The sequence below is a fragment of the Antarcticirhabdus aurantiaca genome, assembly GCF_009765365.1.
GTDB classification, from domain to species: domain Bacteria; phylum Pseudomonadota; class Alphaproteobacteria; order Rhizobiales; family Rhizobiaceae; genus Antarcticirhabdus; species Antarcticirhabdus aurantiaca.
In genome coordinates, this window is sequence record NZ_VTOM01000022.1 from 56,372 (window position 1) to 108,144 (window position 51,773).

The window sequence follows — 51,773 nt, forward strand, 5'->3', positions numbered from 1 at the left end:
CGCGGCGAACCGGAGCGGCGTTTCCATGACCTTGATGCAGTGGCTGGCTGAGATCTTCACTTGGTGGCAGGGCAACACCATCGGCACCCGCTTCTACACCCGCCGCTTCGGCAAGCGGGTCGGCGAGGACGAGGGCGGCAACGTTTATTACCAGACCGCCGACGGCAAGCGCCGCTGGGTGATCTACAACGGTGCGGCCGACGCCTCGCGCATTCCTCCGGGCTGGCACGGCTGGATGCACCACCGCGTCGACGTTCCGCCGACCGAGGAGCGCTACGTCACCCGCGAATGGCAGAAGCCGCACCAGCCCAACTACACCGGCACGTCCAAGGCCTATCGCCCGAAGGGATCGCTCCTCAACACGGCCGAGCGGCCCCGTGTTTCGGGCGATTACGACGCCTGGACACCGTAAGGCGCGACGCGTCGCAGCCCCGCCGCATTGAGAGATCATGATCGCCGGCGGCGCCCTCCACGAGGACGCCGCGCGCTCGCTATCCATCCGGGAAGGCCTGATCTGGTGAAAGCCGTCTTGCTCGCGACCATCGCCGCGCTTTGCTGCGTCCCGGCGCTCGCGCAGGAAACCTTCGACGGCTTCGGCACGGTCGAGCCCTACGACGACGGGACGGGCAGCCTGCCGCAGGGCGATCCGGCGCCGTTCCCCTCGCAAGGCGAGTTGGTGCAGCCGGAGCCGGTCCGTCCGCCGGAGCGCGTGAAGAACCCCGTCGCGGTCTTTTCCGGGATCGACAAGATCACCGGCCGGATCCGCACCTTCGACGTCTATATCGACGAGACGGTGCAGTTCGGCGCGCTGCAGGTGACGCCGCGGGTCTGCTACACCAGCGGCGAGACCGACGCACCGCGTACCGACGCCTTCGTCGAGGTGGACGAGATTACGCTCGACCGCGCCATTCGTCGCATCTTCAACGGCTGGATGTTCGCGGACTCGCCCGGCCTCAACGCCGTCGAGCACCCCGTCTACGACATCTGGCTCAAGGACTGCAAAAGCAGTTCGGACGTGCCGCCCCCGGCCTCGGCGTCGAACGCCGGCGGATAAAAGGTCGCGTCCTCCACGGCGATCGCCTCGCGCAGCCGCTCGTGGTACTCGGCGCGCGAAATCTCGATCGCGCCGAAGCGCTCGAGATGCGACGTGATGAACTGCGTGTCGAGAAGCTTGTAGCCGCCGGCGACGAGGCGCGCCCAGAGGTGGACCAGCGCCACCTTGGAGGCGTCCGTCCGGCGCGAGAACATGCTTTCCCCGAAGAATGCCCCGCCCAGGCTGACCCCGTAGAGCCCGCCGACGAGTTCACCGTCGGCCCAGGTTTCCACGGAATGCGCGTAGCCAAGAGCGTGGAGGGCCAGGGTGAGGCGGCGGATATCGGCGTTGATCCAGGTCTGGCGGCGACCCGGCGCCGGCTCGGCGCAGCCGTCGATCACCGCCGCGAAGGCGCTGTCGACGCGGAACTCGAAGGTCCCGCGTCGCAGCGTCTTCTTGAGGCTAGCCGGCACGTGGAAGCCGTCGAGCGGGATGATGCCCCGCTCGTTCGGGTCGATCCAGAAGACGCCCTCGTCCTCGGCCCGCTCGGCCATAGGGAAGATCCCGCAGGCATAGGCCTTGAGCAGGATCTCCGGCGTGATCTCGAAGCGCTGCCCGCCGCGCCGCGCCATGGATCTCAGGCCGCGGCGGCGGGAGCGGTTGCCGCGAGGTGCTTCTCCAGCCAGTGGATGTCGTAGTCGCCGCGCTGGATGTCCTCGTTGGCGACGAGCTCGCGGAAGAGCGGCAGCGTGGTGTTGATGCCGTCGACGACGATCTCGTCCAGCGCCCGGCGCAGACGCATCAGGCACTCCGAGCGCGTGCGGCCCGCGACGATCAGCTTGCCGATGAGCGAATCGTAGTAGGGCGGGATCGAGTAGCCCTGGTAGGCCGCCGAATCGACGCGCACGCCCAGGCCCCCCGGAGCGTGATAATAGGTGATCTTGCCGGGCGAGGGGACGAAGGTGCGCGGGTCCTCGGCGTTGATGCGGCACTCGATGGCGTGGCCCTGGAACTGGACCTCGCTCTGGCTGAGCGACAAGCCCTCACCGGCGGCGACGCGGATCTGCTCGTGGACGAGATCGAGTCCGGTGATGGCCTCGGTGATCGGATGCTCCACCTGGAGGCGGGTGTTCATCTCGATGAAGTAGAACTCGCCGTTCTCGTACAGGAACTCGATCGTGCCGGCGCCGCGGTAGCCGAGCTGGGCGACGGCATCGGCGCAGATGCCGCCGATGCGCTCGCGCTGCTCCTGGCTGATCGCCGGGGAGTTCGCTTCCTCCCAGACCTTCTGGTGGCGGCGCTGCAGCGAGCAGTCGCGCTCGCCCAGATGGATGCCGCCGCCCTTGCCGTCGCCGAAGACCTGAATCTCGATGTGGCGCGGCTGGCCGAGGTACTTCTCGATGTAGACCGCGTCGTCGCCGAAGGCGGCCGCCGCCTCCGAGCGGGCGGTGGCGAGCGCCACCGGCAGATCGGCTTCCGTGCGCGCGACCTTCATGCCGCGGCCGCCGCCGCCGGAGGACGCCTTGATGAGGACGGGGAAGCCGATGTCGCGCGCGATCTTCAGCGCCTCGCCGTCGTCGGTGACCGCGCCGGGCGAGCCGGGCACCACGGGAATGCCGAGACGCTTGGCGGTGCGCTTGGCCTCGATCTTGTCGCCCATGATGCGGATGTGATCGGCGGTCGGGCCGATGAAGGTGATCTTATGGGCGTCGAGGATGTCGGCGAAGCGGGCGTTCTCCGACAAGAAGCCGTAGCCGGGATGCACCGCATCCGCGCCGGTGATCTCGCAGGCGGCGAGGATTGCGGGGATGTTGAGGTAGGACTCGCGCGAGGGCGGCGGGCCGATGCAGACGCTCTCGTCGGCGAGGCGCACGTGCATGGCGGCGTTGTCGGCCGTGGAATGCACGGCAACGGTCGGAATGCCGAGTTCCTTGCAGGCGCGCAGGACGCGCAGCGCGATCTCGCCGCGATTAGCGATCAGGACTTTCTTCACCATGGCCGCCTCCTCACGAGATGACGACGAGGGGTTCGCCGTACTCGACCGGTTGTCCGTTCTCGACCAGGATCTTGGTGATCTTGCCCGCGCGCGGCGCAGGAATCTGGTTCATGGTCTTCATGGCCTCGATGATCAGCAGGGTTTCGCCCTCGGCGATGCTCTGACCGACCTCGATGAAGGACTTGGCCCCCGGCGACGGCGCCATATAGACCGTGCCGACCATGGGCGAGGGGACGGATCCGGCCTCGGGCCCCGCCGTCGCGGCGGTCGGCGCGAGGGGCGCGTCGCCGGCGGGCGAATAGGACGCCGGCCCGGTCGCATAGGGCGGGGCGTGCATGGCGGGCGCGTAGGCCTGGATGGCGGGAGCTTCGCGTTTGCGGGACACGCGAATTCGCAGCGTGCCGTTCTCGACCTCGATCTCGGTCAGGTCGGTGTCGTTGAGGATGTCGGCGAGTTCGCGGACCAGTGCCGGGTCCATCTCGCTGTTCGATTCTGCCATGGTGTCCTTCCGGGCCCGTCGCCGCTTATGTGTTCTTCGGCTGGGTTTTCGGCAAGCGCCGTTTGGGCGCGTTCATAGCCCCAGACCGGCCCAGCGGCAATCATGCCGCTCAGCCGGCCCGACGAGTCCGGAGCCTCGCGGAAGTAAAACTCGTCAGCCGCAGGTCGCCGCGCCGCACGCGCGCACGTTTGCGATCGCCTCCGACAGCTTCTCGGCGCCGAGCGCGCCGGAGAACACCTGGTTGCCGATGACGTAGGTCGGCGTTCCCGTGATCTGCAGCGACTCGGCCATGGCGTTGTCGGCTGCCAACACCCGCATCACCTCGCCCGATTCCATCCTCGCCTTCACGGCCGCGACGTCGACGCCGAGGTCCTCGGCGATCGACAGCGCGACCTCGGCATTGGCGCCGCCGCGCTCGGCGAGAAGCGTGCGGTGGAACTCGCCGTACTTCGCCGGGGCGATCTCGCGCACGGCCAGGGAGACGTGGCTCGCCTCGACGGAGGTCGGTCCGAGCACCGGGATCTCCTTGAGCACGAAGCGCAGGTTCGGGTCGCCCTGGACCAGCGCGTCCATGTCGTCGAGCGCCTGCTTGCAGTAGCCGCAATTGTAGTCGAAGAACTCGACCACCGTGACGTCGCCCTGCGGATTGCCGATGACGGTGCCGTCCGGCGTCTCGTAGAGCGAGGGGCCGATCGACTCGATCGCCTTGGCCTGCGCCACCACCGTCTGCTCCGCGCGCTTGGACTCCAGCGCTTCCAGAACCTCGAGCAGGAATTCCGGGTTCTTCAGGAGATAATCGCGCATCACGCCTTCGATCTCCACCTTCTCGGCGGCATCGAAGCTTTGCGCGGCGGCCGGCGCCACGGCGGCGAGGAGGCCGATCGCGGCGGCGGCGAGGAGACGGCGTGTCGTCACGGAATGTCAGCCCTTCGGGTTCGGGTCGTAGGCGAGGATGTCGGCGGCCTGATTGTAGCCCGGCGAGCCGGGCTTCAGCTTGCCCTGGGCGCGCAGCGCGAAGATCTTGGCCTGGCGGAAGTTGCCGGCGTGCCAATAGCCTTCCGCCATCGCCAGCTCGGCCGAGCCGATGTCGTTGGTCTTGCCGTAGGCCATGGACAGGAAGCGATAGGCCGAGGCGTTGTCGGGATCGGCGCGCAACCCCTCGCGGATCTTGGCAATGGCTTCGCCCATCCGGGCGGGACTTCCGCTGGTGACGAGAGCCTGTCCTTCCGCGGCCTTGAGAAGCCCCGAGCCGGAACGGTCGAGCGAGGCGGCGCGAGCATAGGCGGCGGCGGCCTCGTCGCCGCGCCCCGCCTGCTGGAGGATCTCGCCGCGCATCTCCTGGAACCACGGGCTCTTGGGATCCGACGCGATCAGGGCGTCGATCTTCGATAGGGCCGCTGCGGGCGAGCCTGCGAGATGGGTCGCGATGGCGTCGCCGTACTGGGCGGCCCGGCCGCGCGGGTCGAAGCTGAAGGTGCGGCGCACCGCCGTCGCGCCGCCGGTATAGGCGGCGATCTTCGCGCGGGCGAGGTCGTGGCGCTGAAGAAGGGCGAGCGAGTCCGCCTCGTCCCAGTAGGGGCTCTCCTTGGCGGCCGCCTCCAGGTTGGCGACGCGCTCGCGCGGCAGCGGGTGGCTGGACAGGTAGCGGTTCAGCGGGCCGCCGAAGAGGTTGTTCCGCTCCAGGATCTCGAAGGTTTCCAGGAGGCCGCGCGGCGACTGCCGAGTGGCGCGCAGGTATTCGAGCGCGGCGCGGTCGGCCGTCGACTCCTCCGAGCGCTGGTAGCTGAGGAGGCTGCGCTGCGCGAGGGAGCCGCCGCCGGCCATCATGCCGGTGCCGGCCTGGGCCATGCCGCCGGAACTGGACGCCGCGCCCGCGACGGCGATGCCCGCGCCGAGGAGGCTGGCCACGACCGCGATCGTCTTCGCCCGATCGATCTGCTCGCGCAGGCGCTCCTGGTGGCCGCCCTTCAGGTGGCCGACCTCGTGCGCGATGATGCCGATCACCTGGTTCGGGGTCTGCGCCTGGAGGATCGTGCCGATGTTGATGAAGATGCGGCGGCCCGACACGAAGGCGTTGAAGCCCTCGTCGTTGACGAGGACGATATCGACGCCGCGCGACAGGCCAGCGGTCTTCAGGATCGGCGCGGCGTAGTCCTTCACCAGCGCTTCGATCTCGGCGTCCCGGACGATGGGCAGGCCGCCCTTGCCGGACGCCTGCGCGAAGGCGGGAGCCGGGATCATCAGGGCGGGAACGAGGATGGCAGCGACGAGCCGGCGCAGGCGGCTGGCGAGACCCATGACCATGACACCCCTTTCCCAAGCGGCCCGGCAGGTCGTAAGAGCGGCGACCGGGCTCGGACTGCCCATTTCAATCCGGCGTTTATGAGGCGCGACGACCGATGGCGGACGCGAACACTCCCCCGTTTCAACCCATGGCATCCAAACGATCCGCCGTCGATCCCTTCCGGGCGATGGACGTTCTCTCGGAGGCCAACCGCATGGCGGCGCGGGGGCTCGACGTGATCTCGCTCGCCGTCGGACAGCCGGCCGCGCCCGCCCCGAAACTGTCGATCGCTGCCGCGCAAGCCATGCTCGCCCACGGCCGCATCGCCTACACGGACGCGCTCGGCCGCTCGTCGCTGCGCGAGCGCATCGCGCGGCACTATGCCGAGCGCTACGGCTGCGCGGTCGATCCCGCGCGCGTCATGGTGACGACGGGCTCCTCAGCCGGCTTCGCCCTGGCCTTCCTCGCCGCCTTCGACGCGGGCGAGCGCGTCGCCATCGCGGCGCCGGGCTACCCCGCTTATCGCAACATCCTGCGTGCCCTCGGTCTCGTGCCGGCGGAAATCGAGGTCGACGCGGCTGACGGCTACATCCTCACCGCCGAACGGCTGGCGGCCGAGCACGCGCGCGAGCCGGTGGCGGGCGTGCTGATCGCGAGCCCGGCCAACCCGACCGGCACGATGACGCCCCGCGACGAGCTGGAACGTCTCGTGCGCTTCTGCGACGAGGCCGGCATCCGCTTCATCTCCGACGAGATCTATCACGGCCTCACCTATGGCGAGGCGGAGGAAACGGCGCTCGCCTTCTCGCAGGCACCGATCGTCGTGAACTCGTTCTCCAAATACTACTGCATGACCGGCTGGCGCTGCGGCTGGATGGTGCTGCCGTCGAGCCTCGTGCGCGCCGCCGAGCGGATCGGCCAGAGCCTCTACATTTCGGCGCCCGAGATGAGCCAGGTCGCGGCGCAGGCCGCCTTCGACGCGACGAGCGAGCTGGAAGCGGTCCGCGAGACTTATGTCCGCAACCGGCGGGTCATGACCGAGCGACTGCCGATGCTCGGCTTCTCCGACATCGCACCGATCGACGGCGCCTTCTACGCCTATGCGCGCGTGCCGGCCGGCGAGGGGAGCGCGACGGATTTCGCCCGGCGCATCCTGGACACCTGCCACGTCGCGATCACGCCGGGGCTCGATTTCGATCTGCGGCGCGGCGAACAGTTCGTGCGCCTGTCCTACGCCTGCGACGAGGCCTCGCTGATCCGCGCGCTCGACCGTATGGCGGCCGGACGCGCCTGAGGTCGACGACGCCCGGACAAACGAAAAGGGCCGCTCCGAGGAGCGGCCCTTTCGCTATCCGGATCTATGCCGTTCTCAGGAGGAGAAGCGGCGCGACCACCAGCCGGTGCGCTTCGGGCGCGCATCCTCGGCTTCGTTCTCGCCGTCGCTCGACACGAGGCGCGGCTCACGGGGCAGGGGTGCCGGTGCAGGTGCCTCGTCGGCCTCGAGGTCGGCCTCCGGCGCCTCGTTCGAGGAGCCGGCGCCGTCCTCCATCGGGAACACGGCGTCGAGCGGCGGATTGCCGTCGAAGGCAGCGCCGGCCTCGGCGCTCGCCGCGATCACCTCGTTCTCGTCGGGCACGTCGGCGCCGGCTCCGGCGATCGACCCTTCCTCGGCGACATCGGCGATGTCGGACGCTTCGATGGCCTCGACCGCGTCGACCATTTCCGGCTCGAACGAGCGGCTCGGCTCGGTGATCGACACCTCGGCGATCTCGCCTTCGCCCTGGTCCGCGCCTTCGTCGCCGCTCGCCGCATCCTCGGCTTCGGACCGGATCGCCTCGACGACGACGAGCGAGTCGGCCGTCGCGCGGGTGGTGGCGTAGGGATCGCTCAGCGGATCGCCGTTCTCCTCGGCGAGGTCGCGGCCGCGACGTCCGCCGCGACGACCGCGGCGGCGGCGGCGGCGGCCACGGCCGTCCCCGTTCTCGTCGCCGTCCTCGTCGGAACCGGCCGCGGCTTCCTCGCCTTCGGCCTCGACCTCGGCTTCCTCGTCCTCGACGATCGTGACGTCGGCCTCGTCTTCACCCACGGCGTCCGTCTCGGAGCCACCGTTGCGGCGGCGGCCGCGTCCGCGGCGCGAGCGCCGACGCGAGCGGTCCTTGTCGACGAGCTCGCCTGCCGCCTCGGCCTCGGCTTCCGCCTCCAGCTCGGCGTCGTGGGCGACGACCGCCTCGTCCTCTTCCTCCTCGACCTCGTCGGCGATCACGCTGACCGGGCTGACATGCTCGATCACCGGCGGACGCCGAACCGCTTCGGCGCCCTGCTCGATGCGCAGGCCCGAATGGCCGATCGTCTCGTCGGCGCGGATGAGGATGTGGAGGCCGCTCTGACGCTCCAGCTCGGAGATCGTGCCGCGCTTCTCGTTGAGGATGTAGAGCGCCGATTCCGTCGAGCAGTTGACGATGACGTCGTGGCTCGGGTGCTTCTGGATGTGCTCCTCGATCGAGCGCAGAACGTGCAGCGCCAGCGAGGATGCCGAGCGGACGTGGCCTGCGCCGCCGCAGACCGGGCAGGTCTGCATGGTGGATTCGAGGACGCTGGCGCGGATGCGCTGGCGGCTCATCTCCAGGAGGCCGAAATGCGAGATCCGGCCGAGCTGGATGCGGGCCCGGTCGTCCTTCAAGCAGTCCTTCAGGCGCTTCTCGACCGCGCGGTTGTTGCGCTTCTCCTCCATGTCGATGAAGTCGATGACCACGAGGCCGGCGAGATCGCGCAGGCGCAGCTGGCGGGCGACCTCCTCGGCCGCCTCCAGGTTGGTCTGCAGCGCCGTGTCCTCGACCGAGTGCTCGCGCGTCGAGCGGCCGGAGTTGACGTCGATGGCGACCAGCGCCTCGGTCTGGTTGATGATGATGTAGCCGCCGCTCTTCAGCGTGACGTGCGGCTGCAGCATCTTGTCGAGCTGCGTCTCGATGCCCTGGCGGGCGAAGATCGGCGTCGGCTCGCGATAGGGCTGCACGACCTTGGACTGGCTCGGCATGAGCATCCGCATGAAGTCCTTGGCTTCGCGGTAGCCCTCCTCGCCGGCGACGAGAATCTGGTCGATGTCCTTGTTGTAGAGGTCGCGGATCGAGCGCTTGATGAGGCTGCCTTCCTCGTAGACGAGGGCGGGCGCGGTGGAGGCGAGCGTCAGGCTGCGCACCGTCTCCCAGAGCCGCATCAGATATTCGTAGTCGCGCTTGACCTCGGCCTTGGTGCGGTTGGCGCCGGCGGTGCGCAGAATGATGCCCATGCCGCGCGGCACTTCCAGCTCGCGCGCCACTTCCTTCAGCCGCTTGCGGTCCGCCGCGTTGGTGATCTTGCGCGAAATGCCACCGCCCCGCGCCGTGTTCGGCATCAGGACCGAGTAGCGGCCGGCGAGCGACAGGTAGGTGGTGAGGGCCGCGCCCTTGTTGCCGCGCTCTTCCTTGACGACCTGCACGAGCAGGATCTGGCGGCGCTTGATGACTTCCTGGATCTTGTACTGGCGGCGCGAGCGGACCTGGCGGACCGGCACCTCTTCGAGGGCGTCCTCCTGGCCGACCTGGTCGACCTCCTCGGCTTCCTCGGAGGCTTCGTCCTCGCGGCGGTCCCCGCCGCGTCCGCGGTCACGATCCCGGCCGCGCCGACGGCGCCCGCGGCCCTCGGAAGCGCCGCGCCCGGCATCCTCGATCTCGGGCCCGTCGTCCTCGCCGTCGTCCTCGTTCTCGTCGTCTCCCTCGTCCTCGTCGGCGGACGGCTCGGCGCGCTTCGCCTCGACGCTCTCGAAGGACTGCTCCTCGACGATCGCGGCGTCCACGACGTCGATCGCGGCAGGCTCGCCGCCTTCGGGCGGGGGCGCCAGCGCTTCGGCCTCGGCGGCGTCGATGTGCTCGGCCGTGGGCTCGTCGCCCTCGCTGCCGACGTCCTCGGACGGGGCTTCCTCGCTGATCGCCTCGTTATCGGAGGAGGCCGCACGGGCGGGGGAAGCGCGACGGTTGCGGCCGCGCTGGCGCTGCGGACGCTCCTCCTCGTGGTCGTCGTCCTCCGCCTGGGCGCGACGGAGTTCTTCCTCGATCAGCGCCTGACGGTCAGCCTTGGGGATCTGGTAGTAGTCGGGATGGATCTCGCTGAAGGCGAGGAAGCCGTGGCGGTTGCCGCCATACTCGACGAAGGCCGCCTGGAGCGAGGGTTCGACCCGCGTCACCTTGGCCAGGTAGATGTTGCCCTTGAGCTGCTTCTTGTGCTCCGACTCGAAGTCGAATTCCTCGATCCGGTTACCCCGGACGACGACGACGCGTGTCTCCTCCTGGTGGGAGGCGTCGATCAGCATCTTGTTTGCCATGAGTCTTGAACCCCCGGACGGGGTCCCGCGGCCAGGCGCCCAACTGTCCGGGCGGTGCGGGGCGGGAGGCGTCCGCATGGGTCGCGCGGCGACGCTCCGAAGCCGATGCGCGAGCGTCCGCAGCGAAGCGGATCGGTTCCGCTCGGGTGGGGAGAGCTTCGGCGAAGGCTGGCGGCACGCAGGCGACCCTAAGATGATGGATGGCCGGAGCGAACCGGCCGATGAAAGTGAAGCGCAGCCTGAACCCGGAACGTCGTCCGGGGCGCGCTGGAGGCCCTTCGAACGTCACTTCGAAGGGATGGAAACGTTGAGGCTTGAAACCCGAAGGGCGTACCTGCCGGGCCGGCCGCGGCGCCTGCGACCTTCGCGAGGTCGATCGCTTGCCTCGTGAGACCGGCCATCTCGACACCCGAGCCGACTCGGACGTTCTGCAGCCTCAAACCGCTTGTAGGATTTGTGATCTGAATAAACAAGTGGCGCGGTCCTGCCGATGCCCGGCCGACAGGCACGGGCCAGCTTCACCGGTTTTGGATCGGCGCGGGCGCGCGGGAACGGACGAGCGGGGTTCGACGAGATGGGGGCGAGCGTGATGCTGCGATGGCTGCTGGCGGTTCTGGCGCTCACGGCGACCGCGTTGTCGCCCGCGAGCGCGACGAGCGTCGTCGAGGCCATCGAGCAGACATCGTCGGCCGAGGCGCTGCGCTGGGTGCTCGACCTCGACGCGGCGGCCGACGCCCGGCTGATCGCCCTGACCGGTCCCAATCGCATCGTCCTCGATCTCACCGACACGGTCACCGCGGTCGCGCTGCCGGCGCCGGAAGGCGGCCTCGTCACGGCCATCAAGCACGGCCTCGCCGGCGAGGATCGCTACCGCATCATCTTCACGCTCGCGCGTCCCGTCGCCGCCTCCGTGCAGGCGGTGGCGCTGCCCGCCGGGCCGGGGCTCGAACTGGAGCTGCGGGCGAGCGGCGCAAAGACCTCGAGCATCGTCGGCGGGCCGGCGACGGTCGCCTCGGCCTCGGCCGCCCGGGAGGCGGAAACGCCGAGGACGGCGCGGCACGTCATCGTCGTGGATGCGGGCCACGGCGGGGAGGACGAAGGCGCCGAGGGGGCGGCCGGCACGATGGAGAAGGACGTGAACCTCGCCTTCGCCAAGGCCCTGTCCGCTGAGCTGGAGTCCCACGACGACATCGACGTCGTGCTGACGCGCGAGGACGACACCTTCATCCCGCTGTCCGAGCGCGCCGCGGTCGCGCGCAAGGCGGAGGCCGACCTCTTCATCTCGATCCATGCCGATTCCATCCGCTACCCCGAACTGCGCGGGGCGACGGTCTACACCCTGTCCGCCCGCGCTTCCGACGAGTTGTCGCGGCAGGTGGCGGATTCGGAAAACGCCGCCGACCGCTTCGCCGACCCGCGCTTCGCGGAGGCGCCGGAGATCGTCGACATCCTGGTCGACCTGACGCGCCGCGAAACGATCGGCTTTTCCGAGCACTTCGCAACCGACCTCGTGCGGCGGCTCGGCGAAGCCAACGTTCGCTTGATCAAGAACCCGAAGCGCTCGGCGGGCTTCCGGGTGCTCACCGCCCCGGACGTGCCGTCCGTTCTGGTCGAGCTCGGCTACCTGTCGAACAAGGAGGACGAGAAGCTCCTCAAGAGCGATGCGTGGCGCCGCGAGACCGCGCGCATCATGGGCGCGGCGGTCGCGGACTACATCAAGGGGCGGACGCGGCCCACCAACCGAAGCTGACCGGGCCATGTGGCGGATGAGCCACAAACTTTTCGCGCCGCAGGCCGGCGGCCACGCTAAACCATGCGCTCGCCGCATTTCTTCGCCATCCGCAGTGTTGTAAGCGAAGTCGCAGGTTGAGCCATCGCGCGGACGCGGGTCGTCCGGCGGCGATCGCGACCGCGCAGCGCCGATGTCAGGAAAGCGGGATCGATGATCAGACTCATTGGCTATTTCTTCGGCATCGGAGCGGTGTTCTTCCTGCTCGTCGCCGGCGGGGTCGCCTGGTATCTCGACAAAGTCGCGTCCGACCTGCCCGACTATCAGGTGCTGGCGAACTACGAGCCGCCGGTCACGACGCGCGTCCACGCCTCGGACGGTTCGCTGATGGCCGAGTACGCGCGTCAGCGCCGGCTCTACCTGCCGATCCAGGCCATTCCCGAGCGGGTCAAGGAAGCCTTCCTCTCGGCCGAGGACAAGAACTTCTACTCGCATCCCGGCATCGACGTGGAAGGCGTCGGACGCGCCGTGCTGGTGCTCGCCAAGGGCGGCCGGATGCAGGGCGCCTCGACCATCACGCAGCAGGTGGCGAAGAACTTCCTCCTGACCAACGAGCGCACCTTCGACCGCAAGATCAAGGAAGCGATCCTGGCGGTGCGCATCGAGCAGTCCTATTCCAAGGACCGCATCCTGGAGCTCTACCTCAACGAGATCTATCTCGGCATGGGCTCCTACGGCGTCGCGGCCGCCGCGCTCGCCTACTTCGACAAGTCGGTGAACGAGCTGACGCTCGAGGAGGCGGCCTATCTCGCCGCGCTGCCCAAGGCGCCGGAGAACTACAATCCCTTCCGCAGTGCCGACCGCGCCATCGAGCGGCGCAACTGGGTCATCGACCAGATGGAGGCGAACGGCTTCGCCACCGCCGCCGAGGCGAGCGAAGCCCGCGCCAAGCCGCTGACCGTCAATCCGAACCGCAGCGGCACCTATCTCGCCTCGTCCGAATATTTCACCGAGGAGGTTCGCCGCGAGATCGGCGCCCGCTACGGCATCGACAAGCTCTACGACGGCGGCTTGTCGGTGCGCACCACGCTCGACCCGAAGCTCCAGACCTATGCGCGCGCGGCGCTGCAGAAGGCGCTTTTGAACTTCGACGAAGCGCGCGGCTATCGCGGCCCGGTGACCCGCATCGATATCGCGAGCGACTGGGGCGTGCCGCTCGGCGAGGTGAAAGCCTTCTCGGACGTGCCGGAATGGCGCCTCGCCGTGGTGCTGTCGGCCGAGAACGACTCCGTCTCGATCGGCCTTCAGCCGCGCCGCGAGGTGTCCGGCGCGCTGTCCGCCGAGCGTGAGGTCGGCACGATCGCGCTCGGCAACATGCGCTGGGCGCTGAACCTCCAGACGCCCGAGCGCTCCGGCCGCGTGCGCGGCGCCGACGACGTGGTGGCGCGGGGCGACGTTGTCTACGTCCAGGATACCGACGACGGATGGCGCCTGCGCCAGCCGCCGAAGGTCCAGGGCGCGCTGGTCGCCATGGATCCCACCACCGGCCGCGTGCTGGCGATGATGGGCGGCTTCTCCTACGCCGAGTCCGAGTTCAACCGCGCGACGCAGGCGATGCGCCAGCCGGGCTCGTCCTTCAAGCCCGTCGTCTACGCCGCGGCCCTCGACAACGGCTACACGCCGGCCTCGGTGATCCTCGACGCCCCGATCTCGCTGCCGGACGGCAATGGCGGCTACTGGGAGCCGAAGAACTACGGCGGTGAAGCCGCCGGTCCCTCGACGCTGCGCCTCGGCATCGAGAAGAGCCGCAACCTGATGACCGTGCGTCTCGCCAAGGACATGGGCATGAAGCTCGTGGCCGAATACGCCCACCGCTTCGGCATCTACGACAACCTTGCGCCCTACCTGCCGATGTCGCTGGGCGCGGGCGAGACCACCGTCATGCGCATGGTCTCGGCCTATTCAGTTATGGCGAATGGTGGCCGCTCGATCGAGCCCTCGCTGATCGACCGCGTCCAGGACCGGTACGGGCGCACCATCTATCGCCACGACCAGCGCCGCTGCGACGAGTGCAACGCCGCCGAATGGCACGAGCAGCTGGAGCCGCAGCTCGTCGACGACCGCCAGCAGGTGCTCGACCCGATGACGGCCTACCAGATCACCTCGATGATGGAGGGCGTGGTCGAGCGCGGCACGGCGACGCTCGTCAAGGAGCTCGGCCGTCCGGTCGCCGGCAAGACGGGCACCACCAACGACGAGAAGGACGCCTGGTTCGTCGGCTACACGCCGAGCCTCGTGACCGGCGTTTATCTCGGCTACGACAATCCGCAGCCGATGGGCCACGGCTCCACCGGCGGTGGGCTCGCCGCGCCGGTCTTCGTGGACTTCATGGCGAAGGCGCTGGACGGCACGCCGCCGGTGCCGTTCAAGGTGCCGGCGGGCATGACCCTCGTCTCGGTCGACCGACGCTCGGGCATGGCCTCGAAGGGGGCCGGCTCGATCATCGAGGCCTTCAAGCCGGGCACGGGCCCCTCCGACGTCTACAACGTCATCGGCATGGACTCGATGGCGGCCTCCGACTTCCCGCCGGCGCAGATCTCCCCGGAAGCCGAGCAGGCCATCGTGCAGGGCGGGGCTGGCGGCCTGTTCTGACCGCGCCTACCTCAGGAGCAGCGGCCTTGTCGGCGCGGGTCGCTTCCCGTAACACGCGCCGACCGCCCCTTCAGCGGGGCAGGGCCGACACCCGCAGCATCGCATGAAAAGGAGTGCGCCTTGCGCGCCGAAATCGAGAACATCGTCGACGAAATCAAGCAGGCCATAAGCCTGCTGAGGAGGCATCTTTGACTGGGATCAGTCCCTCCGCCGGCTCGAACTTCTGAACAGCAAGGCCGAGGATCCGTCCATCTGGAACGATCCGGCCGAGGCCCAGGAGCTGATGCGCGAGCGCCAGCAGCTGGACGATACCGTCGCGGCCATCCGCGGCATGGAGCAGCGCCTCGCCGACAACGTCGAGCTCATCGAGATGGGCGAGGCCGAGGGCGACGCGGACATCGTCCGGGAAGCCGAAGCCGGCATCCGCGAGATCCAGGGCGAAGTCGCCAAGCGCCAGATCGACACGCTCCTGTCGGGCGAGGCCGACGGCAACGACACCTATGTCGAGGTGCATTCGGGCGCCGGCGGCACGGAGAGCCAGGACTGGGCCTCGATGCTCCTGCGCATGTACACGCGCTGGGCCGAGCGTTCGAAGTACAAGGTGGAGCTCCTGGAGGAGCATGCCGGCGAAGAAGCGGGCATCAAGTCCGCGACGCTCCTGTTCAAGGGCCACAACGCCTATGGGCGGATGAAGACCGAGTCGGGCGTCCATCGCCTGGTGCGGATCTCGCCCTATGACAGCCAGGCGCGGCGGCACACCTCTTTCGCCAGCGTTTGGGTCTACCCGGTGGTGGACGACTCGATCGACATCCAGGTCAACGAGTCGGACTGCCGCATCGACACCTACCGTTCGTCGGGCGCCGGCGGCCAGCACGTCAATACGACGGACTCGGCGGTGCGCATCACGCACTTGCCGACCGGCATCGTGGTGGCCTGTCAGCAGGAGCGTTCGCAGCACAAGAACCGGGCGACCGCCTGGAACATGCTGCGCGCGCGCCTCTACGAGGCCGAGTTGGAGAAGCGCGAGGCGGCGGCCAATGCCGAAGCCGCGTCGAAGACCGACATCGGCTGGGGCCACCAGATCCGCTCCTACGTCCTGCAGCCGTACCAGATGGTGAAGGACCTTCGCACGGGCGTCGAATCGACGGCGCCGCAGGAGGTTCTGGACGGCGACATCGACGCCTTCATGGAAGCCGCGCTTGCGCAGCGCGTCCATGGCGACGAGGGCGACGAGGTCGCGGACATCGGCTGAACGACACGGTCGGCCGGCTCGGGTGCTCAGCCCAGCCGGCCGATCGCCCGGCCTGCCGACAGAAAGCGGTCGGGATTGAGCGCCGAGCCGTCGCGGCGAATCTCGTAGTGAAGGTGCGGGCCCGTGCTGCGGCCCGTCGAGCCGACGGCTCCGACCGTGTCTCCGGCCTCGATCCAATCGCCGACCGAGACGGCGATCGACGACATGTGCGCGTAGCGCGTCGTCAGCCCGTTGCCGTGATCGACCTCGACCATCTTGCCGTAGCCGCCCGACACGCCGGCCTCGACGACCTTTCCTGGGGCCGTCGCGCGGATCGGGCTGCCGACCGGCGCGGCGAAGTCGACGCCGGCGTGAAGCGCGCTTTTGCCGAGGAACGGATCGCGCCGGACGCCGAAGCCGCTGGAGCGAACGCCCTCCCGCGTCGGCGCGGCGAGCGGCAGCTCGGCCGCCTTGTTCGACACGCGCTCCAGAGTGGTCAGCGCGTCGTCGAGCCGCGCCACGGTCGTTTCGAAATCATCCGGCACGGGCACGAAGGGGCCACCCGTGGCGGCTTCGGTCTCCTTGTCGAGGACGTCGAACCCGGCGGTGCGCAGCGTATCGGCGATGGCGTCGGAGCGCCGCCGCGCGTTCTCGGCGAGCTTCTCGGCTCGCGTCTGCTGCTCGCTGCGCGCGGAACGCACCGCGTCCTCGATCTCGGCGACGAGATTCGTGACCGACGCCGTGTCGCGCAGGCCCGAGATCCGCTCCGGCGCGGCGATCGCCGGAGCCTTCTCCGGCTGCGCCGATCCCCGGTCGACGAGGTCGAAGCGCGAGGCGACGCTGCTGCGTTCGGGAAGGAAGGCGAGGGCGGAGGAGGCGGGGCCGAGAGCATCCGACGCGTCGCCGGTGCGCTGCGGCGCGTTCGCCGTCCCGCGGCTGTCCTCGTCGATCAGTCCGGTCGAGCGCGCCTTCTCGAACATCGGCGCCAGGCGCTCGTAGCGCTCGGCCAGTTCCTCCTGCTGGTCGAGGAGGGTGTCGACCTTGCTCTCCACCATCTTGCGGGTGATCATCTGCCGGCTCGTGGCGTGATCGAGCTGGGATCTCAGCGCCGCGATGCGCGCCTCGTAGACCTGGGCGAGCGACTCCTGCCGCGACACGGCGACGGCCATGAGATCGTCGTTCAGGAAGAGGTAGCCGGCCGATCCGATCAGCGCGGTCGACAGCAGGGTGCCGATGCCCAGGACGGCGCCGAGCGCCCATGGCCTGACGGTGAAATGCCGAACCTTGGCGCCGCGCGCGATGATGATCGTATGCGGTTCCGTTTGTCGGCCGAAGGTGCGGGTCGCGTGATGGGGATGCATGGGATGTCCGGGCCGGCGGGATGAGTCACCGTCCCGGACATAAATCCAGATTAACGTTAATGAGTCCTTCTCGCCGGCAGTCGAAGCTGGATCAGCGCGAAAGCGGCGACAATGACCGGTAAAACGTCGGCGTGAGCCCAGCTTCGGCGCGCGCCCGGTCGTTGAAGGGCGCCTTGACCTCGCCGCGGAAGCATTGCCGGACGAGTTGCTGGAAGCGCTCCGCCGGATTGACGCGCTCGCGGGCGCACAGGAAGCGGAACCACTTGGCGCCGATCGCGACATGCTTCTTCTCGTCGCGATAGATGATGTCGAGGATGGCCGCCGTTTCCGTGTCGCCGACGCTTTCCAGCTTTTCCAGAAGGGACGGCGTCACGTCGAGCCCGCGCGCTTCCAGGATCAGCGGCACGATCGCGAGGCGGGCGGATAGGTCGTGCGCCGTCGCCTCGACGGCCTGCCAAAGCCCGTCATGCGCGTCGAGCGCGCCATAGCGGGAATCCATCCCGACGAGCCGGCGGGACAAGAGGCCGAAGTGCTTCGCCTCCTCCATCGCCACCGTCATCCAGCCGTCGAAGACGGAGCGCGGCACCGGCTGGTCGGCGAAGCGCGCCACGATGTCGAGCGCCAGATCGATGGCATTCAATTCGATATGGGCGAGGGCGTGGATCAGCGCGATCCGGCCTTCCGGCGTGTGGACGGAGCGGCGCTTGACCTTCGTGGGCGAGACCAGCCGCGGCTCGGTTGGACGGCCCGGTCGGCTCGGCAGCGAGGGGTCGGACGGCGCGTGAAGCCCGAGCCGCCGCCCGAACCAGAGGCCGCAGGCCTCGCGCGTGCGCTCGACCTTCTCGTCGAGATCGGCGGCGGCGATCGCGCCGATCGCCGCCTCGCGCAGGGTCGATGGAGCCGCCCACGTCATGCCGGCGCGACCTCGCGGGCGGCCTTCAGCACCTCCTGTGCGTGGCCCGGCACCTTCACCTTCGGCCAGACCCGGCGGATCCGCCCATCCGCCCCGACGAGAACCGTGGTTCGTTCGACGCCCATGTACTTGCGGCCGTACATCGACTTCTCGACCCAGACCCCGAACGCCTCGAGCGAGGTCTTCTCCTCGTCCGACAGAAGCGCCACCGTAAGCGCGTGCTTCTGGCGGAACTTGGCGTGGCTCTTCGGCGAATCCGGCGACACGCCGGCGATCACGACACCCGCCGCCTCGAAATCGCCCGCAAGCGCGCTGAAGGCAACGGCTTCCTGGGTACAGCCGGAGGTGTCATCCTTCGGATAGAAGAAAAGGACGAACGGCTTGCCCACGAAATCCGCGCGCGTCACCGCAGCGCCGTCCGCGCCGACGAAGCTGAAATCCGGGCAGTCCATTCCTTCGGTGAGGGTGCTCATGCGCGTCGTCTCCTTCTCGGGGTTGGATCAGCTACAGACAGGATCGGCCCGATACAATCAAACGGAGGAGGTTATCCTCTCCTGCGACGCGTGCGACCGAGGCCGGGACATGAGGTGTCGTTCATCCCGAAGCCCGTCCCGCCGCTTCGGATCGCGTCGCGCATGAAGGGCGCGACCCTGCGCCTCGTTGCCGGCGTCGGCAGCGCAGTCTGTCTTCTCGCGCTCACGGCAACGATCGGCGCGGTCGCGCTGATCGAGACGAAGGCGGGCCAGGCCTGGCTGCGCGACCAGACGCGCGCTTCGATCGATGCGCTCCTGCCGCGGAACTTCGAGCCGCGCATCGGACATCAGCGCATCTGGTTCGACGAGGACGGCATCGCCGTGATCATGGAGGACGTGTCCTTCGTGCGACACGGCGGACGGCCTGCTTTTTTGTCCGCCGAACGGATCGACGCCGACATCGACATAGGCAACATCCTGTTCGGCCGCGGCGTCGTCGAATCCCTCACGGTCAGCGGTCTCGTCGTGGACGAGGTTGAACTGCAGCAGGCTCTGGGCAGCCTCGGCACGGCGCAAGGCGACCTGTCGGCGACGCTCGACGGCGTCGATGACGCGCTCCTCGGCTTCGCGCAGCGCCTGGAATCGCTCGGCGTCGAGCTTCTGGGAGCGGACGGGCGCGTGGACGGCCCGACCTTCCGATCGGGCACTTTCGCCCTGGCGCTGACCGAGGATGACGGATTCTATCGTCTCGCGGGGAACGGTCGGGCCTTCGAGCGCGACTGGTCGGTGGAGGCTACGCTCAGGGGCGAGGACCGCGAGGCGGGCGAGCCCATCCTCGCCGCCGCGGCGCGCTTCGGCGACCCGCATGCGCCCCTGGCGACCGTCGAGATGTCGGCGGCGCGAGAAGCGGCAAGCGATGCCGGCCGCCTGCAGCTCGGCGGGGCCGTCCATGCCGGACAGGCCGAGATCCGGCTCGCCCTCGCACGCGGCGACGGCGACCGGGAGATCGCGATCGAAGCGCTCGATCTTCGTGGAGCGGAGGGTCCAGGCCTCGAGGCGGGCGGCACGATCGACATGCAGGATCCGGCCCGACCCGTTTTCGCGCTGCGGGGTCGCCCGCTACTCGCGGGCGAGCCGGGCGGGCTCCTGGCGCTTCGCGGCAGGGGCGATCTCGCTGCGCGAGAACTCACTCTCGAAACGCTCGACTACGCGGCGGGCGAAGAAAGACTGGCGGGCAGGGGATCCGTAGGCTTCGCCAAGGGGCCGAATATCGCGCTTTCGTTGGCCGGCTCGGGTCTTTCCAGCGCGACGATCAAAGGCCTGTGGCCGCCATTCGCCGGTCCCGAGGCGCGCGACTGGGTGATGAAGAACGTCGCCGAGGCCGGACGGGTGGAGACCGGAACGATCGAAGTCCATTCGACCGAGGAGAGCGACGTCGCGCCGGACGGACCGATCGGCCCCTTACGCTTCGCGATCGACGGCCGCTTCGCTGGCGCGACCACGAAGACGCTCGGCGACCTGCCGCTCGCGACGCAGGTCGCGGGGAGTCTGCGCGCGGTCAACGGCCGCACCGACGTTCAGATCGACGCCGCGACGATCGATGGCTTTCCCGAGGTCTCGGTGCTGCCGACGACGCTCGCCTTCGACGTGCGGCGCAAGCCCGAGGGCGGCTACCAGACCGACGGCAACCTGTCGCTCGAACTGTCCGGCCCGCTCGCCGACATCGTCCGCATCGCGGACATGAAGCCGGTGTCGATCGTCGAGCGGGCCGGACGCCCGCTCTCGGTGACCGGCGGCCACGGCGAGGTGAGCCTCGGCGCCAGCTTTCATCTCGAGAAGAATCAGCCGCCGGAACGCGTTCTGCGCGGCTACACCGCCATGTTCGTGGTCGACGATCTCGCGGTCGCCGATGCCGTCGGCAAGCACGACCTGACGGAGCTGGACGGTCTCGTCACGCTGTCGCCGGGACTGATCGGCGGCGATCTGCAGGGGCGCGTCGACGGCGTTCCGTCCCGACTCACCTTCTCTCAGCCGTTTGGACGAGAGCCGGTCGGCAAGGAGGAGCTGAACGTCACGCTGACGCCCGAGGCGGCGGACATCCGACGCTTCGTGCCCATGCCGCCCGATCAGTTCGCCGGCCCGGTCACGGCCGAGATCACCAAGCGCGACGGCGCGATGCGGGCGGAGATCGACCTCAGCCGCGCGCGGATCGGCCTGCCCTGGATCGGCTGGAGCAAGGGCGAGGGCGTCGCGGCCAAGGTCGCCTTCGACATCCGCGAGGAAGGCGAAAAAGGCACGCTTCTCGACGAGCTGAAGCTGGAAGGACAAGGCTTCGGCGGCCGCGGCTCGGCGCGCATCGACGCCGACGGGCTTCGTGCCCTGCGGCTCGAGCGCTTGTTCCTCAACGAAGGAGACGATGCGAGTCTCGTCGTCCAGCGCGCCCGGAACGGCTATGCCGTGCAGGTCGGCGGTTCGCGCCTCGACCTGCGCCCGGCGCTCGCGCGTATCCTGCGCCCGGGCGCCGGTGGCGGCGAGGGTGGTGCGAGCACGAAGACCGCGCTCGATCTGTCCCTCACCATCGACGAGGCCCGCGGCTTCGGCGGATCGCGTCTGCGAGACGTGGTCTTGAACTTGTCGCGCGCCGGCGAGCGGATCGTCGCGGCGCGCCTCGACGCGATCGCCGAGAACGGCCAGCCGGTCGCCGCGCAGCTGACGCCGCAGGGGAGCGCGAGCGGCGTCAACATCCAGGCTGGCGACGCCGGCGCCGTGCTGCGCTTCCTCGGCCTCTACGACCGGATGGAAGGCGGAAGCCTCGCCGCGCAGCTCAGCGGCTCGATCGAGAACGGCTTCTCCGGCGGCTGGCGCCTGCGCAACTTCGCGCTCGTCGACGAGCCGCGGCTCGCCAGCCTCGTCGGAACGCCCGTCGCGCAGGACGGACGCTCGCTGCGGGACGTCGTCGGGCCCGTGTCGCGCGCGCTGTTCGATCTGGCGGAAGGAAACGTCGCCTACCAGGGCGGCCGGGTGCGGCTCAGCGACGGCGTCATTCGCGGCGAAGTCTTCGGTTCGAGCTTCGAGGGCGTGGTCGACACCAAGGCGAGCGTCGTCGATATCGCGGGCTCGTTCATGCCGGCCTACAGCGTCAACCGCGTCTTCGGCGCGCTGCCGCTCGTCGGCGGCATCCTGGGCAACGGCAACGAAGGCGGCCTCATCGGCATCACCTACCGCCTTGCCGGCTCGCTGGACGAGCCGACGCTGACGGTGAACCCGGTCTCGCTGATCGCGCCGGGCATCTTCCGGCGCATCTTCGCCTATTGAAGGCTGCCCCGCCTCAGGCGGGGCGCACCAGGACGTGCTTCTTGCGGCCGACCGAGAGCTTGACGACGCCCTCGCGCAAGAGCGCCGGACCGATCGAGAGCCGCTCGTCCGAAACCGGCTCGTCGTTGACGCGCACCGCGCCCCCCTGGACGTGGCGGCGCGCCTCGCCGTTGGAGGAGGCCAGGCCCGCAGCGACGAGGAGACCGAGAAGTCCCATGCCGTTTCCGAAGTCGGAGGCGGGCACCTCGACCGTCGGCAGCGACTGCGCGAGCGCGCCTTCCTCGAAGGTCTGGCGCGCCGTCTCGGCCGCCGCGTCGGCCGCCGCGCGGCCGTGGACGACCGCCGTCGCTTCGGTCGCCAGCACCTTCTTCGCCTCGTTGATCTCCGAGCCGCCGAGAGCCGCGAGACGGGCGATCTTGTCGAGCGGCAATCGGGTGAAGATCTTCAGGAAGCGGCCGACGTCGGCGTCCTCGGTGTTCCGGAAGTACTGCCAGAAATCGTAAGGGCTGAAGAGGTCGCCGTTCAGCCAGACGGCGCCGGAGGCGGACTTGCCCATCTTCTCGCCGCTCGACTTCGTCAGGAGCGGCGTCGTCAGCGCGTAGAGCTGCGAGCCGCCCATGCGGTGGCTGAGGTCGACGCCGTTGATGATGTTGCCCCACTGGTCGGAGCCGCCCATCTGCAGGACCGTACCGTAGCGCCGGTTGAGCTCGGTGAAGTCGTAGCCCTGCATGATCATGTAGTTGAATTCGAGAAAGCTCAGCGACTGCTCGCGGTCGAGCCTGAGCTTCACCGAGTCGAAGCTCAGCATGCGATTGACCGAGAAGTGCCGGCCGACGTCGCGCAGGAACTCGACGTATTTCAGCTCCAGCAGCCAGTCGGCATTGTTGACCATGAGGGCCGGGTTGGAGCCCCCGTAGTTCAGGATGTTGCCGAAGACGCGCTTGATGCCGGCGATGTTGGTGTCGATCTGCTCGGGCGTCAGCAGCTTGCGCTGGTCGTCGCGGAAGGACGGGTCGCCCACCATCGAGGTGCCGCCGCCCATGAGGCTGATCGCCTTGTGGCCCGTTTCCTGGAGCCAGTAGAGCATGGTGACGGAGATGAGGTTGCCGATGTGGATCGACGTCGCCGTGGCGTCGTAGCCGACATAGCCGCTGATCGGCCCCTTCAGGGCGAGGGCGTCGAGCCCGTCCGGGTCGGAGATCTGGTGGATGAATCCGCGCTCGTCGAGGACGCGCAGGAAATCGGACTTGTAGCGGCTCATGTCGGGTGGGCTCGATCGGGAGGGGCAGCTCGGCCCCCGCCTGTCGCGAGGGCCGCCGGAATCACTTCAGGCGCTTGGGGCGCGGGTCGGACAGTTCGCCCGCGAGGCGACGGTCGAGATAGTCGGCGCACTCGCCGATCAGCTCGTCGGTGTGGTCGTTGAAGAAGTGGTTGGCGCCCTCGAGCGTCTTCTGGGTGATCAGGATGCCCTTCTGCGTCTTCAGCTTGTCGACCAGCGTCTGGACGTCCTTCGGCGGCGCCACCCGGTCCTTGTCGCCGTGGATGATGAGGCCGGAGGAGGGGCAGGGAGCGAGGAAGGAGAAGTCGTAGGAGTTCGGCTGCGGGGCGATCGAGAAGAAGCCCTCGATCTCGGGACGGCGCATCAGGAGCTGCATGCCGATCCAGGAGCCGAAGGAGTAGCCGGCCACCCAGCACTGCTTCGAATCGGGGTGGATGCTCTGCACCCAGTCGAGCGCGGACGCCGCGTCGGACAGTTCGCCCGAGCCGTGGTCGAACTCGCCCTGGCTGCGGCCGATGCCGCGGAAATTGAAGCGCAGCGTCGTGAAGCCGCGTTCCACGAACATGTAGAACAGCTTATAGACGATCTGGTTGTTCATCGTGCCGCCGAAGCGCGGGTGCGGGTGCAGAACGATCGCGATGGGCGCGTTCTTCTCCTTCCCGGCCTGGTAGCGGCCTTCGAGGCGGCCCGCGGGGCCGTTGAAGATGACTTCGGGCATGGACGTGTCCTATAAGGCGTCGGCGATCCGCCGCGCTTGACGGGCGGCAGGGCCGCTTCTAGTTTCTTGTTTAGAATGATTCAAAACTGAAAGGCTCGGCGCGACCGCTATGTAGTCGCCCCGGGCCTGCCGATTCAAGAAAATACGGGATCGGACACGTTTTCGAAGGGATGCCTTCCGCGCCATGACAGGGTCGCACGGCCGCATCTATCTCGACCACAACGCCACCGCGCCGCTTCTGCCCGAAGCGCGCGAGGCGCTGCTGCGCGCGCTCGACCTGTCGGCCAACCCGTCCTCCGTCCATCGCGAGGGTCGCTCGGCGCGGCGCCTGGTCGAGGATGCACGGGACGCCGTCGGAGCGCTGGCGGGGGTTGCTGCCGAGTGCGTCGTCTTCGCGAGCGGCGCGACGGAAGCGGCCGCGACCTGCCTCGGGGCCGAGTGGCTCGTCGGCGGCGAAACCGCGAGCGTATCGCGGCTCGCGGTTTTGGCGGGCGACCATCCGGCGACGCGGCTCGGCGGGCGGTTCGATCCGGCGCGGGTGAGCGTGCTGCCGGTCGGGGCAGACGGTGTGGTCGATCTCGCGGCGCTCGACGTCTGGCTCGATTCGCTCGGCGCAGACGAATATGGCCTCGTTGCGGTCGGCCTCGCCAACGGGGAGACCGGCGTGGTGCAGCCGGCGGCGGAGATCACATCGCGCCTCGCCGGGCGGCGCGCGCTGTTCGTGCTCGATGCCGCCCAGGCGGTCGGGCGAATCGATTGCCGCCTCAATTCGTTCGGCGCGGACGCGCTGATCCTGTCCGGGCACAAGCTCGGCGCGGCGCAGGGCGTCGGCGCGATCGTGCTGCGCGACGAATCGACCCGCCCGGTGCCGCTCGTTCGCGGCGGCGGCCAGCAGAAGGGCCGGCGCGGCGGGACGGAACCGGTGGCGCTGATCGCGAGCCTCGGCGCCGCCGCGCGCGTGGCGGCCGGCGCCGCCGCGGAGATCGCGCGGCAGCGGTCCCTGCGGGACGACTTCGAGTCGTCTTTGGCGGCAAGTGTTCCCGGCACCCGGGTGATCGGCGTCGACGCGCGCGAGCGGCTGCCGAACACCAGCTTCCTTCACCATCCCGCCATCAAGTCGGACACCGCGCAGATCGCGCTTGACCTCGCGGGCTTCGCGGTGTCCAGCGGTTCGGCCTGCTCGTCCGGCAAGGTATCGCGCAGCGAGGCGCTGGCGGCGATGGCCGAGGCCGGGCTTGACGTCGATCCAGCGATCGGCGCGCTGCGGATCAGCATCGGCCGCGCGACGCGCCAGGACGACCTCGACGCCTTCCTTTCGCGCTACGCCGCTCTCGCCGGAAGCGGAGCGCGCGCGGCCGCCTGAACGAATGCCCGAAGGGGCCGTTCGCAGGCCTAAAAACTTGAGTTGGCGGCGCCTAAATAGGGGTGGCGCCGCACGAAACGCATCGAAGACTGCCGCCGGGCTCAAGGCTCGGCCCCGAGGAGACGCCCATGCCCGCTGTCCAGGAAACCATCGATACGGTCGCCCGCATCGACGTCGATCAGTACAAGTACGGCTTCGAGACGCTGATCGAGATGGACGTGGCCCCCAAGGGCCTGAACGAGGACACGATCCGCCTCATCTCGGCCAAGAAGAACGAGCCGGAATGGATGCTCGAATGGCGTCTTCAGGCCTTCGAGCGCTGGAAGACGATGGAGAGCCCGGACTGGGCGCGCCTCGACTATCCCGCCATCGACTTCCAGGACATCCACTACTACGCCGCGCCTAAATCCATGTCGGGCCCGAAGTCGCTGGACGAGGTCGACCCCGAGATCCTACGCACCTACGAGAAGCTCGGCATCCCGCTGAAGGAGCAGGAGATCCTCGCCGGCGTGCGCCGGGCCGACGAGCCGTCCGAGTTCGGCTCGGAGGATGATTCCAGCGTGCCGCCTTCGGAAGGCTCCTACGGCCGTCGCGTCGCGGTCGACGCGGTGTTCGACTCGGTCTCCGTCGCGACCACCTTCAAGAAGGAGCTGCAGAAGGCCGGCGTGATCTTCATGCCGATCTCCGAGGCGATCCGCGAATATCCGGACCTGGTGCGCCAGTACCTCGGCACGGTCGTGCCCGTGTCCGACAACTTCTTCGCCACGATGAACTCGGCCGTCTTCACCGACGGCTCCTTCGTCTACATCCCGCCGGGCGTGCGCTGCCCGATGGAGCTGTCGACCTATTTCCGCATCAACGAGCGCAACACCGGCCAGTTCGAGCGCACGCTGATCATCGCCGACAAGGGCTCCTACGTCTCGTACCTCGAAGGCTGCACGGCGCCGCAGCGCGACGAGAACCAGCTGCACGCGGCCGTGGTCGAGCTCGTCGCGCTGGACGATGCCGAGATCAAGTACTCCACCGTCCAGAACTGGTACCCCGGTGACAAGGACGGCAAGGGCGGCATCTACAACTTCGTCACCAAGCGCGGCGATTGCCGCGGCGCGAACTCGCGCATCTCCTGGACGCAGGTTGAGACCGGCTCGGCGATCACCTGGAAATACCCGTCCTGCATCCTGCGCGGCGACGGCTCGCGCGGCGAGTTCTACTCGATCGCCGTGTCGAACGGGCGCCAGCAGGTCGATTCGGGCACCAAGATGATCCACCTCGGCAAGAACACGTCGAGCCGCATCATCTCCAAAGGCATTTCGGCCGGCCGGTCGAGCAACACCTATCGCGGCCAAGTGACGGCCAACCGCCGCGCCGCCAACGCCCGCAACTTCACGCAGTGCGACTCGCTGCTGATCGGCGAGGAGTGCGGCGCCCACACCGTGCCCTACATCGAGGCGCGCAACGCCACGGCGCAGTTCGAGCACGAGGCGACCACCTCCAAGATCTCCGAGGACCAGCTGTTCTACTGCATGCAGCGCGGCATCCCGGAGGAGGAGGCCGTGGCGCTGATCGTCAACGGCTTCGTCAAGGACGTCATTCAGCAGCTGCCGATGGAGTTCGCCGTCGAGGCGCAGAAGCTCATCGGCGTCAGCCTCGAAGGCTCGGTCGGCTGACCGGCCGCCGCCCATCCTGATCGCGGAGCCGGCGGGACGCCGGCTCCCCTCGCAACACAGCGCCAAAGAACCATCATGTTGGAAATCAAGAACCTTCACGCGCGCGTCGCCGAGACCGGCACCGAGATCCTGCGCGGCATCGACCTCAAGGTCGAGGCCGGCGAGGTGGCCGCGATCATGGGGCCGAACGGCTCCGGCAAGTCGACCCTGTCCTACATCCTCGCCGGCCGCGAGGACTACGAGGTGACCCAGGGCGATATCCTCTTCAACGGCGAGTCGATCCTGGAGATGGACCCGGCCGAGCGCGCGGCCTCGGGCGTGTTCCTGGCCTTCCAGTACCCGCTGGAGATCCCCGGCGTCGCCACCATGACCTTCCTCAAGACGGCCGTGAACGCCCAACGCAAGGCGCGCGGCGAAAGCGAGCTGACGACCCCGGACTTTCTGCGTCGCGTGAAGACCTCCGCCGCCGATCTCAAGATCGACATGGACATGCTCAAGCGTCCGCTCAACGTCGGCTTTTCCGGCGGCGAGAAGAAGCGCGCCGAGATCCTCCAGATGGCGCTGCTCCAGCCGTCGCTCTGCGTCATGGACGAGACCGACTCCGGCCTCGACATCGACGCGCTGAAGATCGTCTCCGACGGCGTCAACGCGCTGCGCGGGCCGGACCGCGCCTTCCTCGTCATCACCCACTACCAGCGCCTGCTCGACCACATCGTGCCGGACACGGTGCACGTCCTCTACAAGGGCCGCATCATCCGCTCGGGCGACAAGTCGCTGGCGCTGACCCTCGAGAACGAGGGCTACGCCCAGATCATCGGCGAGGCGGCCTGAACGCCATGACGGTTCACCAGCTCCGCCCCAGAACTCCTGCCGAGTCCGCGCTGTTCGCGCTGGCGCCGGCCGCGCCCGCCGCGGTCCACGCGCAGGCGGCCCTCGATGCGCTGCATCGCGAGGGCCTGCCCAACCGCCGCGTCGAAGCTTGGCACTACACCGACCTGCGCCAGCTCATCGCGCGCGCGACGAGCGGTGCCGTCGAGGCCGGACAGGCCGACGACGTCCTCGCGCCGCTGCTCGCCGGCAGCCTCGTCGTCGAGCTCGGCGCCGGCACCGCGCCGTCCGGCGCCGACCGTGACGGGCTGAGCCTCGCGCACACCGGCGACAGCGCCGACTGGCGGACCTCGCCGAACCACCTCGACCGCCCGGTCGACACGGTGCGCCTCCTCAACGCCGCCTTCGGCGCGACCGCCGTGCGCGTTTCCGTCGAAGCCGGCACCGAGCTGCCGCCGATCGAGCTGCGGGCGCAAGGCGCGGCGGCCGGCGCGCATGGCTTCGCCATCTGCGACGTCGCGGCGGGCGCCAAGGCCGTCATCGTCGAGCGCCTGTCCGCCAATGCCGGCGGCGCGCCGTTCTCGACGGGCGTGTCGAACCTCGACATCGGCGACGGCGCCGAGGTGCTGTGGATCGTCGACCAGACGAAGTCGGCCGGCGACACGCATCTCGGCCAGCTCAACGTGCGCATCGGCGCCGACGCCCGCTTCAAGCTCTTCGTCCTGAACGCCGGCGGCGCCTTGGTGCGCTACGAGGTGCATTCGGTGACGGTGGGCGAGGGTGCCGACATCGCCATCCGCGGCGTCAACCTCCTGCGCGACAAGCAGCACGTCGACGTCACGACCACGCTGGTCCACGCCGTTCCGCACACCACGGCGACGGAAGTGTTCCGCAACGTCGTCACCGGCGGCACGGGTGTCTTCCAGGGCATGATCAAGGTCGCGCCCGGCGCCCAGAAGACCGACGCGAAGATGGCCTGCAACTCGCTGCTTCTCTCCGACGAGGGCGAGTTCCTGGCCAAGCCCGAGCTGGAGATCTTCGCCGACGACGTCCAGTGCGGCCACGGCGCGACGGCCGGCGAGATCAACGAGGACCACCTCTTCTACCTCATGAGCCGCGGCATTCCCGAGGCATCGGCGCGCGCGCTGCTCGTGAAGGCCTTCGTCGCCGAGGTCGTCGAGGAGCTGGAGCACGAGGCGGCCGTCGAAGCGCTGGAAGCGCGGATCGACGCCTGGCTGGAGTTGAGCGCATGAACGCCCCCGTCCTCGCGGCTGCCGGATCGGACCTCGCCTACGACGTCGAGGCCGTGCGCCGCGACTTCCCGATCCTGTCGCGCGAGGTCTACGGCAAGCCGCTCGTCTACCTCGACAGCGGCGCCTCGGCCCAGAAGCCGCAGGCGATGCTCGACGCGATCACGAAGGCCTACAGCCACGAATACGCCAACGTTCATCGCGGCCTTCACTTCCTGTCGAACAAGGCGACGGAGGAGTTCGAAGCCGCGCGCGAGACCGTGCGCGCCTTCCTGAACGCGGCCAGCGCCGAGGAGATCGTGTTCACCCGCTCGGCGACCGAGGCGATCAACCTCGTCGCCTACGGCTACGGCATGCCGGAGATCGGGGAGGGCGACGAGATCGTCCTCACGATCATGGAGCACCACTCCAACATCGTGCCCTGGCACTTCATCCGCGAGCGGCAGGGCGCCAAGCTCGTCTTCGTGCCCGTCGAGGACGACGGCTCGATCTCGGCCGAGGCCTTCGAGCGGGCGATCACGCCGCGGACCAAGCTCGTCGCCATGACGCACATGTCGAACGTGCTGGGCACGGTGACGCCGGTGAAGGCCGTGGTCGAGATGGCGCATGCCCGCGGCATCCCCGTCCTCGTCGACGGCAGCCAGGGCGCCGTCCATCTGCCGGTCGACGTGCAGGATCTCGGCTGCGACTTCTACGTCTTCACCGGCCACAAGACCTACGGACCCTCGGGCATCGGCGTGCTCTACGGCCGGCGCGACATGCTGGAGCGCATGCGCCCCTTCAACGGCGGCGGCGAGATGATCGTCGAGGTGACGGAGGACATCGTCACCTACAACGCGCCGCCGCACCGCTTCGAGGCCGGCACGCCGCCGATCGTCCAGGCGATCGGCCTAGCGGCCTCGCTCGACTACATGGGCCGCATCGGCCGCGAGGCGATCGCCGCGCACGAGGAGAAGGTCGGAGCCTACGCGCACGAGCGGCTCGGGGCGATCAACTCGCTCCGTATCTACGGCCGGGCGCCGGGCAAGGGCGCGATCGTCTCCTTCGATCTCGAAGGCATTCACGCCCACGACGTGTCGATGGTGATCGACCGCGAGGGCGTGGCGGTGCGGGCGGGCACGCATTGTGCCCAGCCGCTGCTGAAGCGCTTCGGCGCGACGTCGACCTGCCGGGCGTCCTTCGGTATGTACAACACGCTGGCCGAGGTCGATCGCCTCGCCGAGGCGCTGGAAAAGGCGCGGCGCTTCTTCGCCTGACGAGCGGGAAGCGGCATCTGGAACGGAACGACACGATGGACGACGCTGCCAACGAGAAGCCGGCCGCCGACGACAGCGCGAGCGCCAACATCGCCATGGCGAGCGGGAGCGCGGCGAAGGAGTCGGCGATTCCCGCCGAGGAGCTGTCGCAGCTCACCAGCGACATCATCGGCGCGCTGAAGACGGTCTACGATCCCGAGATTCCGGCCGACATCTACGAGCTCGGCCTCATCTACAAGATCGATATCGACGACGACCGCAAGGTCGACATCGAGATGACGCTGACCGCTCCGGGCTGCCCCGTCGCCGGCGAGATGCCGGGTTGGGTCGAGAACGCCGTCGGCTCCGTCGCCGGCGTGCAGGAGGTCCACGTCGAGCTGGTCTTCGATCCGCCCTGGACGCCCGAGCGCATGAGCGAGGAAGCCCAGGTCGCCGTCGGCTGGTTCTGACCTTGCCGTTCACCGCCGTGCGGCTTGCGCCGCGGGGCGAGAATGGCCATTTTCGGGCTTGGGAATGACGGCGCCAGACGGGCGCCGAGAAGGAGTGCAGCCATGGGCCGCTTTGCCGTGATGAGCATGACCGATGCCGCGGCCGACCGCGTGCGCGACATCGTCGCCGCCAAGGGCGGCGACGTGATCGGGGTGCGCGTCGGCGTGAAGAAGGGCGGCTGCGCCGGCATGGAATACACCGTCGAGGCCGCGACCGCGCCGCGCCCCAACGAGGACGTGGTGGAGCACGAAGGTGCCCGCGTCTTCGTCGCGCCCGAGGCCGTCCTGTTCCTGCTCGGCACGCAGATGGGCTACGAGCAGACCGTGCTGCGCTCGGGCTTCACCTTCAGCAATCCGAACCAGACCTCAGCCTGCGGCTGCGGCGAATCGGTCGAGTTGAAGCCCGCCGACCTCGAGGCCATCGCTGCGGCCCGCTCGGCGGCCTGACACCCGATGGACGACGCGACGCTCGAGGAGCTGTTCGCGTCGCTCGACGCAGTCTCCATCCGCCGCATGTTCGGCGGCAAAGGCATCTACAGCGACGGCCGCATCATTGCCGTCGTGCTGGACGGCGAACTCTTCCTGAAGACGGACGCGGAGACCGCCGCGCGCTTCGAAGACGCGGGATCGCGGCGCTGGACCTATGCGCGCGAGGGCCGGTCGCCGGTCGCCATGCCCTATCACGCGCTGCCCGACGAGGCCCTCGACGATCCCGACGTCATGGCGGAATGGGCGCGGCTTGCCGTCGAGGCGTCGATACGGGCCGCGTCCGCCAAGTCCGGCGCGCGCCGTCACAAGGGCGTTATGCCGGCAACCTAAGGATGGATCATCGCGAAACCGCCGGAGATCCGCTCATGAAAACCTCGCTTCTCGTTCTTGCCGCCCTGTCCGCGATGACCGCGCCCGCATTGAGCCAGGAGAGCCGGGTCGACGAGATCCTCGACCGCCTGCGCAACGCCAATCAGCACCGCGACCACGTCATGGTCGTCGCTCATCGCGGCAGCTGGTGGAAGGACGGCGAGATCGTCGAGGCCGAGAACTCGATCGCGTCCATCGAGCGCTCCGTGCGCCTCGGCGTCGAGATGGTGGAGCTCGACGTCCAGAAGACCTCCGACGGCCGCTTCGTGATCCTGCACGACAAGACGCTGGAGCGGACCACCACCTGCGGGGGTGCCGTCGCCGAGAAGACCTTCGATGAAGTGCGCGAGTGCCGCCTTGTCGTCGAAGGTACGGGCGAGACCACCGCGGAGACCGTGCCGACGCTGGAGGAAGCTTACGACGCCATTCGCGGACGCATCCTCATGAACGTCGACATCAAGCTCGGCGTCGAGGAATTGGCCGAGGTGATCCGCGTGGCCCACGACATGGGCGTCGACCGCCAGATCGTCACCAAGGCGCGGACAGGCAAGCCGGAGGAGATCGAAGCGGCGCGCGCGACGCTCGCCCGCATCCCGTCGGAGGCGATCTTCATGCCGATCATCGACGACCGCGACGTGAAGGACGTCGATGGCGTCCGCGCGACCTACGACGCCTTCCGTCCGGAGGCCGTGGAGGTGCTGAACCGCTGGAAGGCCGGCACGCCCCTGACCGCCGACGGCGGCATCAACTTCAGCCTGGATGCGAAGGGGCTCGCCGTCGCCAACGACACGCACATCTGGATCAACACGCTGTTCCAGGGCGCCGACGCCAATCTCGCGGGCGGCCGCGGCGATCCGCTGGCGGTGGGTCCGGGCGCGACGCACGAAGGCTGGGGCTTCTGGGTGACGGCGGGGGCGACGATCGTCCAGACCGACGAGCCTGAGGCCCTGGTCGCCTATCTCCAGTCGATCGGGGCGCGCAAGCCCTACGAAACGGATGATGCCCAGGGAGACGGCAAGCCCGCAGCTGCCGAGTAACGATCCGCCTCGCGGCTCAGGCGCCGGGAAAAGCGCGGAGCATGTCGAGACCGTGTGCGGCCCCGAGCGCGAGCGGTGCCGGGGCTGAAGCCGGGTCGAACCAGCCGAGCTCGGCGTGCTTTTCCGGCTCCAGCAGAGCGGGCTCGCCGCTGAAACTCTCCGCCAGGTAGATGAGGCTGATCCAGTGCTGGTCCTCGGCCGCGAGCCGCTGCTCGCTGACGCTGAGGAGGCGGAGCCCGTGCGGCTCGACGCCAACTTCCTCGCGGCATTCGCGCGAGACCGCGCTCTGCGCGTCTTCCATGAAGTCGATCTTGCCGCCGACGAGACTCCAATGTCCCGCCTCGGCAGGCTTACGGCGACGGACGAGCAGCACGTCGCGGCCTCGTCGAAGGATGAGACCGCATCCGACACCGATGAGCCGGGGCGTCACGCCCCGGTGGCAATCAGCATAAAGGCCGGAATGTCGTCACCGAAGCCGACCGGCGAGGGGCCGAGGTCATCGCGGCGGTGGCGATTGTCCGGACCGTTGCCGGGGCGTCCGCGCGGCGGGGGCGCCGGACGGCGGGCCTCGTTGCGCGGCTGACGGGCGGGCGGACGCGTGACTGCGACGGGCGTGATGTCCTCGTCCGCTTCGGGCGTGCGGGCGGCGATCGCCGGCACGAGATCGTCGATCTCGGCCTCGATCTCCACGACCTCCTCGGTCGCGCGATCGTCGCTCTCGCCGCGCCGACTGCGAATCGAGCGATCGGACCCGCGCCCGCCACGGCGGCGCTCGCCTCGTTCGCCACGCTCGCTTCGGTCAGCTGCCCCGCGACGAGCGCCGCGACCGCGCGGAGCCTCCTCGCCCTCGCTCTCAACGATCGTGGTGATGTCGCCGTCCTTCCACTCGATGTCGCGGCCGATGAGCTTGACGATCGCGTCGAGGGGCTTCGAGTCGCCCTTCGTGACGAGGGTGAAGGACTTGCCCGAGCGGCCGGCGCGGCCGGTACGGCCGATGCGGTGGACGTAATCCTCCGCGTGGATGGGCACGTCGAAATTGAAGACGTGGCTGACCATCGGGATGTCGAGGCCACGGGCCGCGACGTCGGAGGCGACGAGCAGCGTCAGCTTGTTGTCGCGGAAGGCCTGCAGCGTCATCATGCGCGCGCGCTGGTCCATGTCGCCGTGCAGCGCGCCGACGGAGAAGCCATGCTTCTCCAGCGAGCGGAAGAGGGTCGAGACGTCCCGCTTACGATTGCAGAAGATGATCGCGTTGGTGAGATCGTCGCCCTGCTCGCGGATGACCTTGCGCAGCGTATCGCGCTTCTCGAAGTCCTTACCCCCAGTGGCCACGAGCTTCTGTTCGACCGTGGCCGCGGTGGAGGCCTGCTTGGCGACCTCGACGCGAACCGGGTTCTGCAGGAACTGCTCGGTGAGACGGGTGATCTCCGGCGGCATGGTCGCGGAGAAGAACAGCGTCTGGCGCGTGAAGGGCAGGAGCTTGCAGATGCGCTCGATGTCCGGGATGAAGCCCATGTCGAGCATGCGATCGGCTTCGTCGATCACCAGGATGTCGACGCCGGTGAGAAGCAGCTTGCCCCGCTCGAAATGGTCGAGAAGGCGGCCGGGCGTCGCGATCAAGACGTCGACGCCGCGATCGAGCTTGCGCTCCTGGTCCTCGAAGGACACGCCGCCGATCAGCAGGGCGACGTTGAGCTTGTGATTCTTGCCGTACTTGTTGAAGGATTCCTCGACCTGCGCGGCGAGCTCGCGGGTGGGCTCGACGATCAGCGTGCGGGGCATACGGGCGCGGGCGCGCCCTTGCTCCAGAAGCGTGATCATCGGCAGGACGAAGGAGGCAGTCTTGCCTGTGCCGGTCTGCGCGATGCCGAGAACGTCGCGACGCTGAAGAGCGTGCGGGATGGCCTCCGCTTGGATCGGCGTGGGCTCGGAATAGCCGGCGGCCTCTACGGCCGAGAGAACCTTGGCGCTGAGGCCGAGTTCGGAGAATTTCGTCAAAACGGAGCTATCTCTTCGGAACGAGTTCGAGGCCGACCGCCATCGCTTGCGCGCTCGAGAGCGGCGATAAGGCGAAGCCTGTTCGAAGTCAACCTCTCGCAAATATATGGGAGGCCACACACACATGTTGAAGGGGAATTTTCTATGAAGAGCGGCACGCTGATCTTCGTACCCGGCCTCCTCTGCACGGGCGAACTCTTCGCCCCCCAGGTCGACGCGCTGAACGGACGCTACGACGTGAGGATCGCCGACACGTTGTCGGACACGACGATCGACGCGATGGCCGATCGCCTGCTCGCGTCGGCGCCGCCGCGCTTCGCGTTGGGCGGCCTCTCCATGGGCGGCTACGTCGCCCTGAGCGTCGCCCGCAAGGCGCTCGACCGGCTGGAAAAGCTGATCCTGATGGATACCTCGGCCCGGCCCGACACGGAAGAACAAACGGCCAATCGGCGACGCCTCGTGGAACTCGCGCAACGCTCCGGAATGGCCGCGGTGACGCAGGTTCTGCTCGAACGCCTCCTTGCCTCTCATCATCAAGCGGACGAGAGACTTCGCGCTCTGGTCGACGGCATGGCGGAAGAGATCGGCGTCGAAGCTTTTCTCCTGCAGCAGGAGGCCATCATCGGCCGAATCGACAGCCGAGCGATCCTTTCGCAGATCCCCACGCGAACGCTCGTGATCGTGGGCGAGGCGGACGTCCTGACGCCCGTCGCCCTCGCGCGGGAGATCGCGGACGGCTTGCCCGACGCCCGCCTCGCGACGATTCCGAACGCGGGCCACCTCGTCACGATCGAGGAGCCGGAAGCGGCGACGCGCGAGATCGAGGCCTTTCTCGCCGAGGACTGAGCGGAGTGACGGAGCGGGGAACGCGGCGCCCCCGCTCCGTCGGGCGTCAGTTGGAGGCCGGCCCGAACTGATAGGGCTTGCCGGCGCCGAAGAAGTGCAGCTCGTAGGTCTCCGAAATTTCGCCGTCCGACGGCACGATGTCGAAGAACAGGGTCAAGCCGTCGCTCGTGTCCTCGCCATCCTCGTCGGCGCGATAGCCGACGATGCCGCCCTCGATATCGGCGAGTTCGGTGATCTCCGTCGTGTCGCGGACGACGAGCTTTCCGCCATCGTCGGTGACGGACTGGACGAAGAACCGGTAGGCCTCGGGATCGTCCGCTTCGCGCACCATCACCGTGCGCCAGACACCTGCCTTGTCGCCCTCGGTCCAAGGACCGACGACCTGGACGTCCTCGACATAAGGGTCGAAGGCGGCGACCTTCGAGGCGAGCTCGCCCGCGGCGTCCGACGGCGCCGCGGCCTCGTTGGACGGCGTGGCGGGCTCAGGAGCCGGTGCGGCAGCCGGCGGCGTCGGCGCCGCGGGCGAGGGGGCGGAGCCGCCCGTGGCAGCGCCCGGCGACAGGTCGTTCACCGTGCCTTCGTCGACCGGCATTTCGGACGGCGACTGCGCGGCCGGCGCGTCGGCCGGGGGCGGGCCGCTGTCGGGCGCGGCCTGCACAGGCGCGGGAGCGACCGGCGCGACGGGCGCGCTGTCCGGAGCGATTTCCTGCGCCATCGCTGCCGTCGCGAGGATCGTGGCGGCGACGGCCGCGGCTCCCATGCGGATCGACGTGGCCTTGATCATCCCCTGTTCTCCAGCTGATCGTCTCGTTGCCGGCGCGCCGGTTCAGATATCGAGGTCGTCCGCTTCCGCGAACACCGCGCGCTCCTGGATGAAGCGGAAGCGAGCCTCCGCCTTGTTTCCCATCAAGGCTTCCACGATGCCGGCGGTTCCGCTTTCGGGTGCCTCGTCGATCTCGACCTTGAGGAGAGTCCGCTTGCGCGGATCCATCGTGGTTTCCTTGAGCTGCGAGGGCAGCATCTCACCGAGACCTTTGAAGCGGCTGATCTCGACCTTGCCCTTACCCTTGAACTCCTTGGCGATCAGGCGCTCCCTATCCCGGTCGTCACGGGCATAGACGGTCTTGCCGCCCTGCGCGAGCTTGTAGAGCGGCGGCACGGCGAGGAAGAGGTGACCCTCGCGGATGAGATCCGGCATCTCCTGGTAGAAGAAGGTGATCAGCAGCGAGGCGATGTGGGCGCCGTCGACGTCCGCGTCCGTCATGATGACGACGCGTTCGTAGCGAAGGTCCGCCTCGCGGTACTTGGCGCGCGTGCCGCAGCCGAGCGCCTGGGTGAGGTCGGCGAGCTGCTGGTTGGCGCCGAGCTTCTCGCGGCCCGCGCTCGCGACGTTGAGGATCTTGCCGCGCAGCGGCAGGACGGCCTGGCGCGCGCGGTCGCGCGCCTGCTTGGCCGAGCCGCCGGCCGAATCACCTTCGACGATGAACAGCTCGGCACCCGCCGCCCCGTTCTGCGAGCAGTCGGCGAGCTTGCCCGGAAGGCGAAGCTTCCTCGTCGCGCTCTTCCGGCTGACTTCCTTCTCGGCACGGCGGCGCAGGCGCTCGTCCGCGCGCTCGACCACCCAGTCGATCAGGCGCGAGGCGTCCTGCGGCGAGGAGGCCAGCCAGATGTCGAACTGGTCGCGCATCGCCGTCTCGACGATGCGCTGCGCCTCGACGGTGGCGAGGCGGTCCTTCGTCTGGCCGACGAATTCCGGCTCGCGGATGAAGACCGAGAGCATGCCCGACGCCGTGACCATCACGTCGTCGGCGGTGACCACCGCGGCGCGCTTGTTGCCGGCGACCTCGGCGAAGCTCTTGAGGCCGCGCAGGAGGACGGCGCGAAGCCCCGCTTCGTGCGTGCCGCCTTCGGGCGTCGGGATCGTATTGCAATAGGAGCGTATCGCCCCGTCGTCGGCCGTCCAGCAGACTGCCCACTCCACCGCGCCGTGACCGGTGACCTTCGGCGTGCGCCCGGAGAAGATCTGCGCCGTCACCCGCTGCTCGGAGCCGAGTTGGGCGTCGAGGAAGTCCTTCAGGCCACCGGGAAAATGGAAGCTGGCCTTCGCCGGCACCTTGTCGCCGTGGAGAAGCGACGGGTCGCAGGACCATCGGATCTCGACGCCGCCGAAGAGGTAGGCCTTCGAGCGCGCCATGGCGAAGAGCCGCGCCGGATCGAAACGCAACGCGTCGCCGAAGATCTGCGGATCGGGTCGAAAGCGCACGCGCGTGCCGCGCCGATTGTGCACCTCGCCGACGTCCTGGAGCGTCGTCACGGCGTGGCCGCGCTCGTAGGCTTGGCGATACAGGCGCTTGCCGCGCGCGACCTCGACCTCGAGCCGCTCGGACAGGGCGTTGACCACCGAGACGCCGACGCCGTGCAGACCGCCCGAGGTCTCGTAGACCTTGGAGTCGAACTTTCCGCCCGCGTGGAGCGTCGTCATGATGACTTCGAGCGCCGACTTGTTCTTGAAGCGCGGATGCGCGTCGACCGGGATGCCGCGACCATTGTCCGTAACCGACAGGAAGCCATCGGCGTCGAGCGAGACCTCGATGACGCTGGCATGGCCGGCCGTTGCCTCGTCCATCGAGTTGTCGATGACCTCGGCGAAGAGGTGGTGCAGCGCCTTCTCGTCGGTGCCGCCGATATACATGCCGGGCCGGCGACGGACCGGCTCGAGCCCCTCGAGGACCTCGATGTCGGCCGCCGTGTAGTCGGACGTGGTCGCGGGCGCGGAGGGCGCGTTCGCCGCTTCCAGAGCCGGCTTGCGGCGGGGCGTGGGGACCGGCTCCTGGGCGCGGGCCGCCGAGCCGTCGAAGAGGCTTCGCTCGGTCATGCGAGGGGGTGCTCCGCTGCGGTGCGGGAGGAAAGGCATGCGTTTCGTGACATGGTTCAGAGGTACACTTTCACGAAATGTTCTTCAAGCTCGGCACCGCGTTTCGGGCTCGCGAGCCCGCTGGCGCGGCGCTTTCGGTGCGGTTCGCCGCGGCGCGTCCTTGCCAGGCGGCGCGCTCGCGGATATTCGCGCAATGCAGCACGAATTGTCATCCATATCGCGCCACCAAAAGGTTCACGTTCGATGACCGACCGCCTGATCCGCTACTTTTCGGAAGGACTGGCCGGAGATCCCGAGCTCGCGGCGGCCGTCGCGGGCGAGGCGCGGCGGCAGGACGAGGGCATCGAGCTCATCGCCTCGGAGAACCTCGTCTCACGGCGCGTCCTGGAAGCGCAAGGGTCGGTCCTCACCAACAAGACCGTCGAAGGGCTGCCCTACAAGCGCTACTACGGCGGAGCGCAGTTCGCCGACGCCGTCGAGGCGCTCGCCGTCGACCGAGCCAAGCGGCTGTTCGGCGCAGCGTTCGCGAACGTTCAGCCGCATTCCGGCTCCAACGCCAATGCCGGCGTGTTTCTCGGCCTCCTGAAGCTCGGCGACACGATCCTTTCCATGGACACGGCGGCCGGAGGCCACATCAGCCACGGGCATCCCGCGACGCTGACGGGACGCGACTACGACATGATGCGCTACGGCGTGTCGCGCGAAACCGAGCGGATCGAGCCGGAGGAGGTGAGGGCGCTCGCGCTCCGTCATCGGCCCAAGCTGATCGTCGCCGGCGGATCGGCCTATTCCCGCGCCATCGACTTCGCGGCGCTCGGTGCCGTCGCCAAGGAGGTCGGCGCGCTCTTTCTCGTCGACATGGCGCACTTCGCCGGCCTCGTCGCGACCGGCCTCCACCCGCATCCGTTCCCGCATGCCGACGTCGTCACCACCACGACCTACAAGTCGCTGCGCGGCGCACGTGGCGGCCTCGTGCTGTGGAACGATCCCGCGCTCTCCGACCGCATCAACTACGGCATCTTTCCGGGCGTGCAGGGCTCGGTGATGATGCACATCGTGGCCGGCAAGGCGGCCTCGCTCGGGGAAGCGTTGGAACCGGACTTCCGCGCCTACAACGAGGCGGTTCTCGCCAATGCCCGCGTGCTGGCGGAGACGCTGGCGGAGGCGGGGCTTCGCCTCGTCTCGGGCGGCACGGATACCGGGCTGATGCTGGTCGACCTGTCGCCACTCGGCATCACCGGCGACGTCGCCGCCAAGGCGCTGGAAACGGCGCACCTCGCCGTGAACAAGAACCAGATCCCCTTCGACACCCGGCCGCCGGAAGCGCCGTCCGGCCTTCGCCTATCGTCGAACGCCGGAACGGCCCGCGGTTTCGGTCCGGCCGAGTTCGCGACGATCGCAGGCTGGATCGCGCGCATCCTGCGTGCGCCGGACGACGCGGCGGTCGTCGACGCAGTCGGCCGCGAGGTGAAGGCGCTCTGCGCGGCCTTCCCGATCTATCGCAGCTGAGAACGAGCCTCGGAGGTCGGGTCATGGCCAGATCGCTTCCCGATCTCCAAGCCGTCGTGTCGGAGATCGCGGCCGAGATGAAGGCCCGCCCCGATCGGGGCAAGGTCGCCGACTACATCCCCGATCTCGCGCGGGCGGATGCCTCGGCCTTCGGCATGGCGGTGATCACCGGCGACGGCGAGGTCGCGCTCGGCGGCGACGCGGAGACGCCCTTCTCGATCCAGAGCATCTCGAAGGTCTTCACGCTGACGCTGGCGCTCGGCATGGCTGGCGACCGCCTGTGGAACCGCGTCGGCCGCGAGCCGTCGGGCAGCGCCTTCAACTCGATCGTCCAGTTAGAAAGCGAGCGCGGCATTCCGCGCAACCCCTTCATCAATGCCGGGGCGATCGCGGTGACCGACCTGATCCTGTCCGGGCACCAGCCGCGCGAGGCCCTGGGCGAGATCCTGCGCTTCATGCAGTTCCTGGCGGACGACGGCTCGATCAAGATCGACAAGGCGGTGGCGGCCTCCGAGAAGCGCACGGGCTTTCGGAACGTCGCGCTCGCCAATTACATGAAATCCTTCGGGATCATCGAGAACCCGGTGGAGAACACGCTCGGCGTCTACTTCCACCACTGCGCCATCGCCATGTCCTGTCGGCAGCTCGCCATGGCCGGCCGGTTCCTGGCGCATTCCGGCATCAACCCGGCGACGGGGCATCGCGTGATCCAGGCGCAGCGGGCGCGGCGCATCAACGCCGTCATGCTGACCTGCGGTCATTACGACGGCTCGGGCGAGTTCGCCTACCGGGTCGGCCTGCCGGGCAAGAGCGGCGTCGGCGGCGGCATCCTCGCCGTCATACCGGGCACCGCCTCGATCGCCGTCTGGTCGCCGGGCCTCGACGATTCCGGCAATTCGCATCTCGGCCGCATTGCGCTGGAAGCCCTCACCCGGCGCCTCGGGGCTTCGATCTTCGGCGACTGACCGGCCGTCTCAGGCGTGGTGGATGCGATCCTCGTCGCGGATCGCCTCGTCGTGATACCAGGCGCCGCTTGCCGCCTCGCACACCCCGGCAGCCTCCAGCTCCAAGACGGAGAACCGATCCGCGCGCGCCAGCCGCTCCGCGGCGCGCAGCTTTGCGGGAAAGGGGATGATGGTGGCTGATCTCGTCTCGGCTTCGCGCATCATGTCGCTCGTCCTTCGAACCGTTGCGGCCTGTCCTGCGAAGATAGGTCTGCATATCGCTTGCGCAATATGCACTACAAAGAGGCAGATGAGAACCGGCAAGTGAGACGCCGATAACGCCTGTTTGGCGCCAGATCGAGCGCATCCTTTTCGCCGCCATTCGCAGGGTGCGCGCCTTCGTCTCCGAAGCGGTTTGGCTAAGTGCCTCAGGCTCCTGAACTTCTTGAAGCGCCACGGGATAGAACGGCCAAGGCGGCGGATCGATCCGCCGGATCCCCGTCGATGTGACGCGTCTTCATTGGCCGGTCGGCGCGAATTTGGCACGCGGCGTGCATGATGCCCGTCAGCTGATGATGGCCGGGCTGGATGCTCGGGCAAGCGGCGCGGAGATGTCCGCGAGTGCCTTCAGCCTTTGGAGATCTGGTATGACGAAGTACAAGCTCGAGTACATCTGGCTCGACGGCTACACCCCGACCCCCAACCTGCGCGGCAAGACGCAGATCAAGGAATTCGGCGAGTTTCCGAAGCTCGAAGAGCTGCCGCTCTGGGGCTTCGACGGCTCGTCCACCCTGCAGGCCGAGGGCCGCAGCTCCGACTGCGTGCTGAAGCCCGTCGCCGTATATCCCGACCCGGCCCGCACCAACGGCGCGCTGGTCATGTGCGAAGTCATGATGCCGGACGGCAAGACCCCGCATCCGTCGAACAGCCGCGCGACCATCCTCGACGACGAGGGCGCCTGGTTCGGCTTCGAGCAGGAATACTTCTTCTACAAGGACGGCCGCCCGCTCGGCTTCCCGGCCAGCGGCTACCCGGCGCCGCAGGGCCCGTACTACACCGGCGTCGGCTACAAGAACGTCGGCGACGTCGCGCGCCAGATCGTCGAGGAGCACCTCGACCTGTGCCTGGCCGCCGGAATCAACCACGAGGGCATCAACGCGGAAGTTGCGAAGGGCCAGTGGGAATTCCAGATCTTCGGCAAGGGCTCCAAGAAGGCCGCCGACGAGGTCTGGATCGCACGATACCTGCTGCAGCGCCTGACCGAGAAGTACGGCATCGACATCGAGTGGCACTGCAAGCCGCTCGGCGACACCGACTGGAACGGGTCGGGCATGCACTGCAACTTCTCGACGGCCTACATGCGCGAGGTCGGCGGCAAGGAGTATTTCGAGGCCCTGATGGGCGCCTTCGAGAAGAACCTCGATGCCCACATCGCCGTCTACGGTCCGGACAACCACCTGCGCCTGACCGGGAAGCACGAGACGGCGCCGTGGAACAAGTTCTCCTACGGCGTGGCCGACCGCGGCGCTTCGATCCGCGTGCCGCACTCCTTCGTCAACAACGGCTACAAGGGCTATCTTGAGGATCGCCGCCCGAACTCGATGGGCGACCCCTACCAGATCGCCTCCCAGGTCCTGAAGACGATCTCGGAAGTGCCGGCCGGCGAAGCCAAGGTTTCCGCCGCCGCATGACGAGATGACCTCCGACCGAACGTCGGATGAATGATCGAGCCCGCCGCCTGCAAAGGGTCGGCGGGCTTTTTCTTAGGGGCGTCGCGCTCAGACGCCGCTTAAGCGCGTCCGAGGCTCAAGCGGCGCGAGGCGCGAACAGGATGATGCCGGCGCCGACGAGGCAGACGCAGGCGCCGAGAAGGTCCCAGCGATCGGGCGGGACGCCCTCGACCTGCCAAAGCCAGATCAACGAGGCGGCGATATAGACGCCGCCATAGGCTGCATAGGCGCGGCCGGCAGCCGGCGAGTCGACGAAGGTGAGGGCGACGGAGAAGAGAACGAGGCAGAGAAGGCCCGGCGCGAGCCAGAGCACGGAGCGATCCAGCCGAAGCCAGAGCCAGAAGGCGAAGCAGCCCGCGATCTCGGCCGCAGCGGCCAGCATGTAGGCAAGGGCCGTTCTCGTCACGCGCGGCTTCTCCGAAGGGCGGTCGTGCGGATCATGGCGGACCGGCAACGAAAAAGGCCGGCTCTTGCGGAGCCGGCCCGTTCTTCGATCGGTGATCGCGGCCGAAGCCGATCAGACCGAGTAGTACATGTCGAATTCGACCGGATGCGGGGTCATCTCGAAGCGCAGGACCTCGGCCATCTTCAGGTCGATGAAGGCGTTGATCTGGTCGTCGTCGAAGACGCCGCCGGCCTTGAGGAAGTCGCGGTCGGAGTCGAGGCTCTCCATCGCCTCGCGGAGCGACCGGCAGACCGTAGGGATCTCCTTCAGCTCCTCGGGCGGCAGGTCGTAGAGATCCTTGTCCATGGCGGCGCCCGGATGGATCTTGTTCTTGATGCCGTCGAGGCCGGCCATCAGCATGGCCGCGAAGGCGAGGTACGGGTTCGCCGACGGATCGGGGAAGCGGACCTCGACGCGCTTGGCCTTCGGCGACTGGCCGAACGGGATGCGGCAGGAGGCCGAGCGGTTGCGCGCGGAATAGGCGAGCAGCACCGGCGCCTCGTAGCCCGGAACGAGCCGCTTGAAGGCGTTCGTCGACGGGTTGGTGAAGGCGTTCAGCGCCTTGGCGTGCTTGATGATGCCGCCGATGTAGAAGAGGGCGCTTTCCGACAGGCCGGCATATTCGTTGCCCGCGAAGGTCGGCTTGCCGCCCTTCCAGATCGACTGGTGGACGTGCATACCCGAGCCGTTGTCGCCGAAGATCGGCTTCGGCATGAAGGTCGCCGTCTTGCCGTAGGCGTTCGCCACCTGGTGGATGACGTACTTGTAGATCTGCATCTTGTCGGCGTTGCGCACGAGCGTGTCGAACTTGATGCCGAGCTCGTGCTGAGCCGCCGCCACCTCATGGTGGTGCTTCTCGACCGCGACGCCCATCTCGGCCATGACCGAGAGCATCTCGGAGCGCATGTCCTGGCAGCTGTCGATCGGCGGAACCGGGAAATAGCCGCCCTTGACGCGCGGACGGTGACCGAGGTTGCCGGTCTCGTAATCGGTGTCGTCGTTCGACGGGAGCTCGGTCGAGTCGAGCTTGAAGCCCGTGTTGTACGGGTCGGCCTTGTACTTGACGTCGTCGAAGATGAAGAACTCGGCCTCGGGGCCGAAGAAGGCGGTGTCGCCGATGCCGGACTGGTTGAGGTAGGCCTCGGCCTTCTTGGCGGTACCGCGCGGATCGCGGTTGTAGCTCTCGCCGGACACCGGATCGAGGATGTCGCAGAAGATCGCCATGGTCGACTGCGCGAAGAACGGATCCATGTGCGCCGTCTCGGGATCCGGCATCAGCGTCATGTCGGACTCGTTGATCGCCTTCCAGCCGCCGATCGACGAGCCGTCGAACATCGAGCCTTCGGAGAACATGTCCTCGTCGACGATGGAAACGTCCATCGTGACGTGCTGCAGCTTGCCCTTGGGATCCGTGAAGCGCAGGTCGACGAACTTAACGTCGTTGTCCTTGATCTGCTTCAGGATATCGTTCGCCGAAGTCATGGCGGTCCTTTCTGTTGCCAGATTGCTGATCGGGAAGAGAGACCGGCCGCGCTCAGATGGCGTCGTTGCCGGTCTCGCCTGTGCGGATACGGACGGCTTCCTCGACAGGGGAGACGAAGATCTTGCCGTCGCCGATGCGTCCCGTCTGGGCCGCCTTGCGGATGGCCTCGACGGCCGCGGCCACCGACTCGTCGGGAAGCACCACTTCGACCTTCACCTTGGGGAGAAAGTCGACCACGTACTCCGCACCGCGATAAAGCTCGGTGTGACCCTTCTGCCGACCGAAGCCTTTGGCTTCGGTGACGGTGATGCCCTGCAGTCCAGCGTCCTGCAGCGCTTCCTTGACCTCATCCAGCTTGAACGGCTTGATGATGGCCTCGACCTTCTTCATCGACAGTCCTTCCCGGCATGGCTCCCGATACGGCCCGCAGCCCGTCGCCTGGCCTTCTGCGCGCCTCGTGCCAAACATGGTGCGCAGTGGATGCGGCGACAGTCCCGGCCGGTTGGGCGAGCGGTAAAACGTCTGCGGGGTTGAAGCAACCGCCTGCCGGCCAAGATCGTCCGAAAACCGCCTCCGAAGCGCTTTTTCGAGGCGGCCGTCACCGATGCTGGACATGCCGCTGAGAGGTTGCGCCCAGATGTTGATCAACTTGATCAAACGATGAGCAGGAGCGATCCGGCTTCCCCGTTGCAGGCCGCGCTGCCGACCTGCGCCGAAACGCGACGCCTCGACGCCCTGACGATGCAGGCCGGCCTCGCCGGCGGCATCCTCATGGAGCGGGCCGGCGCCTTCGTGGCCGCGACGGCGCTCCGGCTCTTTCCGACGGCGTCGCGCGTCGCGATCCTGGCCGGTGCGGGCAACAATGGCGGAGACGCCTATGTCGCCGCACGCTATCTCGCGGCGGCCGGGCGCGACGTGGTCGTCTTCGAGCTGGCCGAGGCTTCGCGCCTGTCGGGTGACGCAGCCGCGGCGTCCGCCGGCTATGCCGGGCCGAGGCTGCCGCTGACGCAGGTGCGTCCCGAAGATTTCGGGCTGGTCGTCGACGGCCTGTTCGGCGCCGGCTTATCGCGGCCGATCGACGGTGTTGCGGCCGAGGCGATCCGCCGGGTGAACGCGGCGGGAACGCCGATTCTTGCCATCGACCTGCCGAGCGGCATCGACGGCGACACCGGCGCCGCTCTCGGCATCGCGATCGAGGCGCAGGCGACCGCGACCTTCTTCCGCCGCAAGCCGGGCCACCTCCTGATGCCGGGACGGGCGCATTGCGGGCAGGTCTTCGTCGGAGACATCGGGATCGCCGACGCGACGCTCGCCTCGCTCGACCCCGCGACCTTTGCCAACGAACCGGCGCTGTTCCTGGCGGCGCTCCGCCTGCCGACCCTGGCCGGACACAAGTACGACCGTGGGCATGCCGTCGTCTTGTCCGGTTCCGCGTCGAAGACGGGCGCGGCCAGGCTCTCGGCCGGCGCGGCGCTGCGGGCCGGAGCGGGGCTCGTCACCGTTCTCAGCCCGGCTTCGGCGGTCTTGGTCAATGCCGCCCACCTGACAGCCGTGATGCTGCGCCGCTGCGACGACGAGGCCGAACTCGACGCGGTCCTCGCCGACGAGCGGCTGAACGCCTTCGTTCTCGGTCCCGGCTTCGGCGTGGGAGAGCGCGCTCGGCACTATGCCGGGCGCCTCCTCGCAGCCGACCGGCACGTCGTCCTAGACGCGGACGCGCTGACGAGCTTCGCCGACATACCTGACGACCTGTTCTCCATGATCCGGGGATCGAAAGGAAGCGCAGTGCTGACGCCCCATGCGGGCGAGTTCAAGCGCCTGTTTCCCGATCTCGCCGAAACATCCGACGGCAAGCTGTCCCGGGCGCGCGAGGCCGCCGCGCGATCGGGCGCGGTCGTGATCCTCAAGGGAGCGGACACGGTCATTGCCGCGCCGGACGGACGCGCCGCGATCAACGCGACGGGAACGCCCTGGCTCGCCACCGCGGGTTCGGGCGACGTCCTGTCCGGCATCGTCTGCGCGCAGCTCGCACAGGGAACGCCCGGCTTCGAGGCCGCCTGTGCCGGCGTCTGGATGCACGGCAAGGCCGCCGAAGCCTTCGGCCCCGGCCTGATCGCCGAGGACCTCGCGCCGATGTTGCCGAAGGTCCTCGCCGAGCTGACGGCGGATCGGGGCTGATCCCTTACTCCGCCGCTTCGGCCCGCGTCTGGCGGGGGGGGCGGCGTTGCAGGAGATCCTTGAGGAAGCGACCGGTGTAGGAGCGCTTCGCCTTGACGATGTCCTCGGGCGTGCCAGTGGCGACGATCTCGCCGCCGTTGATGCCGCCTTCGGGACCGATGTCGATCACCCAGTCCGCGGTCTTGATGACCTCGAGATTGTGCTCGATCACCACCACCGTATTGCCCCGGTCGACGAGGTCGTGCAGCACCTCCAGAAGCTTTGCGACGTCGTGGAAGTGGAGGCCCGTCGTCGGTTCGTCGAGGATGTAGATCGTGCGGCCCGTGGCGCGGCGCGACAGCTCCTTGGCGAGCTTCACACGTTGCGCCTCGCCGCCCGACAGGGTGGTGGCCTGCTGGCCGACCTTGATGTAGCCGAGGCCGACCTCCTTCAGCGTCGCCAGCTTGTCCCGCACCGCCGGGACGGCCGCGAAGAAGTCGACGCCTTCCTCGACGGTCATGTCGAGAACGTCGGCGATGGACTTCTCCTTGAAGGTGACCTCCAGCGTTTCGCGATTGTAGCGCTTGCCGTGACAAACGTCGCAGGTGACGTAGACGTCGGGCAGGAAGTGCATCTCGATCTTGAGGACGCCGTCGCCCTGGCACGCCTCGCAGCGTCCGCCCTTCACGTTGAAGGAGAAGCGCCCGGCCTGGTAGCCCCGCGCCTTGGCCTCCGGCAGGCCGGCGAACCAGTCGCGGATCGGCGTAAAGGCACCGGTATAGGTCGCCGGGTTCGAGCGCGGGGTGCGGCCGATGGGCGACTGGTCGATGTCGATGATCTTGTCGAGATGCTCCAGCCCGTCGATGCGGTCGTGCTCCGCCGGCACTTCGCGCGCGTTGGCGAGGCGGCGCGAGGCGGCCTTGAACAGGGTCTCGATCAGGAAGGTCGACTTGCCGCCGCCGGACACGCCGGTGACGCATGTGAAGAGGCCGACCGGAATGTCGGCCGAGACGTTCTTCAAGTTGTTGCCGCGCGCTCCGACGACCTTGATCAGCTTGTCCTTCTGAGCCTTGCGGCGCTTGGCCGGAACGGCGACGCCGAGTTCGCCGGAGAGGTACTTGCCGGTCAGCGAATCCGGATGCGCTTTGACCTCGTCGGGCGTGCCCGTCGCGATGACCTGTCCGCCGTGGATGCCGGCGGCCGGGCCGATGTCGACGACGTGATCCGCGGCGAGGATCGCGTCCTCGTCGTGCTCGACCACGATCACCGTGTTGCCGATGTCGCGCAGGTGCTTGAGCGTCACGAGCAGGCGCTCGTTGTCGCGCTGGTGGAGGCCGATCGAGGGCTCGTCGAGGACGTAGAGGACGCCGGTCAGGCCCGAACCGATCTGCGAGGCGAGACGGATGCGCTGCGACTCGCCGCCCGACAGGGTGCCCGAGGCGCGGGCGAGCGTCAGATACTCAAGGCCGACGTCGTTGAGGAAGCGCAGCCGCTCGCGAATTTCCTTGAGGATGCGGACGGCGATCTCGTTCTGCTTGCCCGTCAGCGCCGCGGGCAGCGCCTCGAACCAGTCGCCCGCCTCGCGGATCGACTTCTCCGTCACCTGCGCGATGTGGTGCCCGCCGATCTTAACCGCGAGCGCTTCCGGCTTCAGCCGCGTGCCGCCGCAGGCGGGGCAGGGCGTGGCGGACATGAAGCGCTCGATCTCCTCGCGCGACCAGGCGCTGTCGGTCTCCTTGTAGCGCCGCTCGAGGTTCGGGATGATGCCTTCGAAGGTCTTCTGCGTCGTGTAGGAGCGCAGGCCGTCATTGTACTGGAACTCGACCTTCTGCTTGCCGGTCCCGTAGAGGATCGCCTTCTTCTGGTCGGGGGTCAGGTCCGACCAGCGCGTCGTCTGCTTGAAGCCGAGGAGCTTGCCGAGAGCGTCGAGCGTCTGGCCGTAATAGGGCGAGGTCGATTTCGCCCAGGGCGCGATGGCGCCGTTCTTCAACGTGCGCTGCTCGTCCGGCACGATGAGCTTCGGATCGACCGACTGCTGCGCGCCGAGGCCGTCGCAGGTCGGGCAGGCGCCAAAGGGATTGTTGAAGGAGAACAGCCGCGGCTCGATCTCGGGAATGGTGAAGCCCGAGACGGGGCAGGCGAACTTCTCGGAGAAGACGAGCTGCTTCGGCTTGTTGTTCTCGTCCACGCCGTCGGCGAACTCGGCCACCGCGATGCCGTCGGCGAGGCGGAGCGCCGTTTCCAGCGAATCGGCGAGGCGGGTCTTCAGGTCGCCGCGCACGACGATGCGGTCCACCACGACCTCGATATCGTGCTTGAACTTCTTGTCCAGCGCCGGCGCGTCGGCGATGTCGTGGAACTCGCCGTCGATGCGGACGCGCTGGAAGCCCTTCTTTTGAAGGTCAGCCAGTTCCTTCTTGTACTCGCCCTTTCGGCCGCGGGCGATCGGCGCGAGGAGGTAGAGGCGCGTGCCTTCCTCCAGCGCGAGCACGCGGTCGACCATCTGGCTGACCGTCTGGCTCTCGATCGGCAAGCCCGTGGCCGGCGAGTAGGGCACGCCGACGCGGGCGAAGAGGAGGCGCAGGTAATCGTAGATCTCGGTGACGGTGCCCACCGTCGACCGCGGGTTCTTCGAGGTCGTCTTCTGCTCGATGGAGATGGCCGGGGAGAGGCCGTCGATCTGGTCGACGTCCGGCTTCTGCATCATCTCCAGGAACTGGCGCGCATAGGCCGAGAGGCTCTCGACGTAGCGGCGCTGGCCTTCCGCGTAGATCGTATCGAAGGCGAGCGAGGACTTCCCGGAGCCGGACAGGCCCGTCATCACGATCAGCGAGTCGCGGGGCAGGTCGAGATCGACGTTCTTGAGATTGTGCTCCCTCGCGCCGCGGATCGAAATCGTGTTCTTCATGGGGCCGCCGAAGGATCGCTGATCTGGAATGCCGCCCATATCGGATGGATGGGCCGGATTTTAAAGCGCGAGAAACGAACCGGTTGCGTCCGACCGGATTGTTCTCTATCTGTTCTATAGAGGGCGGCGAGCCCGCCGACAAGCGGATGCGAGGGTGGATTCATCATCCGTCGCATCTCAGCCGTGGATAAGTCGGGCGGCGGTTGCCTGGACCTTGGCCCGGCCATAGGCTCCGCGGCCTCGTGACATGAGGAGTTCGGCATGGCCGGTAGCGTGAACAAGGTGATTTTGGTCGGCAATCTCGGTGCCGATCCGGAGATCAGGCGGCTGAACTCCGGTGACAGCGTCGTGAACCTGCGGATCGCCACCTCCGAAACGTGGCGCGATAAGGCCTCCGGCGAGCGCAAGGAGCGCACCGAGTGGCATAACGTCGTGATCTTCAACGAAAATCTCGTGAAGGTGGCCGAGCAGTACCTGAAGAAGGGCTCAACGGTCTACATCGAAGGCCAGCTTCAAACGCGCTCCTGGGACGACCAGCAGTCGGGCCAGAAGCGCTATACGACCGAGGTCGTGCTTCAGCGCTTCCGCGGCGAGCTGCAGATGATCGGCGGTCGCGGCGAAGGTGGCGGTGCCGGCGGCGGCTACGAGGATCGCGGTGGCGGTGGCGGCGGCGGTTACGACCGCGGTAGCGGCGGTGGAGGCGGCGGCGGTCGCTCGGGCGGCGGTGGCGGCTTCGGAGGCGGAAGCGGCGGTGGCGGCGGTGGTTACGGCGGCGGTGGCCGCGGCGGAGACCTCGACGACGAGATCCCGTTCTGACATGTGGCCAATCCAGTTTGTAAACGCGAACTGGATCGTGCAGTCGTGCCAGTAACTTAGTCCAAAGCGATCGGCTCGTCAAAGGTGTGGGACGCGCGCGTGAACTTGTGGTCCGCGCGCGCGTCAACGCAGCGATCGAAAACGCTTGCGGCGGAGGTGCTTAGTCCGCGGCGACGTGAACTTGGCGGCAACTCATGTGCCGTCGTGCGGTACGGGTGGGGCGCCGTCCGCCGGGCATGTCTTGGGCTCCGCTGAGGCTGTCGACGCTCACCGCAGTCGACGCCGCTCCAGCGCAATGACCCGCAGGTTCCCGAGCCACGCGGCATCACCCTGCCTCCGATCTCAATCATGGGTCGACCGCGTCGGACCGGCACAGCGGCTCCGGCGAGCATCGCCTCGTGTGAACTTGCCATCGCGGTGCCACATCACGCCGCGCCAAGGCGATCCCGCCCACCTGCGCGATCGGATTGCCTCTCGACGCGACCTCATCGAGAAAAAGCCGGAGACCGCCCGCCGGTACCGTCTTTCGCGAGACGGAAGCCCAGCTCACCGGGCGCGTCCCACCAGGCTTCTTGGCTGCCCTGCCGCCGCCTCCGCCTCCGTTGCACTTCTCGGACGCTCGGAAAAATCGGCTGCCAAAATCCGACAGGCGTGCCCTTGGGGATTGACTTTCCAAATCCGCCCCATTCTCGCAACCTCTGGTAAAACGGTGGGAAAGCCGCCTCGCTACGATCGGAAGTTGCAATCTTTGGGTTCTGCAAGGATTCGCCGCGATCCCTGATCGAAGAAAACGGCTTGCCCTTCATTGGTTTCGGTCGAATCCTTGGCAAAAAAAACGGTTCAAGCGTCAACCGAAGCGCCGTGGACGAACCACCCCGCCATCACGTCAAGATTGTCCGTCGGGCGCGGCCCGAGCGAACGTGTTGGAGGCAGCAGACATCATGCAAGAGCAACTGGATCCCGGTGGCGGATACGCCACGCGAACCATGATCCTCTCCACCGGAGAACGGTTCGCCATCCTGACTCCCGCGTCGAGACACATACCGGACCCATGGGTCACACGCTACTGCGCCACGTTCATGCGCAACAAGAGCGGATCCGTAAACACCGCGTCGAAAGCGGTCTACGCGATTGGCTTGCTCAACGAGTGGGCCGACCTGATGGACATCAATCTCACCGCGCGCATCGAGACAGGCGATCTCCTGAGCATGGAGGAGTCCCAGGACTTGGTGGAGCACCTCCGGAAATGGAGGCGCAGATCCGTGCCGCCACACGCGCGCAAGCGCAAGAGGCGGGGTACCGATAGGGTCGGCAGAGCGAAGCCGGTCCGATTGGCGGTCAAGGGCAAGGTCGTGTCCCTTGGCGTGGTGTAGCTCGCGAAGGGCCACCACGGTTGCCGGCTTGGGCCGGGCAGATCAGACTGCGAGGGTTGGCAGGCTGACGAGGGGATCATCGCCGATCGGGGCGATGCTTTC

At 68.1% G+C, this 51,773-nt stretch carries 43 protein-coding genes; 23 read left to right on the forward strand and 20 right to left on the reverse strand.

What is annotated here, in order from left to right; translation table 11 throughout:
• Positions 1–34: 34 nt before the first annotated feature.
• Entirely contained in the window at positions 35–412 is a 378-nt protein-coding gene (locus FZN60_RS22305) for an NADH:ubiquinone oxidoreductase subunit NDUFA12 (RefSeq protein WP_158875769.1), read from the forward strand.
• Between the two features lie 261 nt (positions 413–673).
• Positions 674–1,054 (forward strand): DUF2155 domain-containing protein, encoded by a 381-nt coding sequence (locus FZN60_RS22310; protein WP_246727072.1) that lies wholly within the window; start codon positions 674–676, stop codon positions 1,052–1,054.
• Here the strand turns inward: FZN60_RS22310 and aat are convergent.
• The 5 genes from aat to FZN60_RS22335 all read right to left on the reverse strand — a co-directional run bounded on the left by aat (position 976) and on the right by FZN60_RS22335 (position 5,832).
• A complete protein-coding gene (gene aat / locus FZN60_RS22315) occupies positions 976–1,665 on the reverse strand; it encodes a leucyl/phenylalanyl-tRNA--protein transferase (protein ID WP_158875725.1) in 690 nt (229 codons plus the stop codon). The two genes, FZN60_RS22310 and aat, sit on opposite strands and share 79 nt — an antisense overlap.
• Positions 1,666–1,670: 5 nt before the next feature.
• Entirely contained in the window at positions 1,671–3,029 is a 1,359-nt protein-coding gene (accC, locus tag FZN60_RS22320; protein WP_158875726.1) for an acetyl-CoA carboxylase biotin carboxylase subunit, read from the reverse strand.
• A 10-nt stretch (positions 3,030–3,039) separates the two neighbouring features.
• Complete coding sequence (gene accB / locus FZN60_RS22325) at positions 3,040–3,528, reverse strand: acetyl-CoA carboxylase biotin carboxyl carrier protein (RefSeq protein WP_158875727.1); 489 nt, start codon at positions 3,526–3,528, stop codon at positions 3,040–3,042.
• A 153-nt stretch (positions 3,529–3,681) separates the two neighbouring features.
• Entirely contained in the window at positions 3,682–4,443 is a 762-nt protein-coding gene (locus FZN60_RS22330; protein ID WP_158875728.1) for a DsbA family protein, read from the reverse strand.
• Positions 4,444–4,449: 6 nt separating this feature from the next.
• On the reverse strand, positions 4,450–5,832 hold the full coding sequence (locus FZN60_RS22335) for a M48 family metalloprotease (RefSeq protein WP_158875729.1): 1,383 nt from the start codon (positions 5,830–5,832) through the stop codon (positions 4,450–4,452).
• 128 nt (positions 5,833–5,960) lie between these two features.
• On the opposite strand from FZN60_RS22335, the gene FZN60_RS22340 reads away from it, so the two are divergent.
• Positions 5,961–7,106 carry a pyridoxal phosphate-dependent aminotransferase gene (locus FZN60_RS22340; protein WP_158875730.1) on the forward strand — a complete coding sequence of 382 codons (1,146 nt, stop codon included), beginning with the start codon at positions 5,961–5,963 and terminating at the stop codon, positions 7,104–7,106.
• A gap of 75 nt (positions 7,107–7,181) precedes the next feature.
• Here the strand turns inward: FZN60_RS22340 and FZN60_RS22345 are convergent, their stop codons facing one another.
• Entirely contained in the window at positions 7,182–10,169 is a 2,988-nt protein-coding gene (locus FZN60_RS22345; protein WP_158875731.1) for an Rne/Rng family ribonuclease, read from the reverse strand.
• Positions 10,170–10,758: 589 nt separating this feature from the next.
• On the opposite strand from FZN60_RS22345, the gene FZN60_RS22350 reads away from it, so the two are divergent.
• The 3 genes from FZN60_RS22350 (at position 10,759) to prfB (ending at position 15,802) form a co-directional block, all read left to right on the forward strand.
• Positions 10,759–11,919: an N-acetylmuramoyl-L-alanine amidase gene (locus FZN60_RS22350; RefSeq protein ID WP_246727073.1), complete on the forward strand. Its 1,161-nt coding sequence runs from the start codon at positions 10,759–10,761 to the stop codon at positions 11,917–11,919.
• Positions 11,920–12,111: 192 nt separating this feature from the next.
• Positions 12,112–14,550, forward strand: a complete 2,439-nt coding sequence (locus tag FZN60_RS22355) for a penicillin-binding protein 1A (RefSeq protein WP_158875733.1) — start codon at positions 12,112–12,114, stop codon at positions 14,548–14,550.
• Between the two features lie 120 nt (positions 14,551–14,670).
• Positions 14,671–15,802 (forward strand): peptide chain release factor 2 gene (gene prfB / locus FZN60_RS22360; protein ID WP_158875734.1). Its coding sequence is split into 2 segments (ribosomal slippage): positions 14,671–14,739 and positions 14,741–15,802, totalling 1,131 coding nucleotides; the frame shifts between segments, so codons are not numbered across the junction.
• 26 nt (positions 15,803–15,828) lie between these two features.
• Here the strand turns inward: prfB and FZN60_RS22365 are convergent.
• The 3 genes from FZN60_RS22365 to FZN60_RS22375 all read right to left on the reverse strand — a co-directional run bounded on the left by FZN60_RS22365 (position 15,829) and on the right by FZN60_RS22375 (position 18,528).
• Positions 15,829–17,142, reverse strand: coding sequence for a peptidoglycan DD-metalloendopeptidase family protein (locus tag FZN60_RS22365; protein WP_158875735.1), 1,314 nt, complete (start codon positions 17,140–17,142; stop codon positions 15,829–15,831).
• Positions 17,143–17,233: 91 nt separating this feature from the next.
• Positions 17,234–18,055 carry a ferritin-like domain-containing protein gene (locus FZN60_RS22370; protein WP_158875736.1) on the reverse strand — a complete coding sequence of 274 codons (822 nt, stop codon included), beginning with the start codon at positions 18,053–18,055 and terminating at the stop codon, positions 17,234–17,236.
• Positions 18,052–18,528 (reverse strand): peroxiredoxin, encoded by a 477-nt coding sequence (locus FZN60_RS22375; protein ID WP_158875737.1) that lies wholly within the window; start codon positions 18,526–18,528, stop codon positions 18,052–18,054. The genes FZN60_RS22370 and FZN60_RS22375 overlap by 4 nt, the downstream gene beginning before the upstream one ends.
• A 162-nt stretch (positions 18,529–18,690) precedes the next feature.
• On the opposite strand from FZN60_RS22375, the gene FZN60_RS22380 reads away from it, so the two are divergent.
• On the forward strand, positions 18,691–21,843 hold the full coding sequence (locus FZN60_RS22380) for a hypothetical protein (protein WP_158875738.1): 3,153 nt from the start codon (positions 18,691–18,693) through the stop codon (positions 21,841–21,843).
• Between the two features lie 13 nt (positions 21,844–21,856).
• Here the strand turns inward: FZN60_RS22380 and tyrS are convergent, their stop codons facing one another.
• Together tyrS and FZN60_RS22390 are read right to left on the reverse strand one after the other, a co-directional pair.
• Positions 21,857–23,104 carry a tyrosine--tRNA ligase gene (gene tyrS, locus FZN60_RS22385; RefSeq protein WP_158875739.1) on the reverse strand — a complete coding sequence of 416 codons (1,248 nt, stop codon included), beginning with the start codon at positions 23,102–23,104 and terminating at the stop codon, positions 21,857–21,859.
• Between the two features lie 61 nt (positions 23,105–23,165).
• Positions 23,166–23,840 carry an alpha/beta hydrolase gene (locus tag FZN60_RS22390; protein WP_158875740.1) on the reverse strand — a complete coding sequence of 225 codons (675 nt, stop codon included), beginning with the start codon at positions 23,838–23,840 and terminating at the stop codon, positions 23,166–23,168.
• Between the two features lie 184 nt (positions 23,841–24,024).
• On the opposite strand from FZN60_RS22390, the gene FZN60_RS22395 reads away from it, so the two are divergent.
• From FZN60_RS22395 to FZN60_RS22435, 9 genes are all read left to right on the forward strand, one after another.
• A complete protein-coding gene (locus FZN60_RS22395; RefSeq protein ID WP_158875741.1) occupies positions 24,025–25,203 on the forward strand; it encodes a cysteine desulfurase family protein in 1,179 nt (392 codons plus the stop codon).
• 128 nt (positions 25,204–25,331) lie between these two features.
• A complete protein-coding gene (gene sufB / locus FZN60_RS22400; RefSeq protein WP_158875742.1) occupies positions 25,332–26,870 on the forward strand; it encodes a Fe-S cluster assembly protein SufB in 1,539 nt (512 codons plus the stop codon).
• 75 nt (positions 26,871–26,945) lie between these two features.
• A complete protein-coding gene (sufC, locus tag FZN60_RS22405) occupies positions 26,946–27,701 on the forward strand; it encodes a Fe-S cluster assembly ATPase SufC (protein WP_158875743.1) in 756 nt (251 codons plus the stop codon).
• 5 nt (positions 27,702–27,706) lie between these two features.
• Entirely contained in the window at positions 27,707–28,951 is a 1,245-nt protein-coding gene (gene sufD, locus FZN60_RS22410; RefSeq protein ID WP_158875744.1) for a Fe-S cluster assembly protein SufD, read from the forward strand.
• On the forward strand, positions 28,948–30,204 hold the full coding sequence (locus tag FZN60_RS22415) for a cysteine desulfurase (RefSeq protein WP_158875745.1): 1,257 nt from the start codon (positions 28,948–28,950) through the stop codon (positions 30,202–30,204). The genes sufD and FZN60_RS22415 overlap by 4 nt, the downstream gene beginning before the upstream one ends.
• A 95-nt stretch (positions 30,205–30,299) precedes the next feature.
• Positions 30,300–30,653, forward strand: coding sequence for an SUF system Fe-S cluster assembly protein (locus FZN60_RS22420; RefSeq protein ID WP_246727074.1), 354 nt, complete (start codon positions 30,300–30,302; stop codon positions 30,651–30,653).
• A 102-nt stretch (positions 30,654–30,755) separates the two neighbouring features.
• The gene (gene sufA / locus FZN60_RS22425) at positions 30,756–31,139 is read left to right on the forward strand and encodes a Fe-S cluster assembly scaffold SufA (RefSeq protein WP_158875747.1); all 384 of its coding nucleotides are present in this window, start codon (positions 30,756–30,758) and stop codon (positions 31,137–31,139) included.
• Positions 31,140–31,145: 6 nt separating this feature from the next.
• Positions 31,146–31,511 carry a TfoX/Sxy family protein gene (locus FZN60_RS22430; protein WP_158875748.1) on the forward strand — a complete coding sequence of 122 codons (366 nt, stop codon included), beginning with the start codon at positions 31,146–31,148 and terminating at the stop codon, positions 31,509–31,511.
• 35 nt (positions 31,512–31,546) lie between these two features.
• On the forward strand, positions 31,547–32,587 hold the full coding sequence (locus FZN60_RS22435; protein ID WP_158875749.1) for a glycerophosphodiester phosphodiesterase family protein: 1,041 nt from the start codon (positions 31,547–31,549) through the stop codon (positions 32,585–32,587).
• A 16-nt stretch (positions 32,588–32,603) separates the two neighbouring features.
• Here the strand turns inward: FZN60_RS22435 and FZN60_RS22440 are convergent, their stop codons facing one another.
• Positions 32,604–33,017, reverse strand: a complete 414-nt coding sequence (locus FZN60_RS22440; RefSeq protein ID WP_158875750.1) for an NUDIX domain-containing protein — start codon at positions 33,015–33,017, stop codon at positions 32,604–32,606.
• Positions 33,014–34,585, reverse strand: a complete 1,572-nt coding sequence (locus tag FZN60_RS22445) for a DEAD/DEAH box helicase (RefSeq protein WP_246727067.1) — start codon at positions 34,583–34,585, stop codon at positions 33,014–33,016. The genes FZN60_RS22440 and FZN60_RS22445 overlap by 4 nt, the downstream gene beginning before the upstream one ends.
• Positions 34,586–34,729: 144 nt before the next feature.
• On the opposite strand from FZN60_RS22445, the gene FZN60_RS22450 reads away from it, so the two are divergent.
• Positions 34,730–35,431: an alpha/beta fold hydrolase gene (locus tag FZN60_RS22450; protein WP_158875752.1), complete on the forward strand. Its 702-nt coding sequence runs from the start codon at positions 34,730–34,732 to the stop codon at positions 35,429–35,431.
• A gap of 46 nt (positions 35,432–35,477) precedes the next feature.
• Here the strand turns inward: FZN60_RS22450 and FZN60_RS22455 are convergent, their stop codons facing one another.
• Together FZN60_RS22455 and parE are read right to left on the reverse strand one after the other, a co-directional pair.
• A complete protein-coding gene (locus FZN60_RS22455; protein WP_158875753.1) occupies positions 35,478–36,215 on the reverse strand; it encodes a hypothetical protein in 738 nt (245 codons plus the stop codon).
• Between the two features lie 42 nt (positions 36,216–36,257).
• Entirely contained in the window at positions 36,258–38,306 is a 2,049-nt protein-coding gene (parE, locus tag FZN60_RS22460) for a DNA topoisomerase IV subunit B (RefSeq protein WP_158875754.1), read from the reverse strand.
• A 243-nt stretch (positions 38,307–38,549) separates the two neighbouring features.
• On the opposite strand from parE, the gene glyA reads away from it, so the two are divergent.
• Together glyA and FZN60_RS22470 are read left to right on the forward strand one after the other, a co-directional pair.
• Positions 38,550–39,815: a serine hydroxymethyltransferase gene (gene glyA / locus FZN60_RS22465; RefSeq protein ID WP_158875755.1), complete on the forward strand. Its 1,266-nt coding sequence runs from the start codon at positions 38,550–38,552 to the stop codon at positions 39,813–39,815.
• 23 nt (positions 39,816–39,838) lie between these two features.
• Positions 39,839–40,780, forward strand: a complete 942-nt coding sequence (locus FZN60_RS22470) for a glutaminase (RefSeq protein ID WP_158875756.1) — start codon at positions 39,839–39,841, stop codon at positions 40,778–40,780.
• A 9-nt stretch (positions 40,781–40,789) separates the two neighbouring features.
• Here FZN60_RS22470 and FZN60_RS22475 read toward each other — a convergent pair whose 3' ends face one another.
• Positions 40,790–40,984 (reverse strand): DUF2735 domain-containing protein, encoded by a 195-nt coding sequence (locus FZN60_RS22475; RefSeq protein WP_158875757.1) that lies wholly within the window; start codon positions 40,982–40,984, stop codon positions 40,790–40,792.
• 422 nt (positions 40,985–41,406) lie between these two features.
• Here FZN60_RS22475 and FZN60_RS22480 point away from each other — a divergent pair, with 422 nt between their 5' ends.
• Positions 41,407–42,450: a glutamine synthetase beta-grasp domain-containing protein gene (locus FZN60_RS22480; RefSeq protein WP_158875758.1), complete on the forward strand. Its 1,044-nt coding sequence runs from the start codon at positions 41,407–41,409 to the stop codon at positions 42,448–42,450.
• Between the two features lie 115 nt (positions 42,451–42,565).
• On the opposite strand, the gene FZN60_RS22485 is transcribed toward FZN60_RS22480, so the two are convergent.
• The 3 genes from FZN60_RS22485 to FZN60_RS22495 all read right to left on the reverse strand — a co-directional run bounded on the left by FZN60_RS22485 (position 42,566) and on the right by FZN60_RS22495 (position 44,807).
• Positions 42,566–42,895 carry a YnfA family protein gene (locus FZN60_RS22485; protein WP_158875759.1) on the reverse strand — a complete coding sequence of 110 codons (330 nt, stop codon included), beginning with the start codon at positions 42,893–42,895 and terminating at the stop codon, positions 42,566–42,568.
• A gap of 111 nt (positions 42,896–43,006) precedes the next feature.
• Complete coding sequence (gene glnA, locus FZN60_RS22490; protein WP_158875760.1) at positions 43,007–44,416, reverse strand: type I glutamate--ammonia ligase; 1,410 nt, start codon at positions 44,414–44,416, stop codon at positions 43,007–43,009.
• 52 nt (positions 44,417–44,468) lie between these two features.
• On the reverse strand, positions 44,469–44,807 hold the full coding sequence (locus FZN60_RS22495) for a P-II family nitrogen regulator (protein ID WP_158875771.1): 339 nt from the start codon (positions 44,805–44,807) through the stop codon (positions 44,469–44,471).
• Between the two features lie 270 nt (positions 44,808–45,077).
• On the opposite strand from FZN60_RS22495, the gene FZN60_RS22500 reads away from it, so the two are divergent.
• Complete coding sequence (locus FZN60_RS22500; RefSeq protein ID WP_158875761.1) at positions 45,078–46,595, forward strand: NAD(P)H-hydrate dehydratase; 1,518 nt, start codon at positions 45,078–45,080, stop codon at positions 46,593–46,595.
• A 4-nt stretch (positions 46,596–46,599) separates the two neighbouring features.
• Here FZN60_RS22500 and uvrA read toward each other — a convergent pair whose 3' ends face one another.
• Positions 46,600–49,482, reverse strand: a complete 2,883-nt coding sequence (uvrA, locus tag FZN60_RS22505; RefSeq protein WP_158875762.1) for an excinuclease ABC subunit UvrA — start codon at positions 49,480–49,482, stop codon at positions 46,600–46,602.
• 261 nt (positions 49,483–49,743) lie between these two features.
• Here uvrA and ssb point away from each other — a divergent pair, with 261 nt between their 5' ends.
• Entirely contained in the window at positions 49,744–50,298 is a 555-nt protein-coding gene (ssb, locus tag FZN60_RS22510; protein ID WP_158875763.1) for a single-stranded DNA-binding protein, read from the forward strand.
• Positions 50,299–51,239: 941 nt separating this feature from the next.
• Positions 51,240–51,671 (forward strand): hypothetical protein, encoded by a 432-nt coding sequence (locus FZN60_RS22515; protein ID WP_158875764.1) that lies wholly within the window; start codon positions 51,240–51,242, stop codon positions 51,669–51,671.
• Positions 51,672–51,773: the final 102 nt, after the last annotated feature.

Coding starts and splice junctions, on each gene's coding strand:
- FZN60_RS22365 (WP_158875735.1), bottom strand. CDS start 17,142: ATGCATCCCCATCACGCGACCCGCACCTTCGGCCGACAAACGGAACCG.
- accC (WP_158875726.1), bottom strand. CDS start 3,029: ATGGTGAAGAAAGTCCTGATCGCTAATCGCGGCGAGATCGCGCTGCGC.
- FZN60_RS22350 (WP_246727073.1), top strand. CDS start 10,759: ATGCTGCGATGGCTGCTGGCGGTTCTGGCGCTCACGGCGACCGCGTTG.
- FZN60_RS22340 (WP_158875730.1), top strand. CDS start 5,961: ATGGCATCCAAACGATCCGCCGTCGATCCCTTCCGGGCGATGGACGTT.
- parE (WP_158875754.1), bottom strand. CDS start 38,306: ATGACCGAGCGAAGCCTCTTCGACGGCTCGGCGGCCCGCGCCCAGGAG.
- FZN60_RS22480 (WP_158875758.1), top strand. CDS start 41,407: ATGACGAAGTACAAGCTCGAGTACATCTGGCTCGACGGCTACACCCCG.
- sufC (WP_158875743.1), top strand. CDS start 26,946: ATGTTGGAAATCAAGAACCTTCACGCGCGCGTCGCCGAGACCGGCACC.
- FZN60_RS22355 (WP_158875733.1), top strand. CDS start 12,112: ATGATCAGACTCATTGGCTATTTCTTCGGCATCGGAGCGGTGTTCTTC.
- FZN60_RS22515 (WP_158875764.1), top strand. CDS start 51,240: ATGCAAGAGCAACTGGATCCCGGTGGCGGATACGCCACGCGAACCATG.
- accB (WP_158875727.1), bottom strand. CDS start 3,528: ATGGCAGAATCGAACAGCGAGATGGACCCGGCACTGGTCCGCGAACTC.
- FZN60_RS22375 (WP_158875737.1), bottom strand. CDS start 18,528: ATGAGCACCCTCACCGAAGGAATGGACTGCCCGGATTTCAGCTTCGTC.
- FZN60_RS22395 (WP_158875741.1), top strand. CDS start 24,025: ATGACAGGGTCGCACGGCCGCATCTATCTCGACCACAACGCCACCGCG.
- FZN60_RS22370 (WP_158875736.1), bottom strand. CDS start 18,055: ATGACGTGGGCGGCTCCATCGACCCTGCGCGAGGCGGCGATCGGCGCG.
- FZN60_RS22450 (WP_158875752.1), top strand. CDS start 34,730: ATGAAGAGCGGCACGCTGATCTTCGTACCCGGCCTCCTCTGCACGGGC.
- ssb (WP_158875763.1), top strand. CDS start 49,744: ATGGCCGGTAGCGTGAACAAGGTGATTTTGGTCGGCAATCTCGGTGCC.
- aat (WP_158875725.1), bottom strand. CDS start 1,665: ATGGCGCGGCGCGGCGGGCAGCGCTTCGAGATCACGCCGGAGATCCTG.
- FZN60_RS22415 (WP_158875745.1), top strand. CDS start 28,948: ATGAACGCCCCCGTCCTCGCGGCTGCCGGATCGGACCTCGCCTACGAC.
- sufB (WP_158875742.1), top strand. CDS start 25,332: ATGCCCGCTGTCCAGGAAACCATCGATACGGTCGCCCGCATCGACGTC.
- FZN60_RS22435 (WP_158875749.1), top strand. CDS start 31,547: ATGAAAACCTCGCTTCTCGTTCTTGCCGCCCTGTCCGCGATGACCGCG.
- FZN60_RS22345 (WP_158875731.1), bottom strand. CDS start 10,169: ATGGCAAACAAGATGCTGATCGACGCCTCCCACCAGGAGGAGACACGC.
- FZN60_RS22380 (WP_158875738.1), top strand. CDS start 18,691: ATGAAGGGCGCGACCCTGCGCCTCGTTGCCGGCGTCGGCAGCGCAGTC.
- FZN60_RS22420 (WP_246727074.1), top strand. CDS start 30,300: ATGGCGAGCGGGAGCGCGGCGAAGGAGTCGGCGATTCCCGCCGAGGAG.
- FZN60_RS22495 (WP_158875771.1), bottom strand. CDS start 44,807: ATGAAGAAGGTCGAGGCCATCATCAAGCCGTTCAAGCTGGATGAGGTC.
- FZN60_RS22500 (WP_158875761.1), top strand. CDS start 45,078: ATGAGCAGGAGCGATCCGGCTTCCCCGTTGCAGGCCGCGCTGCCGACC.
- uvrA (WP_158875762.1), bottom strand. CDS start 49,482: ATGAAGAACACGATTTCGATCCGCGGCGCGAGGGAGCACAATCTCAAG.
- sufA (WP_158875747.1), top strand. CDS start 30,756: ATGGGCCGCTTTGCCGTGATGAGCATGACCGATGCCGCGGCCGACCGC.
- FZN60_RS22335 (WP_158875729.1), bottom strand. CDS start 5,832: ATGGTCATGGGTCTCGCCAGCCGCCTGCGCCGGCTCGTCGCTGCCATC.
- glyA (WP_158875755.1), top strand. CDS start 38,550: ATGACCGACCGCCTGATCCGCTACTTTTCGGAAGGACTGGCCGGAGAT.
- tyrS (WP_158875739.1), bottom strand. CDS start 23,104: ATGAGCCGCTACAAGTCCGATTTCCTGCGCGTCCTCGACGAGCGCGGA.
- FZN60_RS22430 (WP_158875748.1), top strand. CDS start 31,146: ATGGACGACGCGACGCTCGAGGAGCTGTTCGCGTCGCTCGACGCAGTC.
- FZN60_RS22390 (WP_158875740.1), bottom strand. CDS start 23,840: ATGCCCGAAGTCATCTTCAACGGCCCCGCGGGCCGCCTCGAAGGCCGC.
- FZN60_RS22455 (WP_158875753.1), bottom strand. CDS start 36,215: ATGATCAAGGCCACGTCGATCCGCATGGGAGCCGCGGCCGTCGCCGCC.
- FZN60_RS22470 (WP_158875756.1), top strand. CDS start 39,839: ATGGCCAGATCGCTTCCCGATCTCCAAGCCGTCGTGTCGGAGATCGCG.
- glnA (WP_158875760.1), bottom strand. CDS start 44,416: ATGACTTCGGCGAACGATATCCTGAAGCAGATCAAGGACAACGACGTT.
- FZN60_RS22305 (WP_158875769.1), top strand. CDS start 35: ATGCAGTGGCTGGCTGAGATCTTCACTTGGTGGCAGGGCAACACCATC.
- FZN60_RS22475 (WP_158875757.1), bottom strand. CDS start 40,984: ATGATGCGCGAAGCCGAGACGAGATCAGCCACCATCATCCCCTTTCCC.
- sufD (WP_158875744.1), top strand. CDS start 27,707: ATGACGGTTCACCAGCTCCGCCCCAGAACTCCTGCCGAGTCCGCGCTG.